General features: G+C 45.1%; 46 protein-coding genes and 1 tRNA gene. 29 read left to right on the forward strand and 18 right to left on the reverse strand.

Features of this window, described 5'->3' with window-relative positions; all coding sequences use genetic code 11:
- Positions 1-191 precede the first annotated feature (191 nt).
- Entirely contained in the window at positions 192-1,358 is a 1,167-nt protein-coding gene (locus QUB33_RS19635) for an NB-ARC domain-containing protein (RefSeq protein ID WP_333352929.1), read from the forward strand.
- A gap of 93 nt (positions 1,359-1,451) precedes the next feature.
- Here QUB33_RS19635 and QUB33_RS19640 read toward each other — a convergent pair whose 3' ends face one another.
- Positions 1,452-1,679: a type II toxin-antitoxin system HicB family antitoxin gene (locus tag QUB33_RS19640; RefSeq protein ID WP_190739090.1), complete on the reverse strand. Its 228-nt coding sequence runs from the start codon at positions 1,677-1,679 to the stop codon at positions 1,452-1,454.
- A 447-nt stretch (positions 1,680-2,126) separates the two neighbouring features.
- Between QUB33_RS19640 and ffh the strand changes: the two genes are divergently transcribed.
- Together ffh and QUB33_RS19655 are read left to right on the forward strand one after the other, a co-directional pair.
- A complete protein-coding gene (gene ffh, locus QUB33_RS19650; protein WP_333352932.1) occupies positions 2,127-3,575 on the forward strand; it encodes a signal recognition particle protein in 1,449 nt (482 codons plus the stop codon).
- 163 nt (positions 3,576-3,738) lie between these two features.
- The gene (locus QUB33_RS19655) at positions 3,739-4,347 is read left to right on the forward strand and encodes a Uma2 family endonuclease (RefSeq protein WP_333352935.1); all 609 of its coding nucleotides are present in this window, start codon (positions 3,739-3,741) and stop codon (positions 4,345-4,347) included.
- A 332-nt stretch (positions 4,348-4,679) separates the two neighbouring features.
- On the opposite strand, the gene QUB33_RS19660 is transcribed toward QUB33_RS19655, so the two are convergent.
- The 10 genes from QUB33_RS19660 to QUB33_RS19705 form a co-directional block, all read right to left on the reverse strand.
- Positions 4,680-6,572, reverse strand: coding sequence for an EAL domain-containing protein (locus QUB33_RS19660; RefSeq protein WP_333352938.1), 1,893 nt, complete (start codon positions 6,570-6,572; stop codon positions 4,680-4,682).
- 1 nt (position 6,573) lies between these two features.
- The gene (locus QUB33_RS19665) at positions 6,574-9,372 is read right to left on the reverse strand and encodes an ATP-binding protein (RefSeq protein ID WP_333352941.1); all 2,799 of its coding nucleotides are present in this window, start codon (positions 9,370-9,372) and stop codon (positions 6,574-6,576) included.
- A gap of 364 nt (positions 9,373-9,736) precedes the next feature.
- Positions 9,737-9,880, reverse strand: coding sequence for a hypothetical protein (locus QUB33_RS19670; protein ID WP_333352944.1), 144 nt, complete (start codon positions 9,878-9,880; stop codon positions 9,737-9,739).
- A gap of 245 nt (positions 9,881-10,125) precedes the next feature.
- Entirely contained in the window at positions 10,126-11,325 is a 1,200-nt protein-coding gene (gene lptC, locus QUB33_RS19675; protein WP_333352947.1) for an LPS export ABC transporter periplasmic protein LptC, read from the reverse strand.
- Between the two features lie 197 nt (positions 11,326-11,522).
- A complete protein-coding gene (locus QUB33_RS19680; protein ID WP_006631885.1) occupies positions 11,523-12,128 on the reverse strand; it encodes a LabA-like NYN domain-containing protein in 606 nt (201 codons plus the stop codon).
- A 93-nt stretch (positions 12,129-12,221) separates the two neighbouring features.
- Positions 12,222-13,826 (reverse strand): methionine--tRNA ligase, encoded by a 1,605-nt coding sequence (gene metG, locus QUB33_RS19685; RefSeq protein WP_333352950.1) that lies wholly within the window; start codon positions 13,824-13,826, stop codon positions 12,222-12,224.
- A 164-nt stretch (positions 13,827-13,990) separates the two neighbouring features.
- On the reverse strand, positions 13,991-14,293 hold the full coding sequence (locus QUB33_RS19690; RefSeq protein WP_333352953.1) for a hypothetical protein: 303 nt from the start codon (positions 14,291-14,293) through the stop codon (positions 13,991-13,993).
- A 371-nt stretch (positions 14,294-14,664) separates the two neighbouring features.
- Entirely contained in the window at positions 14,665-15,807 is a 1,143-nt protein-coding gene (gene hrcA / locus QUB33_RS19695) for a heat-inducible transcriptional repressor HrcA (RefSeq protein ID WP_445299541.1), read from the reverse strand.
- A 389-nt stretch (positions 15,808-16,196) separates the two neighbouring features.
- Positions 16,197-17,066: an alpha/beta hydrolase gene (locus QUB33_RS19700; RefSeq protein ID WP_333352960.1), complete on the reverse strand. Its 870-nt coding sequence runs from the start codon at positions 17,064-17,066 to the stop codon at positions 16,197-16,199.
- Positions 17,067-18,003: 937 nt separating this feature from the next.
- Positions 18,004-18,729, reverse strand: a complete 726-nt coding sequence (locus QUB33_RS19705; protein ID WP_006631881.1) for a hypothetical protein — start codon at positions 18,727-18,729, stop codon at positions 18,004-18,006.
- Positions 18,730-18,878: 149 nt separating this feature from the next.
- Between QUB33_RS19705 and QUB33_RS19710 the strand changes: the two genes are divergently transcribed.
- The 7 genes from QUB33_RS19710 to QUB33_RS19740 all read left to right on the forward strand — a co-directional run bounded on the left by QUB33_RS19710 (position 18,879) and on the right by QUB33_RS19740 (position 24,093).
- On the forward strand, positions 18,879-19,055 hold the full coding sequence (locus QUB33_RS19710) for a hypothetical protein (RefSeq protein ID WP_190739097.1): 177 nt from the start codon (positions 18,879-18,881) through the stop codon (positions 19,053-19,055).
- A 190-nt stretch (positions 19,056-19,245) separates the two neighbouring features.
- Positions 19,246-19,797 carry a GNAT family N-acetyltransferase gene (locus tag QUB33_RS19715; RefSeq protein ID WP_190656386.1) on the forward strand — a complete coding sequence of 184 codons (552 nt, stop codon included), beginning with the start codon at positions 19,246-19,248 and terminating at the stop codon, positions 19,795-19,797.
- A 493-nt stretch (positions 19,798-20,290) separates the two neighbouring features.
- Positions 20,291-20,364, forward strand: a tRNA-Pro gene (locus tag QUB33_RS19720).
- Positions 20,365-20,516: 152 nt separating this feature from the next.
- Positions 20,517-21,374: a Tic22 family protein gene (locus QUB33_RS19725; RefSeq protein WP_333352965.1), complete on the forward strand. Its 858-nt coding sequence runs from the start codon at positions 20,517-20,519 to the stop codon at positions 21,372-21,374.
- Between the two features lie 140 nt (positions 21,375-21,514).
- Complete coding sequence (locus tag QUB33_RS19730; protein WP_333352968.1) at positions 21,515-22,495, forward strand: HemK/PrmC family methyltransferase; 981 nt, start codon at positions 21,515-21,517, stop codon at positions 22,493-22,495.
- A 46-nt stretch (positions 22,496-22,541) separates the two neighbouring features.
- Positions 22,542-23,132 (forward strand): L-threonylcarbamoyladenylate synthase, encoded by a 591-nt coding sequence (locus tag QUB33_RS19735; RefSeq protein ID WP_333352971.1) that lies wholly within the window; start codon positions 22,542-22,544, stop codon positions 23,130-23,132.
- A gap of 25 nt (positions 23,133-23,157) precedes the next feature.
- Positions 23,158-24,093: a sensor histidine kinase gene (locus QUB33_RS19740; RefSeq protein WP_333352974.1), complete on the forward strand. Its 936-nt coding sequence runs from the start codon at positions 23,158-23,160 to the stop codon at positions 24,091-24,093.
- A 108-nt stretch (positions 24,094-24,201) separates the two neighbouring features.
- Here the strand turns inward: QUB33_RS19740 and QUB33_RS19745 are convergent, their stop codons facing one another.
- The 3 genes from QUB33_RS19745 to hemB all read right to left on the reverse strand — a co-directional run bounded on the left by QUB33_RS19745 (position 24,202) and on the right by hemB (position 27,855).
- Positions 24,202-25,389, reverse strand: a complete 1,188-nt coding sequence (locus QUB33_RS19745) for an RNA-guided endonuclease TnpB family protein (RefSeq protein ID WP_333352977.1) — start codon at positions 25,387-25,389, stop codon at positions 24,202-24,204.
- 203 nt (positions 25,390-25,592) lie between these two features.
- A complete protein-coding gene (locus tag QUB33_RS19750) occupies positions 25,593-26,081 on the reverse strand; it encodes a GNAT family N-acetyltransferase (protein ID WP_333352980.1) in 489 nt (162 codons plus the stop codon).
- A 790-nt stretch (positions 26,082-26,871) separates the two neighbouring features.
- Complete coding sequence (gene hemB / locus QUB33_RS19755; protein WP_333352983.1) at positions 26,872-27,855, reverse strand: porphobilinogen synthase; 984 nt, start codon at positions 27,853-27,855, stop codon at positions 26,872-26,874.
- Between the two features lie 303 nt (positions 27,856-28,158).
- Between hemB and QUB33_RS19760 the strand changes: the two genes are divergently transcribed.
- Both QUB33_RS19760 and QUB33_RS19765 read left to right on the forward strand, forming a co-directional pair.
- Positions 28,159-29,142: a DUF1517 domain-containing protein gene (locus QUB33_RS19760; RefSeq protein WP_333352986.1), complete on the forward strand. Its 984-nt coding sequence runs from the start codon at positions 28,159-28,161 to the stop codon at positions 29,140-29,142.
- A gap of 331 nt (positions 29,143-29,473) precedes the next feature.
- Positions 29,474-30,028: a cyclic nucleotide-binding domain-containing protein gene (locus tag QUB33_RS19765; RefSeq protein ID WP_333352989.1), complete on the forward strand. Its 555-nt coding sequence runs from the start codon at positions 29,474-29,476 to the stop codon at positions 30,026-30,028.
- 225 nt (positions 30,029-30,253) lie between these two features.
- On the opposite strand, the gene QUB33_RS19770 is transcribed toward QUB33_RS19765, so the two are convergent.
- Positions 30,254-30,700: a hypothetical protein gene (locus QUB33_RS19770; RefSeq protein WP_333352992.1), complete on the reverse strand. Its 447-nt coding sequence runs from the start codon at positions 30,698-30,700 to the stop codon at positions 30,254-30,256.
- Here QUB33_RS19770 and QUB33_RS19775 point away from each other — a divergent pair.
- Positions 30,686-30,976: a hypothetical protein gene (locus tag QUB33_RS19775; protein WP_333352995.1), complete on the forward strand. Its 291-nt coding sequence runs from the start codon at positions 30,686-30,688 to the stop codon at positions 30,974-30,976. The genes QUB33_RS19770 and QUB33_RS19775 overlap by 15 nt on opposite strands.
- A gap of 169 nt (positions 30,977-31,145) precedes the next feature.
- Here the strand turns inward: QUB33_RS19775 and QUB33_RS19780 are convergent, their stop codons facing one another.
- The gene (locus QUB33_RS19780) at positions 31,146-31,916 is read right to left on the reverse strand and encodes a hypothetical protein (RefSeq protein ID WP_333352998.1); all 771 of its coding nucleotides are present in this window, start codon (positions 31,914-31,916) and stop codon (positions 31,146-31,148) included.
- A 953-nt stretch (positions 31,917-32,869) separates the two neighbouring features.
- Between QUB33_RS19780 and QUB33_RS19785 the strand changes: the two genes are divergently transcribed.
- From QUB33_RS19785 to QUB33_RS19825, 10 genes are all read left to right on the forward strand, one after another.
- Positions 32,870-33,568, forward strand: a complete 699-nt coding sequence (locus QUB33_RS19785) for a class I SAM-dependent methyltransferase (RefSeq protein WP_333353001.1) — start codon at positions 32,870-32,872, stop codon at positions 33,566-33,568.
- A gap of 223 nt (positions 33,569-33,791) precedes the next feature.
- Complete coding sequence (locus tag QUB33_RS19790; protein ID WP_333353005.1) at positions 33,792-34,418, forward strand: 7-carboxy-7-deazaguanine synthase QueE; 627 nt, start codon at positions 33,792-33,794, stop codon at positions 34,416-34,418.
- A gap of 153 nt (positions 34,419-34,571) precedes the next feature.
- A complete protein-coding gene (locus tag QUB33_RS19795; RefSeq protein ID WP_333353008.1) occupies positions 34,572-34,991 on the forward strand; it encodes an aspartyl protease in 420 nt (139 codons plus the stop codon).
- A gap of 64 nt (positions 34,992-35,055) precedes the next feature.
- Positions 35,056-38,016: an excinuclease ABC subunit UvrA gene (uvrA, locus tag QUB33_RS19800; RefSeq protein ID WP_333353011.1), complete on the forward strand. Its 2,961-nt coding sequence runs from the start codon at positions 35,056-35,058 to the stop codon at positions 38,014-38,016.
- Positions 38,017-38,083: 67 nt separating this feature from the next.
- Positions 38,084-38,188, forward strand: coding sequence for a LuxR C-terminal-related transcriptional regulator (locus QUB33_RS29705; protein ID WP_445299540.1), 105 nt, complete (start codon positions 38,084-38,086; stop codon positions 38,186-38,188).
- A 180-nt stretch (positions 38,189-38,368) separates the two neighbouring features.
- The gene (locus QUB33_RS19805; protein ID WP_333353014.1) at positions 38,369-39,211 is read left to right on the forward strand and encodes a hypothetical protein; all 843 of its coding nucleotides are present in this window, start codon (positions 38,369-38,371) and stop codon (positions 39,209-39,211) included.
- A 79-nt stretch (positions 39,212-39,290) separates the two neighbouring features.
- Positions 39,291-39,656: a hypothetical protein gene (locus QUB33_RS19810; RefSeq protein ID WP_333353017.1), complete on the forward strand. Its 366-nt coding sequence runs from the start codon at positions 39,291-39,293 to the stop codon at positions 39,654-39,656.
- 99 nt (positions 39,657-39,755) lie between these two features.
- Positions 39,756-40,172: a XisH family protein gene (locus tag QUB33_RS19815; RefSeq protein WP_333353020.1), complete on the forward strand. Its 417-nt coding sequence runs from the start codon at positions 39,756-39,758 to the stop codon at positions 40,170-40,172.
- Positions 40,160-40,480: a XisI protein gene (locus tag QUB33_RS19820; protein ID WP_333353024.1), complete on the forward strand. Its 321-nt coding sequence runs from the start codon at positions 40,160-40,162 to the stop codon at positions 40,478-40,480. Before QUB33_RS19815 ends, QUB33_RS19820 begins: the two co-directional genes overlap by 13 nt.
- A complete protein-coding gene (locus tag QUB33_RS19825; RefSeq protein ID WP_333353028.1) occupies positions 40,461-40,592 on the forward strand; it encodes a hypothetical protein in 132 nt (43 codons plus the stop codon). The genes QUB33_RS19820 and QUB33_RS19825 overlap by 20 nt, the downstream gene beginning before the upstream one ends.
- Positions 40,593-40,681: 89 nt before the next feature.
- Here the strand turns inward: QUB33_RS19825 and QUB33_RS19830 are convergent, their stop codons facing one another.
- The gene (locus QUB33_RS19830; RefSeq protein WP_333353031.1) at positions 40,682-41,176 is read right to left on the reverse strand and encodes a GAF domain-containing protein; all 495 of its coding nucleotides are present in this window, start codon (positions 41,174-41,176) and stop codon (positions 40,682-40,684) included.
- 139 nt (positions 41,177-41,315) lie between these two features.
- On the opposite strand from QUB33_RS19830, the gene QUB33_RS19835 reads away from it, so the two are divergent.
- Together QUB33_RS19835 and QUB33_RS19840 are read left to right on the forward strand one after the other, a co-directional pair.
- Positions 41,316-41,516 carry a hypothetical protein gene (locus tag QUB33_RS19835; protein WP_333353036.1) on the forward strand — a complete coding sequence of 67 codons (201 nt, stop codon included), beginning with the start codon at positions 41,316-41,318 and terminating at the stop codon, positions 41,514-41,516.
- A 47-nt stretch (positions 41,517-41,563) separates the two neighbouring features.
- The gene (locus QUB33_RS19840; RefSeq protein ID WP_333353039.1) at positions 41,564-42,436 is read left to right on the forward strand and encodes an alpha/beta hydrolase; all 873 of its coding nucleotides are present in this window, start codon (positions 41,564-41,566) and stop codon (positions 42,434-42,436) included.
- 198 nt (positions 42,437-42,634) lie between these two features.
- On the opposite strand, the gene QUB33_RS19845 is transcribed toward QUB33_RS19840, so the two are convergent.
- Entirely contained in the window at positions 42,635-43,084 is a 450-nt protein-coding gene (locus tag QUB33_RS19845; RefSeq protein ID WP_333353042.1) for a pyridoxamine 5'-phosphate oxidase family protein, read from the reverse strand.
- A gap of 539 nt (positions 43,085-43,623) precedes the next feature.
- On the opposite strand from QUB33_RS19845, the gene QUB33_RS19850 reads away from it, so the two are divergent.
- From QUB33_RS19850 to QUB33_RS19865, 4 genes are all read left to right on the forward strand, one after another.
- The gene (locus QUB33_RS19850; RefSeq protein ID WP_333353045.1) at positions 43,624-43,770 is read left to right on the forward strand and encodes a hypothetical protein; all 147 of its coding nucleotides are present in this window, start codon (positions 43,624-43,626) and stop codon (positions 43,768-43,770) included.
- Between the two features lie 211 nt (positions 43,771-43,981).
- Entirely contained in the window at positions 43,982-45,208 is a 1,227-nt protein-coding gene (locus QUB33_RS19855; protein WP_333353048.1) for an acyltransferase family protein, read from the forward strand.
- 426 nt (positions 45,209-45,634) lie between these two features.
- Entirely contained in the window at positions 45,635-45,907 is a 273-nt protein-coding gene (locus QUB33_RS19860; protein ID WP_333353051.1) for a hypothetical protein, read from the forward strand.
- A 12-nt stretch (positions 45,908-45,919) separates the two neighbouring features.
- Positions 45,920-46,189: a hypothetical protein gene (locus QUB33_RS19865; RefSeq protein WP_333353054.1), complete on the forward strand. Its 270-nt coding sequence runs from the start codon at positions 45,920-45,922 to the stop codon at positions 46,187-46,189.
- Positions 46,190-46,663 lie beyond the last annotated feature (474 nt).

Raw genomic sequence — 46,663 nt, forward strand, 5'->3', positions numbered from 1 at the left:
TTGTGTTTGTAAGGCAATGATCTATATATATATTGCCTTACAGATTTTTTTGAGTTCACTTTTTCAGTGCCATTGATGTTAGAAATGTCGGTTCACAACTTTGGAAACTACTTTCTAAGGCATTGAAAAAAAATATTACTAAAAACAATTTTAGGACTGTATTAGAAAAGGCAAGTTTTTATAATTATCAATTGGCTATTGTTGAAAATGTAACAGGCGAGAATATAACTGTTAATCATAACGTTAACATTTGTCATGAAAAAGCCCGATCGCCCACTTCACCCCAAAACCCCCAACCAACAGCAAAACAGCCCCGCATCGACTTAGACGACGCACCAGAAATCTCGACATTTTTCGATCGCACATCCGAACTTTCCACTCTCAAACAATGGATTTTGGAAAACCGCACCCGTCTCATCAGCATCTTAGGATTAAGCGGAAGCGGCAAAAGTGCGATCGCCCTCCAATTAATCCAACACATTCAATATGAATTCGACTGTATAATCTGGCGAAGCCTCCGCGACGCGCCACCCCTCCAAACACTCCAAACCGACTTAATTAAATTCCTATCGCAGCAGCAAGAAACTAACCCCCCCAACCCCCCCTTATCAAGGGGGGGCGAAGATATTCAACCTCCGTCTCCCCCCCTTAGCAAGGGGGGGCTGGGGGGGGTAATAGACTATTTGCGATCGCACCGCTGTCTGATCGTCCTCGATGACGTGCAAACAATTTTCAGCAGCCAACAGCTAGCAGGAAACTATCAACCAGGATATGAAAATTACGGCACTTTCTTCAAACAAATAGCAGAATCATGTCACCACAGTTGCATAGTTTTGCTCAGTTGGGAAAAACCCAGAGAAATTGCAGCATTAGAAAGCCATCAGAAAAATTGTCAAACATTGCAACTCAATAGTTTAGGCGAACCAGCGCGAGAAATATTCACAGAAAAAGGCCTAGCCGAATCGGAAAAATGGTCAGACTTGATAGACCTTTACCGAGGCAACCCCTTGTGGTTAAACATAGTATCCGCTGCAATTAAAGACTTATTTAGCGGTAATATTTCTGAATTTTTCTCCTATGAGAGCCTAGTCTTAGGAGACTTAGAATATTTATTGCACCAACATTTTCAGCGTTTGTCCGACACCGAAAAACAAGTAATGTCCTGGTTAGCCAATCAAATCAAAGCAGTAGAAATATCCAAAAAGCCAGCCCTTCTGGAATTATCCCCTTCAGAATTCCTGAAATCCGTCGAATCCTTGAGACGGAGGTTATTAATCGAAAAAGTCCAAAAGGGCGATCGAACCCTCTTCACAGTCCAACCAGCGATCGCAGAATACATAAAAACCAACATCAAATAACTTCAAAACATCCCATTATAAAAACTATCGCCTTTCTACATAAAAGAGCGAGCGCCTGTTTTTTGGGGAAGGGATCTCGCTTCAAATCAATAATCAAGCAAACAGCAAGTTTTCTACTAGAGTTTTAGGTTCTGGGAGAGATTTACCATCTACCTGATATTCTTCAACTAAAAGCTCTAATACCTCTACTGCATTCTGCAAAGCTTCTTCGTAGGTATCTCCATGAGTGTGGAACTGCTGAGATGGAAAATCAGGTAAGTGAACTAGGTAGCAGTTATCTTCATCCGACCATTGAATAACAATTATATAAGGTAATTTCATGATTCAGGTTCCTCTTCTTCAATTGCTTTCAATATTCCAATTTTTCGATTAACTTCTCTCTCTAAATACAGTTTCGCATCATCGCCATCATTTCCAGCAATGGTAATTGGTTCATGATAGTAGTAAAGGATGAACCCATCTTGTATGGTTGCCTTTTGCCGAACGATAAGTAAACCCAGCTTTTAGCAACAGGCTTTTGAGTTCTCGAATATTTTTGGGCCTAAGCAGACATTAAAATTGTGGCAAGGTGACGGAAATACTTTAATCCTATTCCAGAAAATAGGGTTTGTCAAAACGTACCCTACTACATGAAATTGAATTAGTTTCAGCATCAATCCGCGTTCCTCAGCGGTTAGAAAATAAAAACATTCAACTTTCAGCAAAACCCCAATCCAAAAACTCCAATTTAGCCTAAAATTAAAAATACTGACTAGCCTACATTGCCCTATGTTTGAAGCCCTTGCCGATCGACTCGAATCCACCTGGAAAAAACTGCGCGGACAAAATAAAATCTCCGAGTCCAACATCCAAGACGCGCTCAAAGAAGTCCGCCGCGCCCTCCTGGAAGCCGATGTCAACCTCCAAGTCGTCAAAAACTTCATCGGAGAGGTAGCGGCAAAAGCACAAGGCGCAGAAGTCGTTTCAGGCGTCCGTCCCGACCAACAATTCATTAAAATCGTCCACGACGAACTCGTCCGCGTCATGGGGGAAACCAACGTACCCCTAGCCACCGCAGACTCCGGGCCCACAGTTGTCCTGATGGCCGGTTTGCAAGGAACCGGGAAAACCACAGCTACCGCCAAACTAGCGCTGCACCTCCGCAAACAAAATCGTACCGCACTGCTAGTCGCAACCGACATTTATCGACCAGCCGCGATCGACCAATTGCTCACACTCGGCAAACAAATCGACGTACCGGTATTTGAATTAGGCAAAGACATTGACCCCGTAGAAATTGCCCGCCAAGGCATCGAACACGGCAAACAAATCGGCATCGATACCATCATCGTCGATACAGCAGGCCGCCTGCAAATCGACCAAGACATGATGGCAGAATTGGGCCGCATCAAACAAACAGTACAACCCCACGAAACGCTGTTAGTTGTTGATGCCATGACCGGCCAAGAAGCAGCAAATTTAACCCGCACCTTTCACGAACAAATCGGCATTACCGGCGCAATCTTAACCAAATTAGACGGCGACAGCCGCGGCGGTGCAGCTTTATCCGTGCGGCAAATATCCGGCGCGCCGATTAAATTTGTCGGCGTCGGCGAAAAAGTGGAAGCCTTGCAACCATTTTATCCCGATCGCATGGCATCGAGAATACTCGGCATGGGCGATGTCTTGACGCTAGTAGAAAAAGCGCAAGAAGAATTCGACATCGCCGATGCCGAGAAAATGCAAGAGAAAATGCTCACGGCAAAGTTTGACTTTACCGACTTTCTCAAGCAAACCAGACTGTTAAAAAATATGGGTTCCCTCGGCGGCATCCTGAAAATGATTCCGGGGATGAACAAACTCTCAGACGAACAAATGCGACAGGGAGAAGTGCAGCTAAAACGCACCGAAGCCATGATCAATTCGATGACAGTTGAAGAACGCCGCAATCCCGAACTTTTAGCAAGTTCTCCATCCCGCCGCCGCCGCATCGGCAAAGGCGCCGGCTACACTGAAAACGACGTAACTAAGCTGGTGAGCGATTTCCAGAAAATGCGTACCATGATGCAGCAAATGAGTCAAGGCAACTTCGCCGGCATGGGAGGAATGCCCGGAATGCCCGGAATGCCCGGAATGGGCGGCCCCGGAATGCAGCCCGGTTCCCGCGGCTATATGGGTGCCCAGCAGAAGAAGAAAAAGAAAAAAGATAAGCCTAAAAAAGGTTTCGGACAGTTGTAGAAAGCGTCAAACATATTGCACCATTGTCAAAAATTTGTAGGGGCGGGTTCACCGATCGTAATTGCCTAAAACGCACAATTTCGTAAACCCGCCCCACCCCGTGCGAGAGTCCTTTAACTTTTTTTTGTTGCCGAGTTCAATCTAAAAAAAACTGGAATTGAAGATGGTACAAATATTTACTGAACCAGAAACCATCTCTATAGAATTGCCAAACGCGATCGGCCTTTTTGTCACCCCAGAACAATTCGAGGCCCTAGCATTGGCAAATCCCGACTTGAGATTAGAAAGAAGTGCACAAGGAGAATTAATAGTGAATCCACCCACCGGAGGAGAATCAGGCAGTCGCAATCTCAGTATCAGCGGGCAAGTTGATCGCTGGTGCGAAGCACACGAAGATTTAGGAGAAGGCTTTGACTCTTCTACCGGATTCATCCTCCCCAACGGTGCTCGCCGTTCTCCCGACGCTTCCTGGGTGAGTCGAGCTCGCTGGGAAGCACTAACTGCAAAAGAACGTAAAGGCTTCGTTCCCCTGTGTCCCGACTTTGTAGTAGAATTGCGCTCGGCATCCGATAGTCTCTCCACCCTTCAAACTAAGATGCGGGAATATATCGACAACGGCGCAAGATTGGGCTGGTTGATTGACCCGCAAAACCGGCAGGTAGAGATTTATCGACAGCAAGCAGAAGTAGAAATATTAATCAATCCCGCCGAGTTATCCGGGGAAGATGTATTGCCAGGATTTGTGTTGAATTTAAGGCGAGTGTGGCGTTAGATAGCTTTTGATACCAAATCCGCACAATCCCAGATTCCGCACACCCCAACGGACAGCATACACTGCAAGAGTGCGACTCGAAGTCGATCGTTCGAGACAATAGTGAATCAAAATATCGGAAATTCTGTGTTACGGAGCATAAACCCGTTAGGAATTCCTAAACATTAACGTTCGGGCATGACGTAAATTTTATTAATTCATAAAATATCAAAAATCCCACCCAAACTAACTCTTAATTCCCAGCAGAATTGAGTTCGCATTATGAGAGTAGGGTTTTGGGCTTTTCCCACAAAATATTCATAAAATTTATTGCCGCCCAACTAGATGACAGGTCAGCTTACTACCCCTACTTTTGTGCCTAATAGTTCGGTTGCCTTTTCGCTGTCTACAGGCTGAGAAAATAAATATCCTTGCCCCAACTCACACCCCAACTCTCGGAGTTTCTGTAGCTGTGTTGGCGTTTCTATGCCTTCTGCCACGATATCCATACCTCGGCTGCGAGCCAGCGTCACGATCGTCTGGACAATTTCTAGGCCACTGTTGTCTGTCCCAATGCGACTAACAAAAGAGCGGTCAATCTTTAAGGTATCAATGGGAAACTCGTGCAAGCGGCTTAAAGAAGAGTAGCCCGTACCAAAGTCGTCGATACACAACTGAATGCCTAGAGCTTTTAGCTGCTTCAACATCTTTTCTTCCCTGGATACTGTTTCTAAAATGCAGCTTTCAGTAATCTCTAGTTTTAGACAGTAACTGGGAATGCCAGTCTGCTGCAAAATGTCCTCAATTCGATTGAGTAGGTTTACTTGCTTGAGCTGCACGCCGGAAAGATTGACATTAATCGCCAAGGGAGGTGTTTGGGGAAACTGTTGCTGCCAAATGCCGATCTGGTGACAAGCTTCCTGCAAAACCCACCACCCTAGTTCATTGATCAAACCAGTTTCTTCCGCTACAGGGATAAACTCGGCAGGCGGGTAGATAATGCCAGATGCGTGATGCCAGCGCACCAAAGCTTCAAAGCCACTCAGTTCCCCCGTAGAAAGGGAGACAATTGGCTGGTAGTGAACGCAAAATTCTTGTAGCGCGATCGCCCTTCTCAAGTCGTTCTCCAACTGCAAGCGCGTCATCGCAACAGTTTGCATAGTTGGATCGAAAATTTCGTAACACCCTCTGCCTTGAGCTTTAGCATAATACATTGCGATATCCGCATCTCTGAGCACGTCTTGGGGGCGAGCGTAACCCATTGTGCTCAGGATAATGCCAATGCTGATCTCGGTAAATACTTCATAATCATGCAAATTAAACGGCTGCCTTAATTGATGTTGGATGCGTTCAGCCACCCTGGTTGGTTCATCAATATCTTTAATATCTTCCAGCAAGATCACAAATTCATCTCCTCCAAACCGCGCAACTGCATCTGTATGGCGTAAACAAGCTTGCAGTTGACAAGCAACGCTTTTTAGTAATTCATCCCCAACCAAATGTCCGAGGCTATCATTGACGACTTTAAAGCGATCGAGGTCAATAAATAGCACCGCATATAAATAGTCTTCACGTCTGTACGACAAGTCGATCGCCTGTTGCAGCCGATTCATAAACCAAGCGCGGTTAGGCAACTGTGTTAGGGCGTCGTGAAACGCATCATGTCCTAATTTTTTTTCTCTTTCCAACAACTGAACTTGAGCCTGTTGAAGCTCGTTCACAGCTTGTGTAAGTTCAGCCGTTTGAGAAGCCACCCGTTCCTCTAACTCAGAAGTGAGTTTCTGCAAGGCGGCTTCCGCCTCTTTTCGCGCTTCAATTTCCTCTTTGAGAAGCACATTTTGCTCTTCTAGGGTCTTGGTCACATTTCGCAGTCTCAGGTGTAGTTGCACGCGGGCTAGGACTTCTTCTTGCTGAAAGGGTTTGGTGATATAATCTACTGCTCCCATTGACAGACCTTTAACCTTATCTACGCGATCGGTAAGAGCTGTCATAAAAATCACAGGGATATCTTTCGTTGCCACCGATGCTTTTAAGCGGTAGCAGGTTTCAAACCCATCTATACCCGGCATCATCACATCTAACAATATGATATTTGGCGAAACTTCTTGTAGCTTCTCAATAGCACTTTCCCCATCCTTAGCAACTAAAACCTTGAAGCCTGACTCCTTCAAAAAATCGAACAGAATTTTTAGGTTATTCGGGTTATCGTCAACAATTAAAATTACATTTTCTTTGTCGTTAAACATTTTACTCCTCTAAATGTTTTTTTACAAAAGCTAGTAGCTTTTTTTCTTCAAAATTTTTGGAAAAGTGCAATATTTTATTAGCAAATGGTAGATAGTTGCCGTCTATCTGCTTGAGTCTATCGGCTTCCTGCTCAACCACTTCAATATCGCCGATCCGAGCCGCATTAAACAGCGCTACCAGCTCTGTTGATGGTGGTATCACAAGCTCACCACTCTGAACATTTAACACATTAGTTAAACCTTCCCGCTGTTCGTTCCCTAAATCAGCAGGTTGGTCGTAAATCCATTCGATTTGCAAGTAATTCTTTAATACTTCCAGCAATTCGTCTACTTCGATAGGCTTTGACAGGAACTCGTTACAACCTGCTTCGTGGCTATTTTGGCGATCGAAGTTAAACACGCTGGCGCTGGATGCTATCAAGATTACATCTTTAAACTCTGATGATTGTCGCAAGCGTCGCGACATTTCAAATCCATCCATTACTGGCATCACTAAGTCTGTAATAATCAGATCGGGGTTAAACTCAGCAGCTTTAGCTAAACCCTCTGTTCCATTACAAGCTTCCATTATTTGAAAACCTAGGGGTTCTAAAATATTTCTAAGAAAAGAGCGATTTTCTAATCGATCGTCTACTAGCAGAATTTTATTTCTATTTCCTTTAAATCCAGTTAAATTTATTGAAGTATTGCTAGAATTTGGCTCAATATATTCAGAGGATGTAGTCAACTCTAAATCTAGAGAAAAAATGCTGCCTTGACCGAGTATACTCTCGACTTTTATTTCTCCTCCCATCATTTCAACAATTTTCTGTGCGATGGCTAATCCTAACCCAGTGCCTTCTGCCTTCTGTTGGCTATTTCCAACTTGTTCAAACGGTAAAAATATTTTTTCTAACTGTTCTGGGGCCATCCCAACCCCAGTATCTTGGATATGGAAACGAACTTTAGTAAGTGATGATTGGTCAGAGTCTTCCCCGTTACCTATTACGCCTACCTTAAAAATAACACCTCCTTTTTCTGTAAATTTAATAGCATTGCCCAAAAGGTTAATCAAAACTTGGCGCAGTCGTTTTTCATCAGCAGTGACAGAGTTAGGAAGTTGATTTAATACTTGATAATTAAATGTAATTTCTTTTTGTTCGGCTCGGATGCGGCACATTTCCACAACGCCCATCAGAAAAAAAGGAAAATTAAAAGCTGAACTGTAAAGTTCCATTTTACTGGCTTCAATTTTAGAAATATCTAAAATATCGTTAATCAGGGTGAGCAAGTGCGAACCACATTGGTGAATAATTTGGATAGCATCTTTTTGTTTAGGAGTGGTAGTTTTATCGCGTTCCATAATTTGAGCGTATCCTAGAATTCCGTTCAGGGGGGTGCGGAGTTCATGGCTCATGTTCGCGAGAAATTCGCTCTTGGCGTGGTTAGCAGTATCAGCGGCAATTTTTGCCTCTTTTAGCTCACTTGTCCGTTCTTCTACTCGATTTTCTAGCTCTGAGTTTGTCTTTTCTAAAGCAGCAAAAGACTCGCGCAATTGCTGTGCCATTTGGTTAAAAGATTGAGCGAGAATTCCCAGTTCGTCTATACCATTTACCTCTACTTTTTGGTCTAATTGACCGCTAGCGATCGCTCTACTCGCTTTACTCAAACGAAAAATAGGATGGGTAATCCAGCGGGAGGCGAGGATTCCTAACAACGTCGCCAGCATTAACGCTAAAACGCAGAGTAGGATAGTGCTGCGGGTATTGGCATTGATTTGCTCCATAAAGTCGGCTTCTGGAACAACTACAACAATCAGCCAATCAAGACCTCGACCATCTTGGAAGGGGGATACTTGCACGAACTCCCGCTGACCATTTAGGATGAAGTCTAGTTGCTGGTTGCTGCTAATTTCGGTGAAGTTACCAAAGCGTTCTATTAAATGCTGCGCTGTAGCTTTTATCAAAGGGACGGTGCTTTCAAGCGCTTTTAATCTTTGCGTTTTTTTGCCATCTGTGCTGTTAAGAAATGGCTGCTCGGCGGTGGAAGAAGCCACTAGCAAGCCCGAGCGTTCTATGATGAAAGTCTTTCCCGATTTACCAATTTTTAAGCTTTGGAGGAACTCGCCGATTTGTGAGAGGAACAAATCGGTACTTACCACTCCTATAAAAGTCCCCTTTTTGTCGTAAGCAGGTTGGCTAGCGGAGATTCCTAGGCTAGGTTGAATATAATATTGATAAATTTTATTCCATTGGGGTTTGCGTGCAACTTTTGCCGCTTTATACCAGGGTCGAATGCGGGGATCGTACTCTGGGTGGGTTTCCTTAAACTGAGTCGGGTTGCCCTCTTTATTTACGCTGACTATCGTATTAAGAAAATTAGTAGATTTATCGGTTATTTCAATAACAACACTGCCATCATCCTTATATCCAGCACCCGCATATTCTTTTCTTTCCCCTCCAAAACTAATGTAACTAACGGTGGGAAATTGCTTGAGCTGCCAGAAGAAGTAGCTTCTCATCGCACCCATATTGTTTGGATTCCACAACCCAAAGCGGCGAATGGCATCGACGCTGATGGCATTGACCAAATGGGGCGTTTCCAAGTAAGTGTTTAGTTGTTGATTGATGCGGGCTAGTACCTCCGTTCGTAATTGGCTAGTAACGTTGTTGACGGCAGTTTTGCCGTTGCGTAGCGAGAGCCAACCTGTCAGTCCCACAGCGGCAAAGATTTGCAGGACGAATGGTACGACTAAGACGAGGCGCAGCGGGATTTTTTGAGGCCTTTTTGCAACTTCGTCCTCACTTGCTATTAGTGTCATGGCGGAGTCATTTTAGTATTTGGATTGTATCAATAACAACAGTCCCTCACCCTTAATCATTTAAAGCGATCTCTATGGAAATTCTTGATTCCCTCTATATTGAGTACACCTCCATTTACTTGTAGGTCTTGACCTCAATATGAAGTGATCTAAGCATACAATTATATTCAGGACTTACGCACTATACGGCCTGAAACCCAGAGCCATCCTGACCCCCAGACCAACGCTTAAAAAGGCGGGAACTGCTCCCGGGAGAAACCGCTTCAAAAAGGCGGAACAGATCCCGGGAGCCACTTAAAAGCCCCCTGGTCAAGGCGTTTGGGGGATATATGCGTAAGTCCTAATACTGTAGAGTGCATAGTGCCTAAATCAACCCTAAACTCAACAGTGCCATTAGTTCAGGTTGAATCAGATGCGAAGCTGAAAAAGATTTGGCTGCACGGGCGATCGCCAGAAACGCAGCGGGCTGAGCGAGATAGCGTTGAAATCCGCTGTTTGGCAGTTTCATGTTTTCCTCCCGCCCTACGTCTAATCTCCAATACCCCATCTAAAAACGGCAGCCGTACCCCCGGAGGCGAGATATGCAGTTCAACAGCCTTAAACTCTGTCCAACTTAATCAGCCAATTAAGATAGGTTCATCAAGCCTTTCTAAAATTGTTTGTACATTTGTTGTCATCGCAACCCCTGCTTACTCAATCTAATCTTAATTAGATTTGCGTTGGGTGTTCATCTGCCCGCATCTGCGATCGCAATTATTGCTGTCCCAAAGTTCCCTTGTACTCGTCGGGTACAAATTCCGTAACCACTTGGCCGCCACCACCGTCGCCTTTGACAATCACAGTTTGATTTTTCAACTCTCCCGCCGCCCTCGGCCCTGTCAAATTAAACACCGGATTTAGTTGCTTGTAAACAACATTTCCTTCGGCGTCGAAAGTCTGGTTAGTTAAATACCACGTTACGCGATCGGTATTTAATTGAGCTTGACGTTTTTCCCCGATGCCTACTACATTTCCCGTCAAATAAAAAACTTTTTTTTCTAAATCGCCCCGCCCCGTATCCCCAGTCATTGTCACCTTTTCCACACGGTGAAAAACCTTCACAGGCCCGGGCGATATCACAGATTGCGCCGGAAAATTCCAACTCATCAAACTGCTTTCTATTTGTAGCGGCGGGTCTGATGGCATCAACTGAGCGTTTTTTGTCAGCGTCGCAATCTTGGTTTTTAGGTCTACATCTACTCGATCGGCAAAACCGCTGTCTGTTACTATTTTATCTTTGTATCTGTCAATTTGAGTCGGTTTGTCACTGTTTACCTTTTGCTGCTCCACAAACCACACTAAGTGCTCGGTTCGCAATTGCAAAGCCGGATCTTTAACATTCGCCACCACAGAGCCGAATAACTCCATCCTCTTAGCCCTACTGAAAACCCGCGCTTCCTTCGCTGAAGCCGTCACCTGTTTGTTCTCTCCGGTCAAATTGTTGCGGACAACTAAAACATCTTCCTTCGGCCGCCACTCCAACTCATTTCCCCGCAAAACCACTCCATTTTTCAGGTCTTTAGCAACTATGTTACCTTTGAGAAAAACCTGATTTCCTTCCTGAAATACCTGCCCCGTTTCTCCCTGAATGTCGTAAATTTCTTTGCCGTCCTGAAACAATTTGCCCACGGGTTTCTGAACGTTAACTATCTTTTTGTCTTTGCTGTAAACGGCATTTTGCGAGTTTACTTTCCAGAACGTCTCGCCCTTTTCGTTTGCTTGTTCTAGAGTTACTTTGTTTAAAGTTAAAGTGCTGTTTGACTGTTGAGCAGTTTTGATATCCTCCGCTAATTTGTTCTTGGGAGCCTCTTGCGGAATCGCACAAGCACCAATCCCCAAAATCAGTGCTGATAAAAATAGCAGCATCAATTTTGGGGATTTGAAATTGGGAATTTGGGATTTGAGATTAATCATTGGGAATGGGAAATTGGTAATCGGTAATTGGGAATTGAGAATTGGGAATTGGTAATTGATAATTGGGTATTAAAAAACACTTAATCAAAAATTAAAAATGTGTCATGCTTTGTCTAAATTTTTAACTTCTAATTCTCAATGATTCAACCCATTAATCATCACCTATTAACCGTTAGCAATTACCCATTACCAATTCCCTATCTGTCGTCGTGTTCCTCCATCAAGCTCAGACCCGACAAAGGGCGGTAAGCATAATTAGGGCGCGATGTTTTTTGGATGTCGTCCTTAATCATTTCCAAATCGATATAGCGATCGGCTACATTAATCAAACTGTCGCTCGTCATCGATCGCAAACTCACCACCTCCACCCGCACACCGCGATAGCTCACAGCGTCTACAGCATAAGCCAAATCGCCGTCACCGCTCACCAGTACCGCCGTATCGTAAGACCCCACTAAAGCCATCATATCCACAGCGATTTCTACATCTAAATTCGCCTTCTTAGAGCCGTCAGGCAACTGTACCAAATCCTTAGAAATCACCCGGTAGCCGTTGCGACGCATCCACAGCAAAAACCCCTGCTGTTTCTCGTTAGTGCGATCGACACCCGTGTAGAAAAAAGAGCGCAGCAGCCGCGAACCCGCAGTTAAACGGCACAGCAGCTTAGTGTAATCAATCTCAATTCCTAACTGCAAAGCCGCGTAAAAAAGGTTAGAGCCATCAATGAAAATTGCTACTCGGCCCCGATTTTCTAGAACCTGTTCCGGCGTAAAAAGGTCGTTGCTTTCTATTCTATTCAACATGATTGTTATGCCTCAATTTTTATGAAAGATTGGTAAGGAAATAACTGCTAATTCGTAGTCTGTCATAACACCCATAGCGCTGGCTGCCAACTCTTAAGTTACTGTTTCCAGCAGTTCGAGTCGCTTAAACACTGGTTGGGGTTCCCCCAGAGTTTGGTTTGCCGGCAAAGCGCCCCAGGCAGCATGAGCTGCAAAATTCGCTAAACTGTTAACTGTAACCCGATCGTTAAAGTCAATTGAAAAACCTAGCTGCTGATAGATAGCGTTGCTGATATTTGGAATAATCGGCGATAAAAGGTAAGATGCTAGTCTAACAGATTCCAGAACAGAATATAGCACTTGTGCGACACTTTCGATCTGTCCCTGCTTGTACAAACTCCAAGGTGCTTGCACGTCAATAAACTTGTTACCGGCTCGCACTAATGCAAGCACGGCTTCCGAAGCCTTGCTAAAAGCCAACTCTTCGTAAAAACCCGCTACTTGAGCGCCCAAATCCAGGCTCATAGCCTTGAGAAGGTTGTCGCCGTCAATGTTTTCTCCCAACACATTCGGTACGCAACCACCGCAATATTTTCGAGCCATATTTAGGGTACGGTTAAGCAAATTTCCCAAATCATTTGCTAGCTCAGCATTCAATATATTGATAAACCGAGTTTCGTTAAAATCGCCGTCCTCTCCGAACTCAATTTCTTTGAGAAAATAGTAACGCACTGCATCAGCGCCGTATTTGTTGACCAATTCGACAGGGTTTAAAGTATTACCCTCCGTTTTCCCCATTTTTTTGCCGTCTTTGGTCAAAAACCCGTGTGCGAAGACGCGGCCCGGCACCGGCAGATTCGCTGACATCAGCATTGCCGGCCAGTAAACTGCGTGGAAGCGAAGAATATCTTTGCCGATCAAGTGCAAGTCAACCGGCCACCATTTAGATAAAGCATTCTCCAACATCGGGTCGCTGTCCGGATCTAGCAAGGCGGTGACGTATCCCAGCAAAGCGTCAAACCAGACGTAGATGCTGTGACTGGGGTCAACTGGCATTGGCAGACCCCATTCGAGATTCACTCTAGAAATCGAAAAGTCTTGCAGTCCAGAGTTGACGAAACTGAGCACTTCGTTGCGTCGGCTTTCGGGCGCGATGAAGTCGGGACGTTCTGCGTACAAGGCCAGCAGTTGGTCTTGATAGCGCGACAGACGGAAAAAGTAATTTTCCTCGTCGCGCCACTCAACTTCCTTGCTGGTGTGGACGGAGCACCGATTTCCGGGCAACAATTCCCGTTCATCCTTGAATTCTTCACAGGAGACGCAGTACCAGCCTTGTTGCTGGTTCAAGTAGATGTCGCCGGAGTTCCAGACGCGCTGGAAAAATTCTTTGACAATGTACTCGTGGCGCCGCGAAGTTGTGCGGATGAAGCGATCGTACTGGATGTCGAGTTGCTTCCACAGCGCCTCAAACGCCGGAACCACTGAATCGCAGTGAGCTTGGGGCGATCGTCCCAAACTCTCGGCTGTCCGCTGAATTTTCTGCCCGTGTTCGTCCGTCCCCGTAACCAGCAAAACAGATTTGCCCCGCAGCCGCTCAAATCGGGCTACGGCATCCGCAGCCATAGTCGTGTAAGCACTGCCAACGTGAGGTAAATCGTTTACATAATACAGAGGCGTTGTTATCGCAAAGGTATTTTTAGTTTTATCAGTCGATTTCATTGAATGCTAAAAGAAAATTCCCTAAATTCCGTTTCGATCTTAACTCAGCGGTTAAATTTTTTATGGAGTGGCAATCAAGCCAAATTCACTGCAAGTTATTTGCAATTGTTTAACCCGGGCTATTCCCAAAAGAAATATTGCTTTCATATCAACACTAATCTTTTTTAGTTCTTTTTGACGATCTCTCTAAAATGTCTTAATATTTTGACATTCTGCTGCCTTGGGAAGCGACGATCGCGGGCTTCGGGCCGCCTCAATTTATTTGTCGCAGCAGCTATCCCTAGAGCGGGCGATCGCCCTACCCGGTTTGCAACTAAACTCATCGGTTGGGCTGCTAAACCTGCCATTTGATTAACACTCCGCGACCACTTTCTGTAAATGCGCGATCGCTCGCCATCGCAATCTTTTTCTTCCAAGCGCTGGAAAGTCGCTCCCCCGTAACTCCTGCCACTTTCCGAGCCGCTCATGGACGCAGAAACCGGGTTGTTTAGGAAACTCTCTGGTCAAGCGCGAAGCTTTAGTTTCTTACCCCAAAACATAGTATAAAACCCACATTTCGCATCCTCAACTCTCACTATCGGTTTTTACTTATTTTGATCCAGTAATAAAACTATAAATTCTACTGTTATACCGTATATTAACGGATAAATAACTATTTAAAAGCATAATTTATTACTTCAAAGATAGAGTTTTCTGCGTAATTATACTGTGTAACACCGCTGGGTGCGGAATGTGGGATAAAAGCCTAGGTTTTTTGTCACAAAACCCGGTTGATAAAGGTTGCGAGTACGTCCACAGACAATAAAACCCCAAGCCAGTTAAGCTTGGGGATCTCACATTAGGGTGCATCTAACAAGGGATGATCCGATCGCCCTCGATCGCCATCAGGAAAACTCACTCGATTTCCGCCAATAGCTTCTGACAAATAATCGGCTGCAGCTTCCACAACCGCGATCGCATTTTCATAAACCATCCGCGTCGGCCCCAAAACCCCAACACTACCCACCGGCACTGATCCCCGGCGGTAAGTCGAAGAAATGAGAGTACAGCCACGAATTGGTTCTAAAGAATTTTCCGAACCAATACGCACCGTTACCCGCTTCCCGGGGATGTCCAATTCAGGCGATTCAAAAATCAAAGGCCAAAGCAGTTCTTGCTCTTGTTCGAGCAGTTGCACCAGGGTTTGAACTTGCTGCAACTGCGAAAACTCAGGCAAGCGCAGCGCTTCTGCTAAACCGCCGATCAGAATCCGCGTGTAGGTTGGATTGCTTTGGCGGCTGCTCAAAGCAGTCAGCATGGTTCCCATCCACTCAGCGTACAGTTCAAAGTCCCGGTCTAACTCGCTCCAGTCTACAGCCGAGAGTTCCGAGAGCGATCGTCCCCGCAACTTGCTGTTCAAAAAATTCGACAAAATCTGCAATTGGCGATCGACGATTTCCACATCAGGCGTGTTACCTTCTGCGTCCCTCGGCAACTGCACCAAAACCGACTGAGTTTCGTAGGCATCCGTCACCACGATCAGCATCACCTTTCCGGGCTCTAGCTGCACCAGTTGCAAGTGGCGCAAGCAAGCCATATTGGTTTGCGGTATGGTGATCATTGCTATGTAACCGCTGATAGTTGCCAGAATTTGAGCTGCGCCGCGGAGTGCCGCGTCCATGCGGCCGTCCGACCAATTGAGCTGGTCTAGTACCTGTTCTACCTTGCGGGCCAGCGTATCAGACGGCTGGATCAACTGGTCTACATAAATTCGGTAGCCCGAGTCAGAGGGGACTCGTCCTGCCGAAGTGTGGGGCTGATAAAGCAGTCCAGCTTTTTCAAGAGTCCCCATCGCATTGCGAATTGTAGCTGGGCTGACGCTGAGGTTGAATTCGTCAGCCAAAGCTTTTGAGCCAACGGGTTCCGCTGTAGCTATGTAGTGGCGAACCGTTGCCCAAAGGATGTGTTGTTGCCGATCGGTGAGGTTAACGCGCACAGATATTTAAGCAGAATTAGAATTTAGAGTTGAAAGCCACTATTTAATCGAAACGTCTGTCCGAAGAGGGCGAGCGGGCAGACTTATCTATTTAAGATAACAGATTTAGGCGAAGCCAGAAGGAACAGGGAAGAAGCAAGAGGTAAGAAGGAACAGGGAATAGGGAAGAATGTTTTAACTTTTAACTTGTATAGCAACCGCCCGGACGGTTAGGACGTTCTTAATTGCACTTTACCCATGCGGTCAATTTCTTCCTTCTCTCCTAGATAACAACTAAAGCCTTCTCCGTTCTTCCTTCTTCTTTCTGCTATAACTTTCTATTTGGTAGCTTCGTTTCCCCGAGCCGGATCTCGGCCCAATGCCCGATTCCTCGGCTTTGTTTTGCCCAATTCCCTTTAAGTGTCTTCTTTCAGAATATTTTGCAGATAACTAGCCACTGCGTCCGGCTGTTCCACCATTGCCAAATGGCCACAATCGGGAAGCTGAAGGACATTCTCGCCGCAACCTTGGAACATCCAGTGAAAGCTAGCCAAATGCAGCACGTATTTTGGTTCCATAATTTTGTCTTTAGTACCGGCAATAAAATAAACAGGCTGCTTGAGTTGGGAGACAATTTGCGGCAACAGGTGAATCTCCGGTTCTGTGGTCGAGTCCAACAAAGCCCCCAAAGCTGCCTCTGGATGAGCTCCCACGAAATCTATTAAGCGCTGCCGTCCCCAGGATCTGCCGATCGGGCGGGCTACAGAATCGCGGGCAAACAGGTAATCTGCTAAGGGCAAGCGAGGCAGCCAGCCGGGACGCATTGTCACTAGCTGCTTGCCGACCGCTCGAAACCGCTCGAATTCTTCCTTAAGATAGATGCCGCCCCCTGCATTGATGCAGACCACGCCTTTAACGCGATCGGACAATTTGCTGGCTGCCCATAGAGCGATCGTACCGCCCAGAGAGTGTCCCACCAGCCAAGCAGAAGATATATCGAGTTTTTCGAGTAAAAGTTCCAAATCGCGAGCGTAAGCTGCGGGAGTGTAGCAGGAATTTAGCGGTTCGGAACATGGGCGATCGTCGCCGGAGTCCGATTGAGAATCGCCAAACCCCCGCAAATCATAGGTAAGGCACTGATAGTTTGATGCCAAGCGATCGGTCAAAGGTTGCCAGTAGTGGCGGCTTAACAGCCAGCCGTGGACAAATACCAGAACCGGGGAAGTTGCAGTCGGAGCCGTCAACTCGTAAGTGTGCCGAACCCCTAGGATGTCGATTGTTGCCATACTTTTATCCTACCCGCTCCATAAGACCTATGTAAACCTATGTATAGCCTTTCTCAGAAAGAGAGAGTACGCCGAAACCCTGTGTTCTCAAGCTTTCTCAGTGGAATTGTTTATCTCATCTACCCAAGAAGCGCTATAAGTAAGTCAAAAAGACTCAACTTTATCGATTTACCGCTTACTTCCTGCTGCAACGCGCGGTCTTAAGTTGACGCTACAAGATTTTTGTCCAATTCACTGGCAATCTTGGCCTAGCTTGCCCTTTTATCCGATCACCTTGGAATAAATATTCCTTCCAACCAGCGTTCTATGTTTTTTGCAGTATTCAAATTTCTGTCTGCTGTACGATCGCAAGGGGGACATACATCAGCGCGATTTTTTAAGGGCATTTTGCGGTCATAATTTTCCCCACTTTAGCCACTTATAAAGTCGTAAACCATCGGATATCAGTGTCAATTTAGACAAACAAATATTTTTGTTTGCTAGTTACAAATTAACTTCGTAGATCCCATATTAAACTATTAAAATATCACAAAAAGTGTGATAATTAAAAAATGTTTTAATCTGTTATTACTACTTGTATATTGTTAGTTTGCTATGATTTTTGGCTAATAATACGTAATTTTATGGAGCGCATTTTTGCGGAGATATGCGACTTTGGCGTGTAGTTTGGCGAGCTTATTTACTGCATTTATACGGTTACAACATCGGGCTTTACGACTCACCACGCGCTGTTTGCGCTTCAAGTTAAAGTACGCCATCAAACTTAAAAAGCTTGACAACATCGTTTTGGCGTGTCTCATGTTTATCAGAACCGCTATCTACACTCGTTTGTACGAACAATTTTGCCGAGCTTTTTATCCTATCTCACTGGACAACTTCTGCAAACAAATGTCTACTTATAGAAATCTAGTTATTTAGGGAGCATCGGCAGCTTGCCCTAAAATCGCTCGCCTAGCAATCTTTGTCGCACCCCCTCAGCGATTTTCTGACCCAGATACTCGGGAATTAAACTTTCATTGGGCCCCAACAAGTAGAGAATTAGGCGAGTTCGCCCCCGCCAAACCAGCAAATTAGCATTTACCACCAACAAATCCTCTTGCCAGATGGCATACATAACTTTGTAAAAAAGTCCAGGTTGATTATCTGCTTCAATCAACAAAGCTGGCAAGTGGAAAACCGGATCGACGTAGAATTCAGTTGCCACATCTTCCAAACCCGCGTCTAAATTAAATTCCACCGCCAACATCTCTTCAACCTCAAAATGTCCCGCCAAGGCCTCTCGAACCGCTCTACAGACGTTTTCTGCTGTTTTATCTGCCAGTACCTTGCCACCGCGAGATACGACCAATTTGATAAATACCAGCATGGGCGGGTAAATTTGACCGTACAGACTCAGACTGTGAATCGTCAGTCCGTAGGCGGCGAGCACTCCAAAAATATCGCTCAATAGAAAAGACTGGTTCCGGTAAGCAAAATGCAGGGCACTTTTGTTACCTTCGGCTCGGATTTCGATGACTGCTTGCCGAGTTTTGTAAAGCTGGTAAGCTAATTTGAGGTTTTGCAACTGGATTTCGCTGCTGACAAATTGCTCATAAAACTGCGGAAACGCTCGGTTAAAGCGTTTGAGAAGTTCTAGTGTAGATGGTTTTAAACCCGAAGCCATAATTGAGGAGAAGGTGCGGGAGATATACTAGGTATTGACTCTCCCATGCCTTATGGCAATGGGATTTTCGATTTGACGATTCGACTTAAATTGTCCCCGTCTTCTCACTAAAAGCAAAAGTCAAATCGGTCGGGGAACCGATCACAAGAATGTCACCGTTGCGTCATTCCAGTGGTATTTCCCACCAAGGGTATAAGTTCCGGCGCGATCGGCGGCACTCAAAAGAAGCAATTCCCAAAATGCCTCTGTCCTGGTTCGGCAACAAATTTTACCTTAAAAGCGGGTTGTCCGGACACTGGCTAGCAGAACAGTTCTACGAAACTTGACGAGAATCAAGAATCAAAAAAGGGCCGACCCAATGTTGGACGACAAATCCCTGTTTTCGGCGTAAGATGAGTGTACCGTAAACTGTTCCTCAAGAGGCTACCGGCAATTCATCCCACGCCGATCGGAGTGGGTTTATCTGTCGGGTTCTCTTTCTCGTCGTCCAACTTCTACTACCTTAACCGCGCCTGCATGGGTTTTTGGAAAAACTTATTTAGTAGTTCTGAGTCTGCCTCTGTACCCCAAACACCGGAAATTGAGGAAGATGTGGCTGTTGGGTTAGGCGATCCGCTTTCCCCAACGTTTCGCAAACCCGCCAGCGGCAACGCTCGCATCTTTTTCAGTTGCGATCGGGACATTGACCTCTACGAACTCGAAGAACTTTGTAATGCAGTGGGTTGGTCCCGCCGTCCCCTGCGTAAAGTCAAAAAAGCTATTCAGCACAGCTTCCTAGTCGTCTCTATGTGGGAGATGCGGGGCAGCCAGCGACGGCTGGTGGGTTTCGCCAGAGCGACTTCAGACCATGCTTTTAATGCCACGCTTTGGGATGTGGTAGTTCATCCCGACTACCAGGGCAAAGGCATGGGCAAGGCGCTGATGAAATACATCATTAAAAAACTCCGCAGTGAAGATATCAGCAACATTACCTTATTTGCTGACCCTCAGGTGGTGGATTTTTACCGCAATTTGGGCTTTATGTCCGATCCAGAGGGGATTAAAGGTATGTTTTGGTATCCTGATTAGCCCAGAGGTGCAGGTGGGCGTTGATTTGTTGAGGATATACAATACAATATTGACGCTGCCAACACCGAATGCACCTGTGCGCTGTGGTCAGTTAGGCTTTGATGTATCTCGGCACCAGCGCCGTTATGAAGTTGTGCAAGTATTGTCAGTCAATTTGAGATTTGAGACTGCGGCGTGAGACTTCGGCGAGCGCTCAGACCATCGGCGCTCAGTCGAGGGGTCAAGTCCCCGTCAGTCGAGTTGCCCTCAGTCGAAGGAACTATTTGAGATTTGAGATTTATTCCACAGATGAATCTGGGAGCTTGAACTAGGGTCTAAAATTGTGAGCAGCTCACCATAGCAGTCAGGGGCTGGTATCGGTTTTTGGGTGGGGTCAAACCGCACAACCTTAAAAAAACTTCGGCTTAGGTGCATCAAGAGCTAAATATTTAAAAAAGCTTGACAGGCAAGCGGTTTTGTGCGTTAATTGTTAGAGGTTAGCTAACTATAACACCGGGATGTAGCGCAGTTTGGTAGCGCGCCTGCTTTGGGAGCAGGATGTCGCAGGTTCAAATCCTGTCATCCCGATCGCACAATGTTAAATAATAGATTGAAGCAGAACTGTCTCAGATGTTTACATTTCGTCAAAATGAAAACAAATTGAGGCAGTTTTTGCCGATCGTGTTAAAGCGCCAGTCTTTGCGTTAATGTGTTTCAGGATCGCTCCTGATGGAAAAAACATGAAATCATTAGTTCGTTTGGGCGCAATATTGGGAATTGTCGGCAGCACTCTGCTGGGCCCTTCCCCAATTGGCAAGATGTCTGCACTGGCACTGCCGGAGCCGCAAATTTTGGAAAAATTGCGCTCGGTGCCGGTATTTACGATTACAGACGCTCAGGGTGCGCCCCTGATCGCTACTGTTCCCAAGCAGGGTCAGGGTCAAACTGGTAATGCTTCAGTGGCGGGAATTTTCATCAGCCAGAAAGATGCTCAAGCTTTTGTGGATCAATTGAAAACCAAAAATCCTCAGTTGGCGGCGTCGGTGCGCGTGATGCCGGTGTCGCTGGGGGAAATTTATCAGATCACTCAAGCAAATAAAGGCAAGCCGGAGGAGGTGCAATTTGCTTTCGTTCCGGCTCCGCAGCAGGTGCAGTCGGCTAAAACTGTACTTCAGCAGACTGGTCAACAAGTTAACGAGTTCAACGGTGTACCTCTGTTTTTGGCTAGAGGCGGCGCGGAAAATGGTTATTTGACGATTCAGCGGGGTCAACAAGAGGTGATTCCCTTGTTTTTTAACAAGGAGGATTTGCAGGGAATGGTCGATCGTTTTAAGCAGCAGCAGCCGAACGTGACTGCCACAATTAAGATTGAGGTGGTGAACTTGGAGAGCGTTTTGGAAGCTTTGCGTACTGAGAACGACCCGTTTTTGACCCAAATGATGTTGATTCCCTCGCGGGAGTCGCTGGAATTTGTGCGATCGCTCCAACCTGCCGGTGCGGGCCAAAATCCACAGGTTGCTCCGGCTCCAGCTCGGCCGGCTCCAGCTCCGGCTCCAGCTCCGGCTCCAGCTCCGGCTCCAGCTCGACAGAATCGCTAATAGTTAGCCAGCAGTCATCAGTCATTAGTCATCAGTTATCAGTCATTAATTAGTAGGTTGGGTTTCTCGACTCAACCTACTATTTACGAATTCGCAATTAACAATTAAAAATTAGCAATTAGCAATTATTACAAAGTCTTATGTTTGTTTCGGGTTTAGAGCTTTGGGAATGGGCGAATCAAGCTAAAACCGAGGCGAGATCCTCTGACATTCCCCTAGCAGAAATCGACTGGCTGCTGCAAGAGCTGGCTGGTTTGGATAGGTTGGCTCTGCGTTTGGAGTCGTTTAAAGATTTGCCAAAAATAGAATTAAAGTTGTCTTTATCGGAACTTGCTCAATTGTGGCAGCGGCGCTTACAGGAACGGGTGCCGGTGCAGTATTTAACGGGAGTTGCACATTGGCGGCATTTTTCGCTCAAAGTAACGCCGGCGGTGCTAATTCCGCGTCCTGAAACGGAATTGCTGATCGATTTGGCTGTAGAAGCTGTTAAAAGCCGTTTAGAAGCAGAAAATATCCATCAAAAATCTACCCCCCCCAACCTCCCCTTACTAAGGGGGAGAGAAGATTTAAACTTATCCGAGCTTCGGGGGGGAGAATTTGCCAAATCGCATTGGGTGGATTTGGGGACGGGCAGCGGGGCGATCGCGATCGGCTTGGCTTCGGCGTTGACAAATGCTACGGTTTATGCAGTAGATTGCAGTTCGGAAGCTTTGGCAGTTGCTCGACTGAATGCTGAGAATTTGGGTTTTGGATCACGAATTAATTTTTATCACGGTTTGTGGTGGGAACCCTTAACATTTCTTAAAGGTCGCGTTAGCGGCATGGTGTCTAACCCGCCTTACATTCCCAGCAGCACGGTACTGACTCTGCAACCGGAGGTTTTGAAGCACGAACCTCATCTGGCGTTAGACGGCGGTTTGGACGGGTTAGATTGCATCCGGCATTTGGTAGAAACTGCTCCCGATTATTTAGAATCCGGGGGAGTTTGGTTGGTGGAGATGATGGCGGGACAAGCTGAGGCGGTAGCTGATATGCTGCAAAGTCACGGGAGTTACGGTGAAGTTCAGATATTTTCTGATTTAGCAGGAATCGATCGGTTTGCCTTAGCCTACCGTCTTTAGGTTTCAAGAATATGCCGCAATTCTAAAATTTTAAATCTAAAATCTCATGACACAAGTTTCGATCGATGCCCTAGTTCAAGGGGCAATTTCTGGCAATCATATCGTCAGTTTTCCTACAGATACTGTACCCGCTTTGGCTGCGCGTCCCCATCGCTCGGAGTTGATTTTTGCAGCTAAACGTCGCAGTCAAGACAAACCGCTGATTTTGATGGCAGCATCCGCCCAGGCTTTGTGGCCCTACGTGCAGGGAAGTCCAGCAGAGTTAAACTTGTGGCAGCAAGTAGCCGAATCCTATTGGCCGGGGGCGTTAACTTTGGTGCTGCCGGCTTCGCCAAAAGTCCCGGCGGCGATGAATCCCATCGACCCAACTACAATCGGAGTACGAGTGCCTAACCTTCCCCTGGCCCTAAAGATTCTAGAGCAGACAGGCCCTTTGGCTACTACCAGTGCCAATTTATCCGGTCAGCCGCCTCTGGAGTCTGTGACAGAAATTGAGGCTCAGTTTCCCGAAGTCTTGACATTAGTTCCTTCTGAATTAACAGCGACAACAGCTTCGAGTTTGCCTTCCACTGTGGCTAAATGGAGTGGCAGCGATTGGGAAATCTTGCGACAAGGCACGATCGAGTTAGAATGCTAAAAGCTAAACTCCAAGGCAAAGCAATATGGCGCCGATCGGCTGGAGCGACTTTATATATTTAGGTATGGGACTGGGGCTGGGTTTGGGAAGCAGTTTCATTTGGCGCCTGCGGCAAAAAAGCTCGCAACAGCCCGAACCTGCGCCCAAAGTGGCACCTCCTCCTCAAGAAATTCACTTAGAGAAGTTTGATGCCCTTTCCGAGCAACTTAAGCAAACTCAATTGGCTTATCAGATGGCATCGGAGATGAGCCAATTTAAGGCGGGTTTTTTGGCTCGAACTTCTCACGAGTTGCGATCGCCCCTGAGCACTATGATTGGTACGCTGCAATTAATTCTCTCGGATTTGTGCGACGATCCTGCTGAGGAACGAGAGTTTGTCGAGCAAGCTCACGTCGCGGCACTCAAGCTGGTGAAATTAATAGATGAAATTATCTCTGTTGCCAAAACTGAACACGGCACTGAAAGGATGGATATTGAGCCGATTCAGTTAGCTAAGGTTCTTGACGAGGTTGATGATTTAACTTACTTGCAAGCTGCTAATCGCGGCATTCGTTTGGAGATATTGCCGCCAGATCCGGGGATTTATGTATTGGCAGATTTGCCGAGGTTTAGGCAAGTTTTAGTCAATTTGGTAGATACTGCTGTTGCTCAGATGGAGGAGGGGAGTATTTCTGTGTCTGCCCATGCTTCGCCGGAATCTGGATACGTTCACATTTGGGTGGACGATCAGCGTTCAGTGAGTGCTTGGAGCGAGTCTTGGGATTTGCTGAAGCACGATTTGGAGTGTGATGCTACTAAAAGCAGCGATAATTCTCAGGTTTCTTCTGGAATGAGGTTATTGATGAATCAGACTCTTTTAAGTTTGATGAGCGGAAAGTTGGAGGTTCTGGCTGTGCCTTCTGAGTCCGAAGAGTGCAATTTTAACCGGACTCAGTGTTCTATTCCTTTGGCAACTTTGTGATGGAGGAAGTTCGGCCACGAGCCATGTACGGGATGTAACGGAGGTGGGGAAGAGGTTCGAGGGAAGTTGACATCCACCCCGGCGTAAACGCACGGGGATTCCTAAGACTCACGACTTAGGTTTCTGCTTCCGTCCCCTAGGGGATTTCGCACCAGCCTTAACAGATTTACTCTGTTCAGGTCTTACGGTCGCTCCACAGACTGACACGGCAAGCCCTGCCGCCAAAATATTTTTTGCTGCGTTGATATCTCGGTCATGGTGAGTACCGCACTGAGGGCAATCCCATTCCCGAATATTCAACGGCATCTTTTCAACGATGTGTCCGCAATTGCCACACCGTTTTGAACTCGGAAACCATCGGTCAATCTTAATTAAAGTACGACCGTACCAATCGCACTTGTAGTCAAGTTGTCTGACTAATTCCCCCCAACTTGCATCACTTATAGCTAGAGCAAGTTTCCGGTTTTTGACCATATTATTCACAGCTAAGTCTTCTACGGCGATGGTTTGGTTTTCACGCACCAACCGCGTTGTTAACTTGTGAAGATTATCTTTCCTTGCATCACTGATTTCTTGATGCACTTTCGCTACTTTAAGCCGCGCTTTGTAACGGTTGTTTGACCCTTTTTGCTTGCGACTTAAAGATTTTTGCGCTCTTCTAAGCTTGCTATACTTTGCCTTGAATCCTTTGGGGTTGGCAATCTTTTCGCCAGTGCTTAGAGTGAGTAAGCTTGTAACTCCCAGGTCGATACCGACTTGATTATCTGTTTTGGGTAATGATTCAATTTCAACATCTACCAGCAGAGAAACTGACCACCTACCTGATGGTGCAAGCTTCACGCTTAAGATTGATGGTGTTGCACCATCAGGTAGTGTCCGGCTCCAGCGAATCGGTAACGCTTGTGTGCTTTTTGCTAGGTAAACTTGTCCATCTTTGAACTTGAATGCTGACTTGGTAAATTCTGCACTACCACCGTTGCGCTTCTTTTTGAAGTTAGGATATTTTGCCCGCCCATCAAAAAAGTTGGTATAAGCCGTTTGTAAATGTCTCAAACATTGTTGCAATGGTACACAGCTAACTTTGTTGAGAAAATCTAGTTCTTCGGTTTTCTTCCATTCGGTTAACATTGAAGAAGTCTCAGCATACCCTACCCGTTTCTGTTCTTTGTACCAAGCTTCAGTTCTTACTGCTAAAGCACGGTTATAGACCAGACGAGCACAACCCAAAGTACGTCGCAACAAACTTTCTTGTTCCGGCGTTGGGTAGAATCGATAGCTGAAGGCTTTTAGTGTCATGCTGACCTTAACTACGCTATTTCACATACTAGCACGTCTTGTGTGAAAGGGTCTACCTTAACAAAAATTCATGTAAAGCCGTCCTTTTAGGACGGGGTTTCAGACCCCTTTTTTTGATGAAAGAAGGAAATTATTTATAGGGAGTAAGGTGCGCCCTTACGCACCCTACATATTATAGATTTTGGTGCCAATCGGGTGATTATTTAACAATTAGCAGTTAGCAATTCGCCGTTGCTAATTTCTAATTCGATATTCTCTTCTAGAAGCTGATTTTCAAGTACCATTGTGGTGCTAGCGTTTTTCTGAAAACCGATGCGCTCGTAGAAGCTTTGTTTGTAAGTTGTCATCAGGTAAACTCGCTCTACTCGGCACATCCGAGGGTGACTCAAGACCGTTTGCACTAATTTACGGCCGAGTCCTGCACCTTGGTAATCCGGGTGAATGGCGACATCCCAGATGGTAGCTCGATAGATCCCATCTGAGGTTGCTCTGGCAAAGCCGATCGCGCGTGAGCCGTCCCAAACTGTAACAACTGGTTCGCTGTTGGCGATCGCAATTTCCCAATCTTCTATCTTGCGTTCCCTCGCCCAAAAGGCAGCGGCTTTAAATAGTTCTTGGATCTGTGCGATGTCTGCGCGATCGCGACCTATACAAAATTGAATGTGACTGGAATCCCTAGCCGTTGATGTCATGCTCAATCTTCCTTCAAGTTGTATCTAAACTGTGTTAATTTTACTGTCTTAGCGGGTATCGTTGATTTTGCTTGGGAACAATCAATGATTTAATTCCCGATTTACAAAACTATTTTTATTGATACATATTTTCTAACTTATTTCGGTGATTATTAATACTTTTTGGAGTAAACTTTGTAAAAAAGTCTGTGACTCAAAATTCCCAACTTATAATTCCTACTATTTGAGATTTTAGAGGCGAAGAACTGATTTGGTATGGGTTTAGAGTTCGCTTACAGAGAAACCAATTTTTTTGTAGTTACAGCCCACCTCACTGACAAAAACCCCGGTTTCTGAAAGTCTTAATACGTAAATGAAAGCTTAGTATATGGGGTAATGGCTCAGAAATCATCTATCGATCGAGAGAGGTGTTGACTCCACGGGAACACCCGAAGATTGTGCTTCGGTGATTATTAATACTTTTTGGGATAAATTTTGTAAAAAAGTCTTTGACTCAAAATTCCCAACTTATAATTCCTACCATTTGAGAGTTGAGATTTTAGAGGCGAAGGACTGATTTGGTATGGGTTTAGAGTTCGCTTACAGAGAAACCAATTTTTTTGTAGTTACAGCTCACCGCTCTGACCAAAAACTCGGTTTCTAAAAGTCTTGATGCGTAGGTAAGAGCTTAATATATGTCGTAATGACTCAAAAATCATCTATCGATCGAGAGAGGTGTTGACTCCACGGGAACACCCGAATATTGTGCTGTGGAGTCAATTCTCTAACGTCTAATCTCAAATCGAGTGAATCAGTTTTTCAGCCAGCGGGCGGCGTCTTTGGCGTGATAAGTCAAAATCAAATCAGTACCAGCACGCTTGAATCCTGTCAAAGTTTCCATCACTACTCTTTCTTCATCTATCCAACCGTTGAGGGCGGCGGCTTTCACCATCGCATATTCCCCAGAAACGTTGTAAGCAGCAACTGGCAGGTTAGTTGCTTCTTTCACGCGCCAGATGATGTCCATGTAAGCTAAAGCGGGTTTAACCATGAGCATATCTGCGCCTTCGGCAATGTCGAGAGCAATTTCTTTAAGAGCTTCGCGGCCGTTTCCCGGGTCCATTTGATAGGTGCGCCGATCGCCAAATTGTGGAGCAGAATCCGCCGCATCCCGGAACGGGCCATAATAAGCTGAGGCGTATTTTGCCGCGTAAGACATGATGGGAATATCTTCAAATCCAGCGGAGTCCAATCCTTGGCGAATTGCTCCGACAAAACCGTCCATCATGCCCGAAGGGGCGATAATATCTGCACCGGCATTAGCTTGAGCAACGGCGGTTTTCTTGAGCAATTCTAGTGTCGGATCGTTCAAGACGCGGCCACTTAGATCTCCGACTTCCAAATAGCCGCAGTGACCGTGACTGGTATATTCGCACAGACAAGTATCGACCATGACGATTAAATCTGGTACGGCTTTTTTAACTGCTTCCGTCGCTTGTTGGACGATGCCGCAGTCGTGCCAAGCACCTGTCGCGTCTGTATCTTTGTCTGCGGGAATGCCGAATAAAATAATCGCGGGAATGCCGAGGTCGTAGACTTCTTTTGCTTCTTCTACTATTTTGTCTACCGATAGCTGGTAGACTCCGGGCATCGATGTGACTTCTTTAGCAAAAGCTTCCCCCGGTACGGCAAATAGGGGGTAAATTAAATCGCTCGTTGTCAAGATATTTTCCCGTACCATCCGGCGGAGTTGGGGATGGTTGCGGAGGCGGCGGGGGCGGTGAGTTGGAAACATAATGTTTTTTTTACGGTAGATAAAGCCCTGCTTTCTAGGACTCGCGGCGTTTCTTTAAAAGTCTAGAGCTTATTGTTGGCCGATCGCCCTTTACATAAGTAAACTTCTGTAAAACCCGCGATGGTCATTGTTCGTAGTCAGGAATGCAAGTCATTTCGAGCCTTTCCCGTTCCCAGACACAGCCATAACGGTGCTTCTTGGATCGGTTGGTACGGATATCTCGCTGGCTTCATACCTATAACCAGGCTGCCCAGAAGCGAGGATAGACTGTAAATTATAAATGTATCGAATAGTAACGGTCTTATGTACAAGCAACTAATTTCAAAGATGAAACCCCTTTTGAAACCACTATTCGCGATCGGTCTGGTACTGACGCTAGCCCTCGGTAACGCTGACGGAGCTCTGGCGGCCCGCAGCGGAGGACGCATCGGCGGCGGATCTTTTAGTGCTCCGGCGCGCAGTTACTCGTCTCCTAGTCGCACTTACGCGCCTTCGGGAGGCGGTTACTACCCGGGCGGCGGCTTTGGCGGCGGCTTCGGTTTCCCGTTCTTGCTGCCGTTTTTTGGCTTTGGGGGCGGGTTTGGCGGCCTGTTCTCGATTTTGATTTTTATCTCGATCGCTAATTTCCTCGTCCAAAGCTTCCGCCGCGCCGGGGGCGGAACTGACGAACTGGGCAACAGCGCCCCCACTACTACCGTATCTGTAGCCCGCTTGCAAGTTGGTTTGCTAGCAGAGGCGCGCGGTTTGCAAGCCGAACTCGACTCCCTAGCGCGAAAAGCGGATACCGATACAGCGACAGGTCGCGCTCAAGTGCTGCAAGAATCTACTCTGGCGCTGCTGCGGCATCCTGAATACTGGGTTTACGCGGGCGCTGAATCTGTGCAAACTCGCTTAGAAGCAGCCGAAGCTAAGTTTAATCAACTTTCTTTGGCCGAACGCAGTAAATTTACTGAAGAAACGCTCTCGAATTATAACAATCAGCTCCGGCAAGCAGGGAGCAGCAATATCCTGCCAGGTTTGCAAGAAAATGGGGCGCTGGTTGCTTCTGATGTGAATTCAGCTCCCGGGGAATTTATTGTGGTGACGGTGATTGTCGGTACTCAAGGCAAATTGCAATTGCCAGCCGTGAAAAACTCTGAAGATTTGCGCCAAGCTTTGCGTCAGATTGGGGGAGTATCGAGTGAGCAGTTGCTGGCGGTTGAGGTGCTGTGGACTCCTCAAGCCAACGGGGACACTCTGACCGCTGACGATATGTTGGCTGGCTATCCTGATTTGCGATCGATTTAGTGAGCAAGACTGGGCGCGGAGCGTTGTCTGCCGCGCCCCATCCCGCAGCCAAGCTGGGCGGGTGAACCCAATTGGTTTTGAGACGCGAATTTTACACGAGTTTTCTAAGGTCGATCGAGTTAAAGAAGATTGTTTAACAAATGCTAGTATTGAGAGATTATCATTCAGCCTGATTCATCTGCTACGGGCCAAGCCTGCCTGAGATGGGTTTTGCGAAGAAGTTAGGCAGGATAAAAAAAACTGTATTGAGCGAGGACTGCTTCGGAAGAAGTTGCGACCGCGCGCCATCTAAATTATATATGAAAGAAGAAGCGATCGAGAGCTAAAACTTATGGCCGACAGCAGCAGAAAAAAAGCACTTTTTATTTTGAGCCAGTTAAATAATGACGATATCAACTGGATCGTCCAAAAAGGCAAAAAGGAAGTTCTCGATCCAGGCGGGATTTTGATCCATGAAGGGAGACAGATAGATGCGCTCTACATTGTTTTGAAGGGGAGTTTGAGCGTTTTAATCGAGGCTGAGGGGACTAGAGAACTCGCTAAAATAACCAGCGGAGAATTGGTGGGAGAAGTCTCTTTCATTGACGCTCGCCCTCCTTTGGCAACGGTGAAGGCGATCGAAGAAACTCACTTGCTGGCAATTCCTAGGCGGCAGTTAGTAATCAAACTTCAAAACGATATGGGCTTTGCTTCCCGGTTTTATTATGGAATTTCACTGTGTCTGGCAGACAGGATGCGCGGTACGATAAGACATATAGAATACGGTCGCAATATTGAATTAGATCAACCCGAATTTGAACGAGAGGATATCAATCCTAACGTCCTGGAAAATTTGGCGCTAGCTGAGGCTAAGTTTAATTGGCTGAGAGAAAATGTTAAAGCTTGAGGAATTTTAAGGCTTTTTTGACCTGGGTGTGAAAACTTGCCGATTGATACGGTAATTGAGAGATGTACGATGTAACTTCTCAACTCAAAAAAACGACGTGCAAAACACAACACGGGCGGGTTGTACCGGAAATATCGAGCAATAACTGCCGGAACTATAAAAACCCGCCCCTTGGGTTTGCAGTTGCAACCTCGCGCGCTGAAATGCAACTACCAACCACACAATCTAGATAATGCCCGGCCCTTTGCCGCGGGTGTCTGCATCCATTGTCAGTTTTCCTTCCTCGCCTTTTTTATCTTTGACTTCTGCGAGAATTCGAGCGCGTTCTGCTGCTTCAGCTTCCTCTTTTTCTCTCAAATCGCCCGGTTCGTTGATGTACATTTCCGGTTCGATCGCGTAATTGTTAACCAGACCTTCTTTGTCTACTGTATAACCGTCTGTGGTGTGAATGCTTTCGTCATCGGTTTGGTCATCAGTTTTTGCACTTTTCTGCTTCCCTTCGGTGGTTGTGTGCATGAAGTTAGCGCCTTCGCGTTCTTGCCGCGCTGCTGTCTCCGCAGGAGTAATGCCCCTGTCGTAGTGGGGGGCTTCCATATTACCTTCGATTTGTTCGTCGGCGGGTGTTGATTTGCTAACTTCTTCTTTGGGGGGTATTGGTTGGCGATTAGTCATGATTTATTCCTGAGTTATCTTTTCAAAAAGGTCTTTGGCTTATGTTTAAATATTAATCCAAAGCTAGCTCATTCACAAACTATCTTTGGTTATACTTGGCAAGAAGTTGCTGTCCTAGCAGATATTGAAGGAAGAAGGAAGAAGGAAGAAGGTTTTAGTTATCTAGGAGAGAAGGAAAAAGCAATCTTCCGCAAGGGTTTCAGCATTAAGAACGTCCTAACCGTCAGGGCGGTTGCTATATTAAAAATATATTTATTGAGTCTTCCTCAAGACTGATAAAATTTTCTCTTCCTTAAGGTTTTTAAACTCAGTGAGAATTTAACATCTATCTAAAGATAGATAATTGCAAATTGGAACTTGAGAATTGGTAATTGGGAGAAGGACTAATGACTAATCACTAATGAGAAATGGCTCCTCACTAATGACTAATCACTAATGACTTCTTTTATGCTTCTTTATAGAAGCGGATGATTTCGCGGACATGGTTGAGAAATTGTCCGTCATCGGTGAGTTGGGCGATCGCACTTTCTGCATCTCTTCTCAGTTTAGTGTGTTCTGCCTGATTTGTCGCTTGCAAAGATTGTAGAGATGCGGATAAAGTAGTTACTTCTCTTCTGATAGCTTCCCGTTCCCGATTTTGGACAGCCACCCACGAATTCGGATTGTCTGAACTTAATTGATTGCTCAACTCTCTAACTGTAGATTCTAACTTTCCAAAGCGGCTGCGGAGTTCGACAATATCTTCGCGGGGGTGCAAAAATTGGCTGCGGATAGTTGTCAGGCGTTGGGCTAAATACTGATAACCTCGGATAGCTGGACGCAGTACAGTTAACAGCAGTGCAGCAGCGGAACTGAGATAGCCAATAGCACTAATTCCGGCGGCGGCTAGGCCGTAAAGTGCGATCGCGCTAAACAGGTGAAGTGCGATCGCCGCAAAGAGCGATCGGCTAACTAATACAGTAACGTATTGGAGTTGTTCCCGATCGACAGCAATGTTTTTTTTAGTCGATTCTGCGGCTTGCGCTAAAACTTCTTTAGCTTCAAAATGGATATTCCAGGGAACTGTAACTATCAGCAACAGCCATTCAAAAATAGCAATGGCAATTACCCAATCAATAAAACTGCCGGCGGAAACGTGCAGCCATTGCAGAATGGCAAAAACTAGCAGCAAAAATATGCCTGTGACGGCACCAAAACCTGCGAAAGTGTAGTACATAGCGATGCCTTGGTGGAATGTTGTTTTGATTGTGGGTAGGTGCTTTAGGTCTGGAGTAATAAACTGTGACAGTTAAGTGAGCGTCCTATTAATCCCGGTTCATTAGTTATGAGTAACAATGCAAGCCAAGGGTTGCAAGCCACCTATTTTTTCCCACAAATACTTGCTTTACCTCAATCGTGGAAGGTAATTGAGATTTGCGGTAGGTTGTTTAGGTATGGATTCATAAGGTGTGACAGTTAAGAAATCGTCCTATTGAACCCTGTTTATTAGTGATGAGTAATACTCCGGGAGACAAGGGTTTCCAGACGCCTGGTTTGTTCCAAGAACCTACACGGGCTTGAAGGCATCCCTAATAGTTAAATGAAACGGTTTGCTGGTTTGGGAGTGCGTAAGTCCTCAATAATTACTTATTGGCGATTAAGTAGAGCCACACAAAAAAACTTGACAGTGTAACAAAATGTAAACGAATCACAACCTCTGGGATTGCTTCATTGAACTGGCAATGACATACTTATGTTTTTCGCAGTTCGTCTACTTCGCGATCGGGATGAAGTCACTTTTTCCCCGACTCATATCATTTGAGATTTATTTCAAATTTGAGATGGCAATAGCTTATTATGTATGACTTTGCAGCTTGTGTAGAGTTGCATTCATTTTTTGAACTGCTATCACTAACGGCGTTACACGCTGCTAGCAACCCAGCTATCTCAAAACGCTCCCTTCTATCCATTTTTATTTTCCATAGGTGCTAAATCACCTGTGGCTGAGATAAACTGATTTGCAAGTAGAGCGCGCGTTTTGCAAGTTGCCTCTGTGTAACCGAGACACTGCTACTGCAACCTGTCATCAGCCACAGCAAAATAGGTGCCAAAATTAACTCTACAGTCTCCGATTTCCATTAACTGCGCGTCTACAATCTCAAATCAAAAGTCAGCAGCAAGGACAAACCTATGGCGAACTCAACTCTTGGCTTAGAAAATCAACTTTACGATTATCTGTTATCTATTTCTCTGCGGGAACCCGATATTCTCGCTTCACTACGGGAAGAAACTGCTAAGCATCCTATGGGTATGATGCAGATAGCTCCCGAACAAGGTCAGTTTATGGAGCTCATGGTGCAGCTTATGGGAGCGACCAAAACCTTAGAAATTGGCGTTTTTACTGGTTATAGCTCGCTGTGCGTAGCTTTGGCGCTGCCTTCAGACGGTCAAATTATTGCCTGCGATGTCAGCGAGGAATATACTGCGATCGCGCGACGGTATTGGGAAGCTGCAGGCGTTGCTAATAAGATTTCTTTGCAGTTGGGCCCAGCAATAAATACTCTCGACAAACTAATAGCCGAGGGACAAGCTGGAACCTTTGATTTTGCCTTCATCGACGCCGATAAAGAAAATTATGAGGCTTATTTTGAGCGATCGCTCCAACTTGTACGCAATGGGGGTTTAATTGTAATTGACAATGTTCTGTGGTCAGGACGAGTTGCTGACCCTCAAGTACAAGACGAAAGTACCACCGCCATTCGTACTTTTAACAACAAATTGCGTAACGATCCCAGAGTTACTCTCAGTGTTGTCCCCATTGCTGACGGGCTGACTTTGGCATTGAAACGCCGCTGGGCTACTATGATGGAACCTGAACAGGATAATTAAAGAGTTATTTGCGGTTTGTGGTGGATTTCTAAAGACTTATAGAAAAGCTATGAAGAAACCGGATTTCTGAGTCAAGCTTCTGGGATAAAAGGGATATTTTATTTTCAGAAACCCCGTTTGTGCGTTCAGGACTGTTTTTATTTGCTGCAAACCGTGAAGGAATAACAATTTAAGAATATTCTATTTAAACAACGTAATTTTTTGATTTGAGGCGTAACTTCGGGTGTCTAATTTACAACTAAAATTACCAATTCACGAAACTTTTCAATGTACTGTTCAAGGCGAAGGCTACTGGACGGGCACTTTAGTTGATTTTATCAGATTGGCCGGTTGCCCTGTGCGGTGTCCTTGGTGTGACACGGGTTACGAAAATGGGGGCAAAGGTTTGCCGTCTGTGCCGCAGTCGATCGCACAATTGCTCGCTCAATTGCAATCTCCGAGGGTAGTCATTACTGGCGGCGAACCTTTCATTCACCGCGATTTGCCTGAGTTAGTTGAAGCTTTGTCAGAAGCTGACAAGCAGGTGAGTATTGAAACTTCGGGTGCTTGCTGGCAGGATGTTTCCCCGCAGGCTTGGATTACTCTTTCTCCGAAGGAGCACGTCAATCCTAAATATCCGGTGCAAGAGCTTTTTTGGACTAGAGCAAATGAAATTAAGTTAGTGATTAGCACTGGCGAAGAAGTTGAATTTTATCACAAGCATTTGGAAAATAATGTGAATATTCCGGTTTTCTTGCAACCAGAATGGAACTCCCAAAAATCCGCGATTCCCATTATTTTGGAGTTGCTGAAACAAAATCCTAGTTACAGGCTATCTTTGCAAACTCACAAGTTTATTGGGGTGCAATAATTTGATGATTTAGCGAGATTTATTCGTCAGGCCTGCGGTGCAGAATGCGGAGTGCATCGCCTACAATCGGTGGAAATATATGCTATAATTAAAACAGGAATTTATGGTAATTTGAACGTAAGGGAAACAACTACGGAAACCCCAAGGGGAAAAGTGATCGCAACCATAGTAATTACCAATCGGGTGGATGAAGGGAAAGCGGAAGATGGTCTGATTCCAATCGAGCAAGTCAGGTCTGTTACTCTAAAAAATGTTTTGGTGAATACGGGCGCGACTACTTTCTGTTTGCCTAAATATGTCATTGCCAGACTGGGTTTGCAAATCCTCAAGCAAGTAGTTGTGGAAACAGCCACGGGCATTAGTGAGGCGAGGATTTTTGGGGATGCTTCGATTTCGCTGTGCGGGCGCGAAGGGACTTTTGAGTGTTTGGAATTGTCCGAGGGGAAAATGCCACTTTTAGGCGTGATTCCGATGGAAGCGCTGGGAATTGAAGTGGATTTGAAGCGTCAAAGTTTGAAGGTTTTGCCCGACGGGCCGACGGAAACTTATTTAACAATTCTTGGATATTCTTGAGTTTGGATGCCAGCTATTCGATCGGCAGCGCTAAGATGGTTAAGCACTGTTTTGCACTACTCTCATGTCCCAACGCGCCGAAACCTCAAACAGCCAGCCAAGTGCATCCCGCAACGGGCATAATGTGACGAATTCTCACTCTAACAACCAAAATACGATTCGGGTTCGCGGTGCGAGACAGCACAACCTGAAAAATATCGATCTGGAACTGCCGCGCGATCGCCTGATCGTTTTTACTGGCGTCTCCGGTTCTGGTAAGTCTTCCCTCGCTTTCGATACAATTTTTGCCGAGGGACAGCGCCGCTACGTGGAGTCTCTCAGCGCCTACGCGCGCCAGTTTTTGGGACAGTTGGACAAACCCGATGTGGACGCGATCGAAGGCTTGAGTCCAGCTATTTCGATCGACCAAAAGTCAACTTCTCACAACCCGCGATCGACAGTTGGTACTGTTACAGAAATTTACGATTATCTCAGATTGCTCTACGGCAGAGCCGGCGAACCGCACTGTCCGGTTTGCGATCGCTGCATTGCGCCGCAGACAATTGATGAAATGTGCGATCGAGTTATGGCACTTCCCGACGGCACTCGCTTTCATCTTCTGGCACCAGTTGTGCGCGGAAAAAAAGGCACTCACCGCAAATTATTGTCGAGTTTAGCTGCGGAAGGATTTATTCGCGTCAAAGTTAACGGAGAAATTTTAGAACTTTCGGAAAATATCGAATTAGATAAAAATCTAACGCACAATATCGAGATAGTTGTCGATCGGTTAATTAAAAAACCCGGTTTAGAAGAACGTTTAGTTGATTCTCTGGCAACTTGTTTGCGCCATTCAGAGGGAATTGCGATAATTGAAGAGTTACCGAGTGATGAAAATTCCGAACCACAGGGGCCGATCGTATTTTCCGAAAACTTTGCTTGTCCCGAACACGGGGCGGTAATGGAGGAACTTTCCCCTCGGTTATTTTCTTTTAATTCCCCTTACGGCGCGTGCCAGAACTGCCACGGTTTGGGGAGTTTGCGGACTTTTGCGCCGGAGTTGGTAGTTCCCGACGAGAAAGCGCCTCTTTATTGTGCGATCGCGCCTTGGTCAGACAAAGACAATTCCTATTATCTCTCTTTGCTTTGCAGTATTGCTGATACTTGCGGGTTTGATATCGACACTCCTTGGTATCGATTAAAGCCCGAACACCAGCGGGTAATTTTGTACGGCAATGAGTCCAAGCGCAGCGCAGAAGGTAAAAAGCGCGAGGGCAGCACTGATTTGAGGAGAGATTTTAATGGCGTGATTGCCATGTTGCAGCGCCAGTACGACGATACTGGTTCTGATTTGATCAAGCAGAAGTTGGAACAGTATCGGGTCGATCGCTCTTGCGAGGTTTGTCAGGGCAAACGCTTGAAACCCGAGGCGCTTTCGGTGCGGTTGGGACAGTACGGAATTGTAGATTTAACCAGTATTTCGATTCGCGAATGCCGCGAACGAGTAAATAATTTGGGATTGAGCGATCGGCAATTCCAAATATCCGATTTAGCCCTGAGAGAAATCAAAGCAAGGCTGCAATTTTTGCTCGATGTCGGGTTAGATTACCTGACTTTAGACCGCGCAGCAATGACGCTTTCTGGCGGAGAAGCCCAGCGAATTCGGCTAGCGACTCAAATCGGTTCGGGTTTGACGGGGGTTCTCTACGTTTTGGACGAACCCAGCATCGGACTGCACCAAAGAGACAACTTTCGCCTGCTGCAAACCTTAACAAAATTGCGGGATTTAGGCAATACTTTGATTGTCGTAGAACACGATGAAGAAACCATGCGAGCGGCCGACCACATTGTCGATATCGGGCCCGGCGCCGGCGTTCACGGTGGCAAAATTATATCGCAAGGAAGTTTAGAAAATTTGCTAACGGCAGAGGAATCTTTGACGGGTGCTTATTTGTCGGGAAAGCGAGTAATTGAAACCCCTAATGAAAGAAGAAAAGGCAACGGCAAAGCTCTCTCAATCATAAATGCGACGCGCAACAATTTAAAAAATATCGATGTGGAAATTCCCCTCGGAAAACTCGTCTGCGTGACAGGCGTTTCCGGTTCAGGAAAATCAACTTTAATCAATGAACTGCTGTACCCGTCGCTGCAACACTATATCACCAAAAAAGTGCCTTTACCACCCGATATGGACGCCCTCAAAACTAAAGGGGAACGCTCTCTAGAGGATGTGGTTGATAAGGTAATTGTAATTGACCAATCTCCCATCGGCCGCACTCCGCGCTCTAATCCCGCTACTTATACGGGAGTCTTTGATGTGATTCGCGATTTGTTTGCCGAAAGCATTGAAGCGAAGGCAAGAGGTTACAAAGCGGGGCAGTTTTCTTTTAATGTGAAAGGGGGAAGGTGCGAAGCTTGCGGCGGCCAAGGCGTGAACGTGATTTCGATGAATTTTCTGCCGGATGTTTACGTGCAGTGTGAGGTTTGCAAGGGTGCGCGCTACAACCGGGAAACGCTGCAAGTGAAGTACAAAGGCAAGTCGATTTCTGATGTTTTGAACATGACTGTAGAGGAATCTTTGGAGATGTTTAAAAATATTCCCAGGGCGGGCGCCCGACTGCAAACTTTGGTTGATGTTGGTTTGGGTTACATTCAGTTGGGACAGCCGGCGCCGACGCTTTCTGGGGGCGAAGCGCAGCGGGTAAAATTGGCAACGGAACTGTCGCGCCGCGCTACTGGGAAGACGCTTTATTTGATCGATGAACCGACAACCGGTTTGTCGTTTTATGATGTTCACCATTTGTTAAATGTGCTGCAAAGATTGGTGGATAAAGGGAATTCTATTTTGGTAATCGAACACAATTTAGATGTGATTCGGTGCTGCGATTGGGCGATCGATTTGGGGCCTGAAGGGGGAGATAAGGGCGGCGAAATTATTGTGGCGGGGACGCCGGAGGAGGTGGCGGCAAATCAGAGGTCTTATACTGGGAAGTATTTGCAAGCGGTTTTGCAGCAGCATCCTTTAGGGGAGGCTGTAGCTGTTAGTTAATGGTAAATTATGGCGTGGGATTGCTGTAAGTGAGTGCCACGCCTTTAGTTGAAGTTATCGCCCTAAGTTGAGTAAGCGCGAATGGGAGGTATTAAAACTGGTTGGTGAAGGCCAAAATAATCACGAAATAGCTGACATATTATTGTATCTAACTGAGGGAACGGTTGATTGATTCAACATGGGGAAGGTGATATGCTGATAGCAAGACCTTGTTTTTACGTTACATAGCACACTTAGTGATTGAGCTCAGTGATATTAATCACATATAAGCAATGATTTATACTATATCCATTTCTACGGGAAGTTAGTATGATTGCTCGATTACTAAAATTACAAATACTATTCCGGTAGTATGAACTATCTAAGAAAAATTTCAGTAAAACTTTTTCATCACTTTAAAGACAGGCTGTCTAATACTGAAAAGAGTATATACCTAATTTTAGCTGCCTCATTAATTATTCCAGTTTCTCAATTAGTTTTTCAATTAATAGTTGAGAACCAAGATGTGGTTAATATTATCATAGGTATAATACTGCTTACAATTGGTCTTTATCTATACTTAAAGCGACAAAGAGGTGTTAGAGATAATCATAAACTATATGATTTAGAAGATAAAAATAATTCAACTATAAATCATGACATCAACACAGGTGGCGGAAACTATAATGGAGTAATTGGAGGTAATTACATACAAGGTGATTATATAAAAATACAGGACAAGCGTGTAGACATTAGCCAAAATATTACTTCCATTCTTGATGATTTTCTACTTATTCTAACTAAAATGCAAAATCAAGGATATAGTACAGAGCAAGCAGTAACTCAAATGGCTAAAGAGTTAGCCGAAGAGACTCAAAAGAAGCCCTACGTTAAAGGTAAGTTTCATATTGATGAAAAGGCTGATGACAGTGAAGCTTTTGAAAAATTTGTTAAACGTTTAATTATAAGCAAACATCCCTTCAATCAAAAAATACCAATGTATGAAGTTGACTCAGGTTATGAAGGATCAGAAGATTATGGACCAAAAGTTAATTATAAAGGACATACAATTTATTTGGAATCAGACAAAGATGATTGGTGGTATTACAAAATAACGGGTTCCATGTGTAATGAAAGTGGTCACTATTTTGACAAAGACTTGGCAATCGATGAAGCAAAAGGGAAGATAGACGAAGCAAGATTTAGTAATTGGTAGATAGAAGTGTGCGACTGTAGCTCACTAATCAATCAGGTTTCAAATTTAAATTGTAATGACAACTTAAGGAGATATCAAGATGAATAACAATGAAAATTGGACTGTTAACACAGGTGGCGGTACTTTCAACAGACATATTCAAGGTAATTACATTCAGGGGAATTACAACGCCGCAGGAAAGCCTCAAAGCTTAGTAGAAGCAGCAAGCGAAATTCAAGCATTAATCAAACAGCTAGAAACAAGTTATCCTAGCGATACACCAGAAAGAGATAAGGTAGTGGCCAAGGAAGTGGTTAAACACCTCGAAAGTAACCCAACACTGAAACAAAAAGTTATAAAGGCTGGTACAGACGCTAGTCTAGCAGCGCTAGAAAAAGCTATCGATAATCCGGCTGGGGCGTTTATTACTGAATTCATCAAAAGCTGGAATGAATTTAGGTTATAATCTTGGTAAATATTTGTAGCCAGCCTGGTGAATTTTTATAAAATTAACATCTCGTGTTGTTCATAGTGTCCGAGGTAAATCCTTGGGTAAAAGCTACAAATGGCAAAGGATCTCTTCCACAACACAGTCAAAATTGCCCTACAAAAAGATGGCTGGAAGATTACCCACGATCCCTACCAGTTACGTTATGGTGTTGCTGATGTCTACATCGATCTTGCAGCCGAAGAAGCGATCGCCGCTGAAAAAGAAGGACGTAAAATAGCTGTAGAAGTCAAAAGTTTCGCAGGTGGCTCCACCATTTCTGAATTCCACACCGCCCTCGGTCAATTCCTCAACTATCGCGTTGCCATCGAAGTCTCTAGCGAACCAGAACGTATGCTTTATCTGGCAGTACCCACCGATACCTACCAAATGTTTCTCAGATTTGAACCCGCAAAAACTGTCATCGAACGTTATGAAATCCGACTAATTATTTACAATCCAATTCGTGAGGCGATCGACCAATGGATAGACTAAACGAATACCGCAAAATTGTTTGTGACTTTCTCGAAGACTTTTCTAAAAATGACGAAAATGCTCAGTTAATCTTCGATATGGCCCGCGATAGATATCTCGTGATGCACAACGAATGGCGCGACGAATATCGCATCTATGGGTGTGCCATGCAGCTCGATATCATTGAAAATAAAATCTGGATTCAACACAACAGTACCGAAATCTACATCGATCGAGAACTGATTCAACGTGGCGTCTCTCATCAAGATATCATTCTTGGGTTTCGCTCCCCCAGCATCCGAAAACTCCTTGCCGCCAACTCTTGCTAGAGACAAAGGTTGGGAACAGTTAGATGGATATCTCGCTAGATGGGGACAAGATTCCGGTTGGTTGGTCATTTTCGATCGCCGAGAGAATGCACCCCAACTCGAAAACGGTTGAACACTGAGATTCATACTCCAAGGGGGCGATCGGTTACATTATTCGAGGGTGAAATCCTGGTATATTATGTACTAATAGTAGATGCGATATTAACTATCTTGAATTGTGGGAGAAAGTGCCATATTTTGGGCTTCTCTTTGCATGAATTCAATGTCCGAGCGCGACCAAGTGCGGGGCCCGCTGCACTGATGAGCAATTAACAGCCCCCACAGTCCTTTGTTCGTTAAAATAGGCACAACTAAATTGGCGCGAACTTTCAGGCTACGCAGAAAATCTCGGTGGCATGGGTTAATTGGTTCTACTTCAATATCTGCAATTGCTTTAACTCTGCCGGCTTCGTACAAAGCAGCGTATTCGTCGTTAAAACATTCGTCTGGCCCTGTTGAACCCAAGATTGAGAGCTCGATCGCACTCAACATCTCGTAAGTCACTCGACCTTGCCACTGTCTGTAAAAATAGTACAGTACGGCGCGATCGCTCTGCAAAACTTCTCGAATGTCGTAGAGGGATTTTTCAACTAATACATCGCGCTTTAGACGATCTGTCAAGCGGTTAACAATGTTTTGCAGCCGATCGCCCGACATAGTATTAACTCCTTTAATTCCTAGTACACTCGCCAGATATTAATTATTAAACTGGCACCATCACAACACCTCAAATTGTTGCGCTTCGGGATTTTCGCGCGATCGAAAATGAGTAATTTTTGGCTTAACAGTTGTCTGGATGCCAGCGACATTATACTATTATTTTGACAGAGATAGCAATCTTTTTGGGAAACAGGCGATAGCGTCGGGCCCCGCAAGCTACGGATTTTTTGGCGCGAAGAACTACCGGCGGGACGCCGCTTCCACAAAGGAAAAGAAAAGGAAGAGTTTACAAGTGCTGGGAGAATTGCTAGATATGCCTAAAGTTGGTTCCTCTTAAAGAGAAGAACTGCTAGGCTATCTCGATAGCTAGAGGAAGCATCAAATATGTCTGTGCTAGAAGCTGCTTGGAAACACGAATTTATCGCTACGAACGGCATCAAACTGCACTATGTCACTCAAGGTTCTGGGCCGCTGATGCTGATGCTGCACGGATTTCCGGAATTTTGGTATTCTTGGCGGCATCAAATCCCAGAATTTGCATCAGATTATAAAGTAGTCGCTGTAGATCTCAGGGGTTACAATGACAGCGACAAACCTCACGATCAATCTGCTTACGTGATGGCAGAGTTTGTGCAAGATGTCAAGGGCATTATTCAGGGTTTGGGATACGAAAGTTGCGTCTTAGTTGGTCACGACTGGGGAGGCGCGATCGCCTGGAATTTTGCTTATGCTTATCCCCAAATGGTGGATAAATTAATTGTGATGAATCTACCGCATCCGGCCAAGTTTGCTGAAGGGTTACGCACTCCCCAGCAATTGCTGAGAAGTTGGTACATCTTTTTGTTTCAGTTGCCAGTTTTGCCGGAGTTGTTAATTCAGTTGGGCGACTATCAGGCAATTTCGGCTGCTTTGGAAGGTATGGCAGTTGACAAAAGCACCTTTAGCCCCTCAGATATCGAAGCTTACAAAGATGCGGCTGCCAAACGGGGCGCTCTGACTGCTACTATCAATTATTACCGCAATATTGCTCGCGGATTTCTCGATCGCCAGAATTGGAGGGTTCTGGAAGTTCCGACGCTGATGATTTGGGGAGAAAAAGATGTCGCCCTCGGCAAAGAATTAACCTATGGAACCGCAGATTACGTGCGGGATTTTCAGATTCAGTACCTTCCCAATTGCAGCCACTGGGTACACCAGGAAGAGCCGCAGTTAGTGAATCGGTACATGAGAGATTTTTTGGCAAGCAAAGCTGTTTGAGCTGATATTTGGTACTATTTTCCAGTGGCGCAGGGTTTTCTCCCGGGAGGGCTTTTTAGTAATTTCAGTCTTGAACGCACTCTGACGCTCAGAAACCGGGTTTTTTACTGAGATTGAAGGTCTTAATTAAGTATTTTCCTAAAAAAGCGTGTTTCAAGTGAGTCCTAATTTCTCTACTCAACCTCAATGTCTCGACGCTCACCGACTGCTGATGCCCTCCGTCGTGCGCCCGCTCATTTCGCTGGGGTGAATGCGGTAGATTGCAATTACCTCCGCACGTCCCGGCGAGTCAATCCAGGCGCGATTGATGGCGGGTGAAAGTGCGGGGTTGTGTTCTTTGACCAATTGCATCGCGCGATCGATGTCTTCCTCCTGCGTAAGGCGTTCTGCTCGCCTGTTCACGACAACCCTGCGCCAGTGTTCCATATCGCGGACTTCTTCCACTTGCAAGCAGACTTCTGGATTGGTGTCTATATACTTCGTTTTCATCCCGACTGTTGTGAAAATGTATATGTGCGAATCTTCGAGATAATAGTGCATTGGCAAAACGTAGGGATGCCCTTCAAATACACAGCCGAAATGTGCGTGTCTTACTTGCTGCAAAAGCTCTTGTATTTCTTTTGAACTCATCTCATCAATATCTAACATTGTTATACTCCTTTAAAACTTACTCTAGAGAAATCCATCGATATTTTAGGTTGCTTCACGAGTATGGCTTTGGGTCTAATTATTGTATTTTTGATGCGCCTGTTTTGTGGATCTAAACAAGTATATAATTTCCGTAAACATAACCTGGGTTAGTCTCAAATATAATCTACGAGATTTTTTGTTGGAAAATTTGTATGATTTTGGAAATAAACCCTCGGCAATTGCTGAGGGTTTATTGTTTTTATTAAATGGCGATCGTCTAATTAATTAATAAAAGCATTTTGTCCTAACGGGACTTAAACAAACTTTCAGCCCCGATAAAGCCCAAACTCGCTTTATCTGCAACTTGGGCGTCCATGTTTTCTTGTTACCAGCGAACAAAAGGCGATCGTCCGCTAAAATTCTCTGACACTAGATATAATCCGCGATCAAAAAACATCGCCGCATAACCGCAGCGCGCAATTTAGGGATGGTTCACGCTGCGGTTATGTGGCAAATGCGATCGGCTTGACGCTGATGACCCGCCCTGTCTGGCGTCAATGCCGAGCCTGGCCTATAACTCCCTCAAACGCTTGAAATTTCTTAGTTTGTGGGTGTACACTGCCGTCATAGCGTATTGGTGCGATCGACCGGCTTTACCTCATCCTACAGGCTGGCGATCGGCAATAAACCTAGTTTATTGGTAATCACCTGTTAAAAGAAGAAGATTTGACGATCGCAGCCTTCGAGATTTCAAGGGTTTGAGGGTATTCTTCACGCGCGACAGACAGGACTGGCGCTTATGACATAGACTAGAATTATTCCCGAATCCTAGGAGTGAGCGAGTAAGTCATAGGCTTGGCATCCTCACCGTCCTGGCTGTTCCTATAAGTTTGAGTTAAACAGATATTTTTATTTATGAAGTCCAATCGATTTCAAGAATTAGATATGATGAGAGGCTTTGCTGCCTGCTGGGTAGTGGGAGTTCATTTTTGGTACTGGAATATCCTGCCTCCATTTTTTGGATACAGGAACTTTTGGGAGTATATCAATGTAGTGGGCCAAGCCTCGACCCTTGCCAAGTTTTTTCCCCTGCCATTTAATAGTGTGGGCAATATAGTTTTTGATTTGCTGAATATATTTTTCTTGCTTGGATATCAGGGAGTTCATATCTTTTTCATTCTCAGTGGTTTTGGACTGGCTTATTCAAGAATTTTAAAACCTGATGAAAGCTGGATCACTTTTATGAAAAAAAAGTTTTTCCGGCTCTACCCTACCTACTGGATACTTGTAGCTGTATGTTTGATGATTCCTCGGTTAAGAGCGGATTTATTTTATGGCAATTTTGGATGGTTTGCATGGTGGAAAAGCTTGATTTTCCTAGATAAAGCAATACCTTTTTCTTGGTTTATGCTTCCACTACTTCAATTTTATTTGTGCTTCTTTTTGATATTTAAATTTTTACAAAAATTTTCTCTTTTACAGTTTGTTTGGACTTCTTTTTTTATTAAAGTAACATATACATTTTTAGTTTTAGTGTTAGGATTTAACCTATTTAGGCCAATATTAGGCAATCTCGCTTATCCTGGATATTTAGCAATTTCAAGGTTATTTGAGTTTTGTTTAGGAATGGCAATGGCAAAGGTGTATGCAAGTAATCCTACTTTATTAATTAATTACCTAACTAAGCCAACCACAATAGCCCTAGCAATAATTTTTGAAACATTGGGTATTATGGGTTCCTTCAAATTTTTAAATGAAATAAGATTTTTAGGTGTAAAATTACCTTTTGGAATCTCTTTTTATGATGCTTTCATTGGATTTGGCATCTTTGTAATTGTATTTAATATTTGTAGAAATTTAATAAATTTATCTGACTTAACAACGAGATTTTTAACATGGATTTCTCAGATATCCTATGAACTCTATTTAACCCAGTTTATAGGGTTAATTGTTATACCAAAATTTTTTACTGTGGTTGTCAGAGGTGAAGCTTCACTTTTGACTGCTAGTCGTGCTATTTTACTTTATATATTAATTATCGAAATTTGTATAGTTAATGCTTTTTTATTACAACAGCTAACAAACTCGATGGCCCGTCGAGTTAGATTAGCGATGGCTCCGTTTACCTCGGGCGGCAAATAATATATAATCCGGCTACATGGGAATAGTCCATAGTCAGCCGATTTGATATTCTAGATTTGAGAATCATACCCAATCCGCATTAAAAATCGCCAATTGGACTCGGCGGTTGAAACCACTACTATACAAACGAAGTCCACTCCAAGCGGACTAAAGAATAAAGGGGGTAGAAATCCCGGATTGGGTATTACTCGCGTCAATCAGCCTGCAAAGGGATAAATCCGGGGGCTTTTGAGAAATGATGCGGATCTTTTATGTATTTTAAAAGTTTTACTAAAGCGGCTAAGCCATGTGGGATGAGTCGCGTTATAATTTTTGACATTCCCAACCTAAAAAATGGGGATCGAGCCAATCAAATTTTCTTAGTCAGTTTTTAGGACACCTGACATATCAGAAGCCCAGCAGCAAAGAAATGACCGCATAATTGTCTTGGCGCTGACTTGTTTTACCCTGCTATGGCAAGGAAGTCGAGAGTTTTATCATTTGGCCTATGAACAACTGCCAAAACGCCATATCGTTAAGATTTGGCAGGAAGAACTCACTCCGGATCGGGATGGGGGACACAATGCTTTTACAATTGAGGGCGATCGCTATTTTACCAAACGGGCGATCGTTTCCATCCTCCACGAGCCTGCTGTCTATCTCTGGTATTGTTTGCAAAAGGCAGTTTTTTTCTGGTTGGGAAACCCTATAAGTGACTAGCCTTATCACGCTATGTTTAATGTAGAAGCAATGCGGCTATTCTTTTCGCCGCAACGGATTGTCGGCATTTTAGCGTCACGAATTTTGCCTGTATTTGCTGCTTTGGGCATGATAGTTTTGCGGCATCGCTGGCGGGAGTTTTTGCCACTGTTGCTAGTCTCTGGCTATGATTCATTCGCTCACTTATGCAGAAGTTCGCTAGAGCGAGCCGCTGCATCCGATTTTTGCGGTGGCAATTGCTACGGCTGCGGGGGAACTTCAGCGTCGGTTGAAGTTAATTAGTCAGTAGGTATTAGACAATACGCAGTTTGTGCAGGCTAAAAGTTGCTATGATAGAGGGGTATATTATGCCCGGTTAAATAGTTATAATACTAGAAACCAAAAGTAGTGCCGAATCCTATAAGCGATCGAGTACATCCTGTAGCATCCTAACTATCCTGGCATTTGCTATAACTTTGAGTTTAACGGATATTTTAAATTATGAAATATAATCGATTTAAAGAATTAGATATGATGAGAGGCTTTGCCGCCTGCTGGGTACTGGGCATTCATTATTGGTCTTTCAATATCATCCCTCCCTTTTTTGGATACACCAACTTTTTGGAGTATCTAAAAGTTGTGGGCCCAGCCTCGACGCTAGCCAAATTTTTCCCCCTCCCATTTAATGGTGTGGGCAATATAAGTAGGGAGGTGGGAAAATTTATATTTATGTAACGAAACATTAAGTACCCGCATTGGAGTTAAATTTAACACGTT

This window comes from Microcoleus sp. B3-A4 (assembly GCF_036705385.1).
Lineage (GTDB): Bacteria > Cyanobacteriota > Cyanobacteriia > Cyanobacteriales > Microcoleaceae > Microcoleus.

What these genes read in the sequence shown, in the direction of transcription:
- QUB33_RS19640 (WP_190739090.1), bottom strand. Translation starts at nt 1,679, where the DNA reads ATGAAATTACCTTATATAATTGTTATTCAATGGTCGGATGAAGATAAC.
- ffh (WP_333352932.1), top strand. Translation starts at nt 2,127, where the DNA reads ATGTTTGAAGCCCTTGCCGATCGACTCGAATCCACCTGGAAAAAACTG.
- QUB33_RS19655 (WP_333352935.1), top strand. Translation starts at nt 3,739, where the DNA reads ATGGTACAAATATTTACTGAACCAGAAACCATCTCTATAGAATTGCCA.
- QUB33_RS19660 (WP_333352938.1), bottom strand. Translation starts at nt 6,572, where the DNA reads ATGTTTAACGACAAAGAAAATGTAATTTTAATTGTTGACGATAACCCG.
- QUB33_RS19665 (WP_333352941.1), bottom strand. Translation starts at nt 9,372, where the DNA reads ATGACACTAATAGCAAGTGAGGACGAAGTTGCAAAAAGGCCTCAAAAA.
- QUB33_RS19670 (WP_333352944.1), bottom strand. Translation starts at nt 9,880, where the DNA reads ATGAAACTGCCAAACAGCGGATTTCAACGCTATCTCGCTCAGCCCGCT.
- lptC (WP_333352947.1), bottom strand. Translation starts at nt 11,325, where the DNA reads ATGATTAATCTCAAATCCCAAATTCCCAATTTCAAATCCCCAAAATTG.
- QUB33_RS19680 (WP_006631885.1), bottom strand. Translation starts at nt 12,128, where the DNA reads ATGTTGAATAGAATAGAAAGCAACGACCTTTTTACGCCGGAACAGGTT.
- metG (WP_333352950.1), bottom strand. Translation starts at nt 13,826, where the DNA reads ATGAAATCGACTGATAAAACTAAAAATACCTTTGCGATAACAACGCCT.
- QUB33_RS19690 (WP_333352953.1), bottom strand. Translation starts at nt 14,293, where the DNA reads ATGAGCGGCTCGGAAAGTGGCAGGAGTTACGGGGGAGCGACTTTCCAG.
- QUB33_RS19700 (WP_333352960.1), bottom strand. Translation starts at nt 17,066, where the DNA reads ATGGCAACAATCGACATCCTAGGGGTTCGGCACACTTACGAGTTGACG.
- QUB33_RS19705 (WP_006631881.1), bottom strand. Translation starts at nt 18,729, where the DNA reads ATGGCTTCGGGTTTAAAACCATCTACACTAGAACTTCTCAAACGCTTT.
- QUB33_RS19710 (WP_190739097.1), top strand. Translation starts at nt 18,879, where the DNA reads ATGTCACCGTTGCGTCATTCCAGTGGTATTTCCCACCAAGGGTATAAG.
- QUB33_RS19715 (WP_190656386.1), top strand. Translation starts at nt 19,246, where the DNA reads ATGGGTTTTTGGAAAAACTTATTTAGTAGTTCTGAGTCTGCCTCTGTA.
- QUB33_RS19725 (WP_333352965.1), top strand. Translation starts at nt 20,517, where the DNA reads ATGAAATCATTAGTTCGTTTGGGCGCAATATTGGGAATTGTCGGCAGC.
- QUB33_RS19730 (WP_333352968.1), top strand. Translation starts at nt 21,515, where the DNA reads ATGTTTGTTTCGGGTTTAGAGCTTTGGGAATGGGCGAATCAAGCTAAA.
- QUB33_RS19735 (WP_333352971.1), top strand. Translation starts at nt 22,542, where the DNA reads ATGACACAAGTTTCGATCGATGCCCTAGTTCAAGGGGCAATTTCTGGC.
- QUB33_RS19740 (WP_333352974.1), top strand. Translation starts at nt 23,158, where the DNA reads ATGGCGCCGATCGGCTGGAGCGACTTTATATATTTAGGTATGGGACTG.
- QUB33_RS19745 (WP_333352977.1), bottom strand. Translation starts at nt 25,389, where the DNA reads ATGACACTAAAAGCCTTCAGCTATCGATTCTACCCAACGCCGGAACAA.
- QUB33_RS19750 (WP_333352980.1), bottom strand. Translation starts at nt 26,081, where the DNA reads ATGACATCAACGGCTAGGGATTCCAGTCACATTCAATTTTGTATAGGT.
- hemB (WP_333352983.1), bottom strand. Translation starts at nt 27,855, where the DNA reads ATGTTTCCAACTCACCGCCCCCGCCGCCTCCGCAACCATCCCCAACTC.
- QUB33_RS19760 (WP_333352986.1), top strand. Translation starts at nt 28,159, where the DNA reads ATGTACAAGCAACTAATTTCAAAGATGAAACCCCTTTTGAAACCACTA.
- QUB33_RS19765 (WP_333352989.1), top strand. Translation starts at nt 29,474, where the DNA reads ATGGCCGACAGCAGCAGAAAAAAAGCACTTTTTATTTTGAGCCAGTTA.
- QUB33_RS19770 (WP_333352992.1), bottom strand. Translation starts at nt 30,700, where the DNA reads ATGACTAATCGCCAACCAATACCCCCCAAAGAAGAAGTTAGCAAATCA.
- QUB33_RS19780 (WP_333352998.1), bottom strand. Translation starts at nt 31,916, where the DNA reads ATGTACTACACTTTCGCAGGTTTTGGTGCCGTCACAGGCATATTTTTG.
- QUB33_RS19785 (WP_333353001.1), top strand. Translation starts at nt 32,870, where the DNA reads ATGGCGAACTCAACTCTTGGCTTAGAAAATCAACTTTACGATTATCTG.
- uvrA (WP_333353011.1), top strand. Translation starts at nt 35,056, where the DNA reads ATGTCCCAACGCGCCGAAACCTCAAACAGCCAGCCAAGTGCATCCCGC.
- QUB33_RS19805 (WP_333353014.1), top strand. Translation starts at nt 38,369, where the DNA reads ATGAACTATCTAAGAAAAATTTCAGTAAAACTTTTTCATCACTTTAAA.
- QUB33_RS19810 (WP_333353017.1), top strand. Translation starts at nt 39,291, where the DNA reads ATGAATAACAATGAAAATTGGACTGTTAACACAGGTGGCGGTACTTTC.
- QUB33_RS19815 (WP_333353020.1), top strand. Translation starts at nt 39,756, where the DNA reads ATGGCAAAGGATCTCTTCCACAACACAGTCAAAATTGCCCTACAAAAA.
- QUB33_RS19820 (WP_333353024.1), top strand. Translation starts at nt 40,160, where the DNA reads ATGGATAGACTAAACGAATACCGCAAAATTGTTTGTGACTTTCTCGAA.
- QUB33_RS19830 (WP_333353031.1), bottom strand. Translation starts at nt 41,176, where the DNA reads ATGTCGGGCGATCGGCTGCAAAACATTGTTAACCGCTTGACAGATCGT.
- QUB33_RS19835 (WP_333353036.1), top strand. Translation starts at nt 41,316, where the DNA reads ATGCCAGCGACATTATACTATTATTTTGACAGAGATAGCAATCTTTTT.
- QUB33_RS19840 (WP_333353039.1), top strand. Translation starts at nt 41,564, where the DNA reads ATGTCTGTGCTAGAAGCTGCTTGGAAACACGAATTTATCGCTACGAAC.
- QUB33_RS19845 (WP_333353042.1), bottom strand. Translation starts at nt 43,084, where the DNA reads ATGTTAGATATTGATGAGATGAGTTCAAAAGAAATACAAGAGCTTTTG.
- QUB33_RS19850 (WP_333353045.1), top strand. Translation starts at nt 43,624, where the DNA reads ATGCCGAGCCTGGCCTATAACTCCCTCAAACGCTTGAAATTTCTTAGT.
- QUB33_RS19855 (WP_333353048.1), top strand. Translation starts at nt 43,982, where the DNA reads ATGAAGTCCAATCGATTTCAAGAATTAGATATGATGAGAGGCTTTGCT.
- QUB33_RS19865 (WP_333353054.1), top strand. Translation starts at nt 45,920, where the DNA reads ATGTTTAATGTAGAAGCAATGCGGCTATTCTTTTCGCCGCAACGGATT.